Here is a 55,094-nt window from a genome sequence, read left to right as displayed (position 1 = left end):
GCATGACGCCGCCCGACAAAACGAGGACGACATCGCGCCACAGGCCGCCTCGATGGCGAAGTATTTCGCCAGTGAAACAGCCGTCGACGTTGCTGATGACGCTGTGCAGATTCACGGCGGCTACGGCTTTACCAAGGACTTCGATGTCGAGCGGTACTACCGCGATGCCAAGATTACAACCATCTACGAGGGGACCTCCGAAATCCAGAAAGATATAATCGCCCGGCACTTGACTGAGTGAGGGGCGTCGTGACTACGTGCTTGGTACTGCCTCGGGCTGTGGATAGTTCGGGTCGCGTTTCTGCAGATAATAGAGCAGTACGATGACCCCGCCGATTATTGGCAAGACAAAGAACGCGACAAAGAAGCCGACAGCCCACATATCTGCGGTCTGCATGCTACGTTCGGTCGCATCCCGGTAGATAAGGACGCTCCCGGTTGCGGCCAAAAGGAGTGCAACTGGGAGAGACAGCGAAATCGAGAATCCAGCCATACCGACAGTTCAACGACCGATGAAAAAATCCTGTGGAATTTGTTTTTGTCGACCTACCTCGACGGACTACCTCGGTACTGAATCAGAAGGACGGTTGCGAGGCCAGCCCCAATCAGCGCGACCGCTGACAGCGTTCCGAAAAAGACGACAATGTCAAACGAGCCAAGTAAAAAGCCGCCGATAGCGATAGAAGCAGAGCCAAATCCAAACTCGCCGAGATACGTGTACCCATAGGAGAGGCCACGGCCTTCAGGTGGCGTGTAGACGGCGACGGCCTCCTGATAGAAAGGCTGGATAGCGAACAAAAAGAAGCCGATGACGCCACAGAGCACGACCAGCGGCGCGACTCCACGCTTCGATACCGGGACAAACAACGCAGCGAGGGTAGCCAACACGACAAAAATGCCAATAATTCCGCGTGCAGGAGTCACGCGGTCAGTCGCCTTCCCGCCGACATATTGGCCCGCCATCCCAATGACGAGAAGGCCAACGTAGATATAGTCACCAGGGTTGATGCCTTCAAGCCCGAGGCCGGGGTCGAAGTTGGCCAGTGCATCGATATCCTGTAGAATCTCTGGTAGGTAGGTCAACACGCCACGGTAAAATAGCCCCTCGAACGAGACGATAACGAAGACCACCGCGAACGCACTGGCAAATAATGCACGCGAGCTGGACAACAAGTCGGACAGCGAGGCGGGTTGCTCGTCGGTTTCGTCGTCAATTTCATCGGCACCAGCAACAGGGTCAAAATCGGCGGACAGTCCGTACAAAGCAGCAAAAATGCCCGGAACAGAGAGTGCCACAGCGACGTATTCCCACTGATAGAATATCAACAGCGTCGCGGCGACGAAAGGACCAAGCGCGATGCCAATATTACCGGCGATGCCGTGGTAGGCAAACACCGTTCCTCGTTCCTCGACGCCAGTAGAGATTAGCGAAAGGCCAGCGGGGTGATAGACACTGGCGGCGATACCCCAGAGGATGAGTCCGAGAGCGATTGCATAGATAGAAGAAGCCAACGCGAGCACAAGAAACGAACCGGCCATCCCGGCGAGACAGAAGACGATGAGCCGTTTCGTCCCGTACCGGTCGGCAAGCACGCCACCGGGGAGTGCACCGATGCCAAACGGTGCGTAGCCAAGCGCAACAATCAGGCCAAACAGACCGACCGAAACATCGAATTCGGCGAGCCATACCACAAGGAAAATCGGAATCGAGGTTTCGAACCAGTGGACAAGCGCGTGGCCGGTCATGGTGAACCCGGCAATAGCCCTGTCGTTCGCGTTCAGACTCATCTGGGGATTGTGAAGTGGTTCTACCGGATACACTTAGACTCTCCTGTTTGCGGAGCAGTCATCGAGGACACTCACTGGAAAGCAGCGAAACTCGACTGGAGCGCACGCCTAGTTGTTCCCTCGGTGAGTTCGTAACCAACTAGGTTCCGGAGGTTAACGGCGTATGTAGTGCCCTCATGGGACAAGACGAGAACGCGCCCCTGTGTTCCGCGAACGGTTCCGGTGGCAATTGTTTCGGCGACAGGCCGTTCTGAAAGCCCAAGACGATACGCAAACGAGAACGTCTCAATTGGGTCGAACCGAGAAAGAAGGGCCGTCCACGCGCTGTCATCGACCGTGTGGTGTATCCCCTCAATTTTTGTCTGGACCCGCACGCGGTCGGAGATATCAGTAGCGATATCGGCCTCGATTTGCCGGGCAACGTTCCCATCCTCGACAGTACGAATGTGGGCTGCCCGGTCTGCCCCCTGTTCGCGCAGGCGGGTTTCTACCCGCCACGACCGGGTGACGCCAACCTTGAACGTCGCCGGCGCGAACGCAGCGAGGTAGACGGCGTGTTCCTCGTGACAGGTGGGCAGTGGCATGTTGCAGTCGCCGGTACATCTCGCACACGCCCAGCGGGAGGTATGGCGGTCACAGTAGGGTGCACGCTCGGCTGTGCAGGGTTCGTGAACGCCATCTTCGACCACTCCGGCACAGTGTCGCTCTCCGAGTTGATAGGCAATGTCAGTCCCGGGCTCTAACGAAACCGACTCGATAGCACCGTCACGAGCGATCAGGAGTGTAGCGACAGTAGAGTCGCCGACAGGAGCTGACTCGTATCCGACAATCTGCACACGACACCGTATCGCCTCGGCAACCAAAGCTTAATCGTTGCCAGCAGTGAAACAATCCCATCACTTTTGTAATAGTCTGTAGCGTATAGCTGCGTATGGAAGTTGTAAACACAGACACTGTGCCAGGCGAAGAGATTGAAGAGTCACTCGGTATCGCGCGTGGCAACACGGTTGAAGCGCGTAACGTGGGCCGAGACATTACGCAAAGCATCCGAAACCTCACCGGAGGGGAGCTCAAGGCCTACTCGGAGCTGCTGACGAAAGCCCGTGAAGAGGCACTCAGTCGAATGGTCGAGGATGCCAAGTCGATGAACGCCGACGCGATTGTCAACGTCCGGCTCGAAAGCTCGGAAATATCGAACGGCGGCTCAGAGGTACTTGCCTACGGAACTGCGGTCCGCCTGGCGTAAGTCGACACCCTCGATGGTCGAACAGCACGACCCAGCACACGCTGGCGTGAAAGCTGGACGCGTCGTTGGACTGCTGACGGCATTACTCGTCGTCGTTAGTCTGTTCAGCGTGCAAGATTCGTTTGTTGGGCGACTAGAGTCGGTCGTCCAGCTAACTGGTATCGACCCCGGCCCCTCAATATCGGCCTATTTTTATCTATACGTCGGCAGCGCAGCGCTTTGGCGGTATGCGGTCGGCTACATCGCCGGCTCACTCGTCGGTGTTGTCTACGACTGGCTCGATACTCCATCAGTCGCTGTTCTTGTCGGTATCGTCTTGCTTATCGGCCTCGTCGACGGGTGTATCGCCACAGTAGACACGCGTAGTATGCTCATAGGCATCGGATACGTGCTTGCCTGGCTCTGTTATGTCCCTGTGTTCGTCTGGCTATTCGAGAAAGACGAGACTGACCAAGTGACTCATACCAGTCTCAGCGAACTCTAAGTTGCGTTAGCTCTCTAAGTCGTCTTCGAGTTCCGCAAAGTCCTCGATAAGCGATAGCGTCAAGAACTCGTTACCGACTTTGTTACCGAAAAAGACAACCACCTTCTCTTCTCCGGGGTCGGTAACACGCAGGATGTCAGAGACCGAGATGTTCGCACGGTCGCTTGGGCCATCGGTTTCGAGGTTGATTCGATGGGGGCCAGTGCTGTTTAACACGTCCTCATATATGACCGTCGGCTTGCGTTTCTCCACATCAGCGTCGGGGTCGAGGTCAAGCGACTCGGCAAGGAGTTCCTCGCCGTTGGGACCAATAAATTCGAGCGACCCGGTCAGTCGGTCCTCCGAGAGATTAAACAGATTGACATCGCCGACAACGTAGTCAGCGACAAATTCGCTGATGCGGGTACAGCCTGTAATCGAAGTGAGAAGCGTCGTGGCCCCAACCGCGAGCAGTGTCCGTCGCTCAAGTGAACGCTGGCTGCTCCCCACAGGAGTACCATCACGTTGCTGGCGGAGCATATAGTTGTAGGATCTTGTCGAGGCCACAAATATGTCGTGGCAAGTTGCCCGAGCAGAAATCGTCTAGCCCTCCGGGAACAGGCCGACACCGCCGCAACCGAAACCCCCATGCAACAGGAAACCACACCGATTGCATGGAACGAATCGAAGCAGTCGATTTCCATGACATCGTGCAGGTCGAAGAGCCGCGGGTATCTCCCGACGGCGAATCTGTCGCGTTCGTCCGGAAGGTCCCCGACGACGAATCCTACGCCGCGACAATCTACGTCGTCTCGACAGGCGGTGACGCCCTCCGTCGGTTCACTGTTGAGGAAGGTGTCGACAGCCAGCCCCGGTGGAGTCCAAGCGGCGATAGACTCGCCTTTGTTTCGACGCGGGGCGCAGACGATGACCGTCCACAGCTGTGGGTCCTCCCGACAGCCGGCGGTGAAGCCCGGCAGGTAACAAACGTCGCAGGCGGTGTCCGCAGCATCGAATGGGCACCCGACGGGTCGACAATCGCGTTCGTCCAGAGTGTTCGTAAAGAAGACCGCAAGGAGGACCACGATATCGATGTTCCCGAGGGTTTCCAGCCTGATAGCCCCGACCCACGAGTTATCGATCGAACGGTCTACCGGTCGATGGAGCAGTACGTCGATGGGAAACGCAGTCATGTCTACACCGTCGACCTCGGCGGTGACCGTCCCGACGAAGACGACGAGATAAAGCGCCTCACCGACGGCAACTGGGATTATGACGGGCCGACATGGCAAGACGAGACAACGCTCTACTACACCAGAAGCGTCGGAGAGCCTGACCCTGACGATTCTCTTGAATACGAGATTATCAGCCATGACCTCAGCACCGATGAGACAGCGGTTCTCCACACCACAACCGGGTGGGGCACAGTCCTTTCGGCGACAAGCGACGGACTGATCGCATACCTGTTCTCGGACCCTGAACAGACCAGCCTAAAACAGACCGAAGCAAAGGTACTCGACGCAGATAGCGGTGATATCCACCATCCGACAGCAGACCTCGACCGCACACTCGGCTATGCGGCCACTCCACAGTGGGGCCCCAACGAGGAGCAGTTGTTCTTTACGACGCCAGACGAGGGTTCGGGGGCGTTGTGGACTGTTGCGTACGACGAAACCGATGCGAGGCGGGTCCTACGCGAAGATTGGAGTAGCCTCGATAGTGCTCACGTCGGCGACGACCTGATTGCCTTTGTTCGCAGTGAGTGGGACCACCCCGGTGACCTTTTTGTCTCAACGCGTGGCGGTGCAGAGGAGCATCGCCTCACGCGGCTCAACGCCAAGCTACTTGACGACCGGGCAGTCTCTCGACCCGAAGAACTCTGCTATGAAAATGAGGGAACAGAAGTACAGGGCTGGCTGCTCACGCCACCAGATTTTGACCCTGAAAAGCAGTATCCCCTCGCCGTCGAAGTCCACGGCGGTCCTCATGCGATGTGGACAACGAGCGGGACGATGTGGCACGAGTTCCAGACGCTTGCCGCGCGTGGCTACGTTGTCTTCTGGTCAAATCCCCGGGGTTCGGCGGGCTACGGCGAGGATTTCATGTCGGCCATCGAGCGCGACTGGGGCGACGTGACGATGAGCGACGTAATGACTGGCGTCGAAGAAGTCATCGAACGGGAGTATGTCGACGAGAATCAGGCATTCCTGACTGGCGGCAGTTTCGGCGGGTACATGACCGCCTGGATGGTCGGACAGACTGACTTCTTCGAGAGCGCAGTCTCCCAGCGGGGCGTCTATGACCTGACGAGTTTCTACGGCTCGACCGACGGCGCATACACACTCGTCGAGGGTGACTTCGACACCACGCCATCCGAAGAACCCGAGTTCCTCTGGGAGCACTCGCCGACCGGCCACGCCCACAAAGTCGAGACGCCGACGCTCGTCCTCCACAGCGACGACGACTACCGGACTCCAGCCTGTTCGGCGGAGTTGTTCTACCGTATCCTCCGAAAGCACGGCGTCGACACACGCTTTGTTCGGTATCCCGAGGAAGGTCACGAGCTGTCTCGGAGCGGCCAACCAAAGCACATTGTCGACCGCATCGAGCGCATCGTCCGGTGGTTCGACGGCTATTCCGAGTATCACGACGTCCCGCGGGCGCTCGACCGTGACGACGAAGAAGGACTCTCCGCTGGGGAAACGGAAGACGAGGAAGAACCCGACGAGAACGCAGCCTAGCTGGTTCCTTCTTTGCGTCGAATCTCTCCTTTACACGCTGGACAGTGGCTGTTAATCCGCGCGTTGAACGTTCGCCCACAGTTCGAGCAGTCGTGGAGTGGGGGGCCTACGTTACCCATTTAGAGATTGTATCAAATCCATGCGTGTTAAGTATTATCATTTGTCAAGGGAGTCGTCCCGCAATCAGGAAAGAGGCTGAGTAGTGGCCCGGCTTTTGGAGCAGTTTTGATAACGCCCCCGGTATCCGCCATAGAACTCCCTCACCCGCCGCCTTGGCACCAATCGTTGTTGCCACCACCCACGCACGGCTGAACGGTTAAGTTTGTTACAGTGCATTGTTTCGTATGGACGTCGTCGACCTCGACCATGTGGCGATTCGGGTAACGGACCTTGACCACGCGCTTTCGTTCTATCACGACTTGCTTGGGCTACCAGTACGGGACCGCGACCGCTACGAGACGGGTGAGGTCCCCTTCGTTGCCGTCGTCGCCGGCGGCCGCCACATCCACCTCGTCCCGACCGACGAGGAAATCGACGTCGGCGGGGAACACATCTGTCTCCTCGTTCGCTCCGATGATGTGGACTCGCTGGGCGAACTGGAGGGCCTGCTTGACGACCTTCGCGCGGAGGGTATCGAAGTCGAGGACGGAGAACCGTACAAACGATATGGAGCCTACGGCCGAGCCTGGGCGGCCTACGTCCGTGACCCCGACGGTCGCCGTGTCGAGCTCAAACTGCACTGAGTCTGCGAACTCACAAGCAAGCCAAGCGCTGTGGTCTCTCCCAACCAACACACGCGCAGGTCACACTTTTATACTCCACAGGCGAACCCGACGCGATGAACGTCAAGAACGTCCTCGGTAAAGACGCGATTCCGAGCATCGACGACCTCGAAGTCGGCGAGGCGTTCGGACCCACAACCGTTTTCCTAGGAGCTGACCCCGGTGAAGACATTATGGGTACCCAGACTCCCGGGTCCCTGAGTTGGGTGGCGTCGTGACTGACTGCGTCGGCGGCAAACTATCCGTATTACGGCAGGCAAAGAAAGCCGACATGCCTTCGAGAACCCGGGGTACGAGTTCGAAGTAGCTGAGAGAAGACTGCTCGCTGATGGTACAATGTGGGACCCAAAGACAGGACAGAGCAATGGTGGACGAGCACTCAGATGAGTGCCATCACAGCGACTATTCGCGTTCACCTGGCAGGACGATCATGGCTCTGACGCGTTTTATTAACTGGTCAGAAGCTTCGACAGTTCTATAAACCAGTGAGACAGAGGTTAAATTGATGATCGACGATAGTAAAAAACCAATTCTCTTTACCGTCATCGTCGCAGGCATCGCGGCGGCCGTGTCCGTGCCACTCTCATTCATCGCGGGCACTGTCACGACGATCGCGGTGGGAACGGTCCACGAGACGGTCGGCTCCGGAACAGTCACCCCCGGCTGGATGGTTGGCATTGGCGTGACAACTGTGTTCACGCTGTACATTAGCTACGCTACGTACAGCTTCAACAAAGCAAAATACGTCAACGGAACAATCGAATAACGCAGACTCGAACCAATCAGTCAGCTTTCTTCTTCATCGGGATCCCAACGTTGTACGAGCTTATCGCTTAGGTAGAACCCAAGCATCCCGAATACTGCTGCAAACAGCAACGACACCGGCGTGAGGTCGTACCCAACCAGCGATACGAGTGTTGCCCAGATGAGCAACAGTCCAGTTGTCCAGGCCATTAGTCGCCACGGCTCCATGTTATATAGTACGGTTCCTACGCTTAAGTCGTCGTGCCTTTAGAACACGGACACGCGGAGAAACCGACGGCTTACGAACAGAACAGTTGGGTAACGTAGACGTTGTCGTCGGTCGTGTAGACACCAATGCCAGTTCGTGTCCAGTTCTCTGCGACAATGTTCATGAGATGACCCGGCGAGTTCAGCCACGCCTCGACGGCGTTCTCAGCGAGTGGCTCCTCGTGGTTGTTGCGTTGGAGTTCGACGATGTTCTCGCTGACTGCCGTGCACTCTGCTCCAGCGCGGCGGACTCGCGTTTCAGGACCGATTCCGTTGGGCGTCGTATGGTTGAAAAAGCCACGGCTGGCCATGTCCTCGCTGTGATTTCGGGCAACTGCAGTGAGTTCCTCATCGAGTGATAACGCCCTCAAGTTACGGTCCTGACGAGCGTCGTTGATCCCTTCGTGGATGAACTGCTCAGTCACCGGTTCGTCGATTTCCAGAGATGGGGATACCTCAGACCATGTCGGTAACCGGTCACTCCCTGGAACGTCGTCCACAGCGACAACAACACCAACTCCCCCAACGACAAAAAACAGGCAGACAACAACAGCAACGAGGGTCCGCCGGGAGCCGCTTGAAACAAAAGATGACGACTCGGCCATAGAATTAGTAAGGGCTATAGGAATATAAATCTGGGATTGATCGAAGCCCTAGTACGTATCGATATCAGTCCCAACAGAACAGACATACTCGCCAGAAGCAACGGGTGGGCGACGACGCTTGCGCCAGACGATACCGCTCGAATCCGACGTAATCTCGGTTTTGACAGTTCCAAACACGTCGGTCACGCGGAACAGGGTCGTGTTGGGAGAAACTTGCTCTCCGAGTTCGACATCGAAGTCGATGATACCTCCCACGGGAGAGCCGTACTGCTCAAACCCGGCGGCGCGAGTCTGAAGCTGTTGGTCGACAGTTCCCTCCAAGAAATTGTAGTACTGGAGAACGTTGAAAACGCCTTGGACCCCGCGCCGGATACTCTCATCGTCGAAGCCGACAGCGCCACCAAGCTCGGGGTCAACCGTGGGGATTCCCTCGTCTGGGCCCACACGTGCAAGCTGGCCGTCCGGTCCCTTCTGGTCAAGAATGTGACCGCAGCCAAAGACCTTTGCAAGCTGGAGACACTCGTCGTGAAGTCGGTGACGGCGACCACATCTGACGCGAACCTCGTTTATCATCTGGGATGTCGAGCCCTGGTGTAAGTCCAAAATAAGGTCGGCGCGGCTCGCCGCGTCGAAAGTGTTTGCAGCAATTCGCTCGGTCGACGTTCCGTTCTTGTCGCCGGGATATGTGCGGTTGAGTTTCGTATCGTCGATGGGGTTTCGGTGTTCGCCTCGCTGGAAAGCATAGTAGTTGGCGACACCGACAATGAGAATCGTTCCAGAAATCTCTGTCGGGTCAAGTTGCGGGACAACGCGTTGGAGAACACCCACTCCGTTGAGTTCGTCACCATCGCTCGCTGCCTGTATATACAGCGTTTTGCCGGTGCCGGCACCGTTGAGAACGGCGACAGGGAGCGTGACGCGAGAGCCATCACGGTCGTCACCAATATCGAGTTCGCCGATATCCATCTCACCGGGGGCGGCGCGTGCCGTACCCAGACGTGTCATTATCTGTAATCTCTGGTGCATGCTCTTTAGCAGTTCGGTCTTGTACAGTCGTTCTCGACTCTAATGATAATGATTTATGACGCGTGATTGGTTACAACCACTGGTATGACTGACGCACTCAAGAAAGGGCTTGAAGGCGTGCTTGTGGCCGAGTCAGCACTTAGCGAGATTGATGGTGACGCTGGCCGGCTGATTTATCGAGGGTACGATATCGAGGACCTTGCGCACAAGGCGAGTTACGAGGAAGTACTCTATCTCCTCTGGAACGGCGATTTACCGACTTCTGAAGAGCTCGAATCGTTCGCCGACACCATGCAAAGCGAGCGACATATCGGCGATAACGTACTCGATACGCTCGCTGCTCTCGCCGACTCCGATGAGCATCCGATGGCTGCGCTCCGGACAGGTGTCTCACTGCTCTCGGCTGCAGAACCTGAATCCGATGCGGACCCAACAGATCGTGATGCCACACGACGGATGGGACGACGCATCGTCGCCAAGATTCCGACGATACTCGCGGCCTATGACCGACTGCGTCGCGACGAGGAGCCTCTTGAGCCGCGTAAAGACCTCTCTCATGCCGGTAACTTCCTTTATATGCTGACCGGCGAGGAGCCAAGCGAAACTGCCGAGGAGACGTTCGATATGGCGCTCATCTTGCATGCAGACCACGGATTGAACGCCTCGACGTTTACATCGATGGTCGTCTCCTCAACGCAGGCTGACCTCTACAGCGCCGTCACGGGAGGGATTGGCGCGCTCTCGGGCCCGCTACACGGTGGCGCGAACCAAGACGTGATGAACACACTTCTAGAAATCGACGACAGCGAGAAAGACTCACTCCAGTGGGTCAAAGACACTATCGATGCCGGCGGGCGCATCCCCGGCTGGGGCCACCGCGTCTACAATGTGACAGACCCTCGCGCAAAGATTCTCCGCACAAAGCTCGAAGACCTCACCGAAGTCACCGACGACGAGCGCTGGCTCAACTACACCTCGACAATCGAAGGCTACCTCGTTGATGAGATGGGCCTCCCCGACAAGGACATCGCCCCAAATGTCGACTACTACTCCGGTTCAGTCTACTACAAGCTCGGTATCCCTGTGGACATGTACACCTCTATTTTTGCCATGTCCCGTGCAGGGGGCTGGGTGGCTCATGTGCTCGAATACAGCGAGGATAACCGCCTCATTCGCCCACGGGGCCGATATATCGGTACCGAAGACCGCCAGTACGTGCCCATCGACGAGCGCTAATCAACCACTGGCTACCTCAGTATGGAGTGTTTTGTCTACGGCACACTCACCGATCGCGAAACCGCCGCGACCGTCCTCGACAGCTTCGAGTACCGTGAGTCAGCGACCCTGTCGGGCCTCGAACGAGTCGACGGCGAGTACCCGACACTGGCCCCGGGCGAGTCGGTGACCGGACGGATTCTCGAAACCGACGAGGTAGCCGCGCTGGACCGCTACGAAGGGGTTGACCGTGACCTCTACGTCCGGCTGTCGGTTCCACTGGAAACCGGGGGGTTCGTCGAGACGTACGTCGGCGACCCCGAGGCGCTGGACGCTCCAGCCGAGTGGCCCGGCGACGGCTCGTTCGAAGAGCGGGTTCGGGCCCATCTCGACGAGAATGAGGTGCTCGTTCGGGCCGAGTAGCGCGTCACTCGAATCGGAGAACACGAAGAGGTTGAGGTGGGGGAGGGAGATGATGCGCGTGAGTCCGTGAGAGGAGCCCTGGCTGTGGGGGATACGTAGCGCTCCAGTCCGATTACGTCCAGCCCCCGATTGGCAAGGTGGTAGGTTGCCGCGTTGTCCATGCCGCCGACGCCGGTGACGATGACGTCTGCATACGTGTCGGCCGTTTCGGTGTCAGTCGTTCCAGTGTCAGTGATAGTTACAGGAGCGGTTCGCTCTCGCCGTAGACGGCGAGGACGACAGCAGTCGAATACTGTTCGGCCGCGGGTTCGGCAGTGACCACCTTCGTCTCGATGTCCGGGTTCATGTCCCGAAGTTCGCAGCCGTGTTCGACACCGTGGACGAGTCGTTCGCGGACAGATTCGGTGTCAGTCCCCGCGGCCTCATAAAAGATACCCGGACCATCGTCGCTGCGCGCCCACGCGAGGCCAGCGGCCGCACGGGTGTCGGGTGGACTTGTTTTTCTTGCCAACACCGCATCGAGGGCGTTGCCAGTCGGCCCAAGGTCCGGAGCAGTTCCGCTGGTGTCAATAGAAACTGACGCGGGGATAACTGAAGAGAGTTCGCGGAGGTTGTACTGGTGTACATTCGCTGCTGCCAGCGCCTCGTCGAACGACGCTTTTTCAGTGCCGGCAGTGCCCAGTCCCCAGACAATTCGAATCATAGTCGAACTGCTAGCGTCGATAGCTATGAGCGTGGCGGTCCACGAACTATTAGGGAGACGGTTTTTAACACGAGGAGGGTCCGAATTAATCGTTAATTGAAAAAATAACAACTAAACACAGTAGCTTGCTGTTACAGTCGTCGGATACGGCTGAGTAGAAAAGGGGGCTAAAATGAGACGAGAACGCAGTTTGCCAGACGTAGTACCGAAAAGTGACAGACAAAAGGTCGCGCTGTCAGCGCTTATCAGACGACTCGTTGTCGCGGGAATTTGGTATTATACCCAGACAGAGGTTACTCGATTGCTTCCGGTGCATCGAGTTTCTCGGCGTGCTCACGAATGAGTTCGTCGTCGATATGATCCAGAAGTCGTTTTTGTGCTTGTTCTTTCCGTCGTTCGATGGCCTCTGTCTCGACGTACGTTCCCAGACGGCGGTCAATCTCTGCCTCCCGTATCTCTGTCAATGTATCGGGGTCGAAGTCATGGTCTTCGGGGACGCGTTCGTCAAAGAACTCGCGCCATCGGTCACGGTCTTCCCATTCCTCATCAAGTTCTGCCTGTCGGCGGACCCAGTCGTGGTGCTCCGTGAACTCCTCGGGAAACCCGGTTGCCAAGCGTACGTCATGAATGAGTCGGCGGGCGACCTGTCCGCCATGGCCGGCAGCAACAATTGCCTGTACGTCGTCGTCCGAAGGAGTAGCAACGTAGAGATTTTCGATCGGTGTCCGGCCATCGTCGTCGGGATAATCGTGGTCAAAGTGCTCGTGTTCTTCGCCACCGTGTTCGTGTGTCTCGAACATTTCGGCACCGCCAAGCGGGCGGAGATACTCGCCGCTGTATCGGGTCGCAGCGATAACACGCTTGGCAATGACGTTGTCACCTTCCTGTGGCTCAACAATAAATCCATCATCGTTTTCAGCCCGCTTGATCGAGGTGACCATATCTGAGCGTATCTCACAGCCAGATTCATTGGCGTGGTCGTGAATCAAGTCATAGAACGTCTCGATATCGATGCCAGCAGGGAAACCGAGGTAGTTCTCGAGATGTGCACACCGTTGTATTGACGACCGGCCGCGGTCATAGATGAGCGTTTGTAGTCCGTACCGAGCGGTAAACACACCGGCTGAACAGCCTGCCGGTCCGCCACCAACAACCACAACATCGTGCGTTTTGGGGCTCATCTAGTTCTCTCCGTTGATGATATCCGCGACTCGCTGGCGGTTGAATAGCTGTTCGTCTGCGGGAATATCGGGATAGCGCTCGCCGTCAGAGTACATGGGCCACTCGCCAAAACGGTCAGGGTACAGCTGTTTGGCTGTCATCTCCATCTGGAAGAGATTCATGATTGGTCCCTGATAGCGCATTCCCTGTGCATACACTCGGTCGTTTTTGACGGCGCTGAGCGTGCGTCCGACAGGATGGTCTTGAAGCGTCGACCGCATCTCGTCCATACTACGAGCAGGCGTGATTCCCCACAGGTGAAGTATAACGTCTGGGTCGGTCTCGGCCATGAGTTCGAAGTCGACTTCTCCCCAGAGTCCGTCCCAGTTTTGCGCTTCAAACGCATCAACGGCACCCAGTGGCCGCGTGTCAGCCAGCCAGTAACCGGGCTTGTTGAGGTGGTAGGTGTAGAACGACTCGCCGTCAGCAGCGATAGAGACACGGACAGCGGTCGGCCGGTCCTCAACAGGTGGCAGGTCATTTTGGATGGTCTCGACGAGGTCAGTATGTACCTGCGCAAGCGCATTGTAGCGGTCCCGCTTATCAAATACCTGTGAGACGCGGTCGAACAGCTCCCAGAGGTTGTAAAACTCGTAGTCGTCATACCCCTCCGGTGGAGAGTCGTGAGTTCCGCTGTAGAAATTGCCGAACCACGGGGCAACCTGCTCTGCAATCTCGGCAGCATCGTCTTCACTCCAGTTGTTCTGTGTCGATACCCAGGCTGGGTCCACAAGATGAATGTCGCTGTCGAGTGAGTACAGTTTTTCTTTGGGGATGCCTGCGTTGAGCGGGTCATATAGCCCTTCCCACTCGAAGTCGACGCCGGTGAGGTGATGATAGTAGTGGTTCATTGTTGTCCCGGCCATCTTGGGGACATACATCGCGTTGACTGCATCGCCGTGTCCGAGCGCGACGGCCATATCGGTGTACTGTGAGAACACCGTAAACACCGATTCAGGAACGCTCTCGAAGTCGACGGTGCCGACCGGTGATATAGTCGCCGAGTAGCCCTTGTCTTCCGGCGTCGCAGTTTTTGTCTCGGTTTCTTCCGTGCCAGCAGGCGTCGCAGTCGGTGTTGCTGTCGGCGTGTCCGTGGGTGTCGAGTCGGTACCGTCGCTCGTCCCCGTCGACGAATCCGAATCACTGGTACAACCCGCGAGCAACGTCGAACTGACAACCCCGCCGCCGTATATCAAATAATCCCGCCGCGTCGGTCTCTCGTGCTCTGTTTTGTTGTCTGGCATATTTTTTAGGCCGGCCTAATTATACAAAAGCATTCCGGAAGTTAGACCGACCCAATTCACTGAAGTGGCGTCCCACAGCGCGGACATATCGGCGGTCCATCTTCGGGCAAGTCGAGACCGCAATGGAGACATTCGGACCCGTCGGGCGACGTTATCTTCTCAGCGATGTCGTCAGTTTCCTCCCGGATAGATTCGAGAGCACCAATACGTTCTATGGGTGGGACCGACTCTTCAGTGGGTCCTGTGCAGTCTCGGAGAGTTGCCAGACGGGTGGTCAGAAACGACGGAGGGTCCTCTCCAGTTGTTTCGACCACATCAGAGTCCGGTATCGAGTCGGTACCCTCATTACGGACGAGCAAGGCGAGACCCTCCGCTGCGCGACCTCTAACGTAGGGATTATCATCGTCTATCCGCTCTCGAAGGACACTCGTTGCGTCGGACAGTTTCTCAGGATGCTTATATCCGACGACGACAACTGCCGTACAGAGGTGATACCTGACGAGTTCTTGCTCGTCGTCGAGATGGTCAGCCAGCGACGCGACCTGATGTCGGAGTCGACTCGGATTACCCAGCGCTACGTATGAAAGAGCCTTTGCTAACTTCTCTTTGACCTCTGGCTTGTCGAACGATAGCCCGATTCGAAGATCTGCTAGTATCTCTGGGTCACCAACTTCGGCAGGTGCTTCCAGCGCGAGATATCCCAGAGCTTCAGCACACCGTGCCCGAACATAGTAGAACTCCTCGTCGTCGGCCAGCCGTCCAGCAAGCGAGTCGACAGCAGGTATGACAGCCCCGGGTTCTGATTGTGCTAGCGTGACGAACAACTTCGCAGTCGTCAGCTTGACTGCCCGGTCATCATCAACGAGAAACATCGCAAATGCGTCACCGAGTCCGTCGAACACAGCCGGCTTCTCCCCAGCTACACACTGAGCCGTTTGTAGCACAGACTTGCAATCCACAGACTCAGTTACAGCAAACTTTTCGAGACATGCCACTGTCGCATCGTGGTTGCGTTCCTGCAGGAGGTCTCTCAGTTGGTCTGATGCTGAGGGCTGATCTGAGTCTCCCATTCGAATCGGGATATGTTGCTGAGTTTCATGGGCAGGCGCTTCAATCCGATGGTTCCAGCCCGACAGATGGGCTAGACGCTCAGCCAACAGACAGTAGCCACCCACACGAAGTATTCTGTATAGCAGTATGCCATTTAATGGAGTTGGTACCGGTCCTACAGACAACAGTAGTAATTCAGGGACACTGGCTGGGCAGCGACGCCGAGCCTACCGATATCTGGCGTATTGAACACGGTGTTCGTAGCGATACCGAGAATAACCGCCGCGACTATTGGAGGTGTACAAGCAACGGTCAGCTGTTCTCTGTAGATGGGAGTCAAAAATCTATGCATCCACTACCCATCCTACGTCACTCATCTTGATGCGTTCGCTCGTTGAGGATCGGGCTTGTCGATGAGTTCAACGTCGAACCCCTCTAGGTTGGTAGTCAACTGCCTCGGGGTTAAGCCCCGAGGTATCCGCCTTGATTCTTGATAAATCACCACCCGGCGTCACTGTTTGAGACTCCAGGGCAAGTTGACTGTTGCCCGTCCGCCAAAACGACTGTTGGCACCGATGGGCGTACCGCATACAGATATTCTTCGCCGCATGATACCCGCGTTCGTCTCTGACTCACAGTTCTAGCACACAATCTCATTACAACTCGGGCAATTCTCGTCTGCTGTGAATGCATACTCAGTGCACGCGACGACGAATTGAATGGTGGCGCTAAGCCCTCTTCCTCAGCGAGAGAGACAATCACAGAGAGAAGACACGCTGTCTGGGAGAAAACCGACAGTACACCGTTCGCGCCGATATCTGGCCTCCGCCGACTGAATGTACCAATAAAATAAACCACATACAGCTATAGAGAACAGGGGGAGCCAGACTCAGCCACACAGGGCAGTCTCAGTAAATAGTGCCCAGCGTGCGCGGGCGAGATCCAAAATCCAGACCATCCAATTTTTAAACCAGACGGCTGTCATCGGTTCGTCTGACAAGCGGCATATTAGACTCTTGTGTTGCGGTTTTGTTCCGTATTTCGCCAGATAGTTTTAAGTATACCCAGAGACACCCTACAGTTGCAGTCGCGACTGCATGTCACACGTTCCGTCTTCTTTCCGGTCCCGATACCACTAACATGGCCCCGATACAAGCGCGGGTATGCTCGCATTAGATGACGTACTTGCAGCACAGGAGCACGTCGCAGAAACATCTCGGCAGACGCCACTCGTGTACTCAAATACATTTTCGGATATGACCGGGGCAGACATTCACCTGAAACAAGAGATGCTACAGCGGACCGGGTCGTTCAAGATACGGGGAGCCACCAACCGAATCGCGACGCTCCCCGAAGAAGACCGAAATTCGGGTGTCGTCACGGCGAGTGCTGGCAACCACGCACAGGGTGTCGCACTCGCCGCGACGCGGATGGGAGTTGATTCGACAGTTGTGATGCCTGAAGCTGCACCGATTTCGAAGATACAGGCAACAGAAGAGTACGGGGCTGAGGTTATTTTGCACGGAGTCGACTACGATGCTGCTGCCGAGCATGCACGGAAAATCGAACAAGATGAGGGCCGATACTACCTGCCGGCGTTCAACGACTGGGAGGTGATGGCAGGTCAGGGGACCATCGGGGTCGAAATTGCCGATGAGTTACCAGAAGTCGAGACTGTTGTCGTACCGATTGGTGGTGGCGGCCTCATCTCTGGAGTGGCAACAGCTATTAAGGGGAAAGTGCCAGATGCTCGGGTTATCGGCGTGCAGGCAGAAGGGGCGTCGAGCGTTGCACCGTCGCTCGATAAAGGCGAACGCATTGAATTGGACAGCGTCGAAACCGTCGCCGACGGCATCGCCACCCGGACAACCGGTGACAAAACGTTCGACGTCATTGAGGAACGGGTCGATGAGGTTGTGACCGTCTCAGACGCAGAAATTGCCGTCGCTGTCACGACACTACTCGAACGGAGTAAAACGCTTACCGAAGGTGCTGGCGCAGTGTCGCTGGCCGCGCTGTTGGCTGATAAGTTCGACTACGACACCGACGAAACAATCGTTCCGGTGCTGTGTGGTGGCAATATCGACATGAACATGCTCACCACAGTCATCATGCGTGGGCTCGTCGAGACTGGGCGGTACCTCCGTATCCGGACTGTCTTGCCAGACCGACCGGGCGCACTCGACGGGCTGTTGGACATCGTTTCCGGGAACGAAGCTAACATCTACGCAATCCAGCACGACCGCACCTCCCGAGATATCTCGATGTCAGCGACTGAAATTGAGATGGACCTCGAGATGCGAGGCCCCGAACACGTGAGTGAAGTTGTCGACGCACTGGAAGCCGCCGGCTACGAGATTGAAGTACTGGAAGGTGGGTCCAATACTGGAACGAGTTTGCTCCCTGAGAATTAGACCGACAGCTTTTGGCCGAGTTCGCCGCGCTCGTCCAGTTCGGCCAGGATGTCGCTACCGCCAATAAACTCGCCGTCAACGAACGTCTGAGGGGTTGTCTCCCAGCCGCTGTGGCGTTCCAGCGCTGTCCGGAACTCCTCCAAGGAGTCCAGTACATCGACCGCTTCGAACTCCTCGCGGTGCTGGCCGACAAGTCCCAGCGCACGGTCGGAGTAGCCACACTGTGGCATATGTTTTGTCCCTTTGATGAACAGCACGACGTCGTTGTCTTCGATAGCTGTGTCGACAATCTCGTCAACCTCCTCTTGTGGAAGGCTCTGGTTTGGATTGAAAGTCATCATCCCGTATTAGGGATGGAACATCAAATGACTTCTGGACACGAGTTGGCTTGTTGCTACCTCACTCCAGGTTATGGCTCACCGTAGTACCGCCAGAGTACTACACCAGCTGCTACCGCATAAAAGAGACCAATCACGACGACAGTAGGCGCTCGCTCAACGAGAACGTACCCAAGCCCAATCCCGTAACCGATACCAAGGAGTCCACCAGTGATGGTCCGTACCGTGTTCGATCCCTCGGGTGCCAGAAGGTGGGTCACACTCCAATCAATCAGTGCTGGGAGTGGAAGTAAAGCGACGAGAAAAAAGTGTATTGGAGAGAATAAGTTGGTGAGAAAGCAACCAACTCCGACAGCAATGCCAGGGTAGAGGCCTAAACAGCGCGCACAGAGGTGAACCGAGTGTCCCCGTATCTGTAGCGTATAGCACCGGTGGTAGTCACTCGGTTCGTGATGTGAGAGCAAATACTGACAAGTTTCGTCAAGCGCCGATTGTATCTCTGATAGCGTTGACGGTTGCCCACCGTGTGGGTCAGTCATTCTTCGGTACGTTCGATAGAGCGAGAGTTAGACTGATTCTCAAAAGTTGGGTCAGCCTCTCCAGACTCTGTTGTGTCGGTCGTTTCCGGCGTGTTTGCTTTCTCAAAAGGGTTTCTGAGGGCCTCGTCTGAATCGATACGAGCGCTCTCCGCGTTATCCTCTAGTAGCGCACAACTCTGACAGTAGACGTTTGAACCACTGTCCGCTGTCGAGAGCACGAGGCCAAATACAGCGAATTCCTCGGCATACTCACGTCTAGTTCCCTCCTCAACAGACCCATCACAGATCGCACACGCTCCGTCGTACCGCGATACGGGATATTTTTTGACTGATTTTACATTGCCAAACGTGGTAAGTGAGTGTCGATCGTCAGCTCTCTCAATCCGTTGGTGTACCGGTGGAAGCGCAAGAATCCCAATCGCAAGGAACACAAGACCGGTCAGAATACTTGAAGCGATATCAGCGCCTGGGCTAGCGATCTGACTGAGCGCCGCTAATATCGCGAAGCCACCGAACACCCAGAGTAGAACGCTTTCTCCGTCAGACCAATTCTTACCAGAGTGCTGTCGGACACCACAGTCTGGGCATAGTTCGGGATCAGACTGAATATGTAGACCACAGGATTCACAGTAGTGAAAATCACTTGGGCCACTAGGGCCCCCATCGTTGTCCGCACCACAGTCCGGACAGAGTGTCGCCTGTTCTTTAATTACAGCGCCACAGGAGGTACAGAATTGCTCCTTTGGCCCAGGAGTAGGTTTGGAAGGCATTGTTCCAGCGGCTGTTAGGTTAGCAGTCAAGAGGGAATTATCTGACTGTTTCGACTTATTACATACGGTTAATTAACGTACTTCGCTTCGAACTCTTGGTCAGTTTTCATGAGATAGAGTATTCCTTCGATAAGTCCGATAATTGCAGGAATAAATGTCCAAGAGAAACAGAGGTAAAGCACGCCGAGTCCTGTTTCATTAAGATAGAACTTGTGGACACCGAGTCCACCGAGCAAGATGGCAAGAATTCCTGCTGTCGTCCGGTCTTTAGAGCTCCCACCATCCATTCCGCCCGACTGAGCGACGCCACACTCTGGGCAGATCTCTGCCTTCGTTTTAATTATTTCACCGCAACTAGAACAGAACTGTTCGTTTGCACCTGGTTTTCTCCCGCCATCTGTTGCTAATTCCATAGTGTAGCTATCTATTGTTTATCACTTATAAGTTATCGTATCAAAAGAGGAAATGGGCAGTGAACTACTCCGGTCACAGTGGGTCCGAGCGTCCGTGCTTAGTCTTGTACTACTGGAACAACAGAAGTTGGTTCCGTTGCACTCGCCAGCGCGCTTGCGACTCTTTATAAGCCGACAGAGACATCTGAGGCTGAGATCCGCAACGCTAGTGGCAGAAAAGAGAGAACGTATCAGCCGTCGTACTGCTCTGGCGTGTACGTCTTCAGTTCGAGTGCGTGAATCTCGGTCGTCATATACTCATCGAGCGCATCGTAGACCAGCTCGTGTTGGTCGACCAGAGACTCGCCCTCAAAAGCTGGTGAGACAACCGTCGCGGCGAGGTGGTCGTCGTCTTGGGGACCACGTGGCTGTGTCACCGTCGCCTCCGCCTCGGAAATCTCGCGCTCGATTTCGGTCTCGATATCGGATAGTTCGATGTTCATACAGGGACACTGGGCGTGCACTCTCAAAAACCACGCGTTGGAGGACGCTGACCGAACTATCTTCAGACCGTCGGTCGAACGTGTCGGCTATGTTGTTCGCAGGAACGCCCGACGGTGTTTATCGCGTGCCCAGACAGCCCTTTGACCGGGCCGAGCAAGTGTTCAACGCCCCGGTCAGACAGCTCCAGAGCGACGGCGATGGGGTGCTCGCAGCGACGGATGCAGGAGTGGTCCGGATGACTGACGGCGGCGACAGCTGGACGAACCTCGGTCTGGCGGACGTTCACGCCGTCGACTGCACCGGCAGTGCTATCTACGCTGGCGGCCGGCCAGCCGAGTTGTACCGCTCCGATGATGGGGGCGAGACGTGGGAGCGCCAGGAGTCGTTTGGGTCGTTCGCCGCCGACGCGGACTGGCCGACGAACCCCCACCGAGACGAAGCGTGGGTTCGCACCATCGCCTCGCTCGAAGGCCGCGAGATACTGCTCGTCGGCGTCGAGGTCGGGGGATTCCTCGCCAGCACCGACGGCGGCGAGTCGTGGAAGCAGTTCGACGCCGTGCCCGACGACGTACACGACGTGCTCCCAATTTCCCCCGAGCGGTGGGTCGTCAGCTGTGGGGTCGGCGGTCCAGACGAACGCGGTGGGGTCTTCGAGACGACCGACGGCGGCGTGACGTGGACCGAACGCGACCTCGGCCCCTACGAGTACGTCCGAGAGTCCTGCTACCGGGACCGGCTCTATACCGCAGGCAACCAGACTAGACCGCTGTGGACGCCGCCCGAGGCGGCGCTGTTCGTCGAGCGCGACGGGGAACTCGACCGTGCCGCCTACCCCGGCGAACCCGAGTCGTTCGTCATCTCGTTTGCGACCAGCGGCGCGGACGTGCTGGCAGGGACCAACGACGGGGCAATTCTCCACGGTCGTGGCGGGGAGTGGGAGCAACTCGGCACTGTTCCCGTCGCTGAGGACGACCAGGGAGCCTGGGGTGTACGGTCGCTGGCCGTCACCGAGCACTGATTGCGTGTAGAGACACCATCGTTGCTCACCGGCGAGATATCGATGCACTAACCACGGATGCCTGTGGACGTGTACATATGAGCGACAGTACTGTCCTCGTTACTGGTGGCACTGGCTTCATCGGCTCGTACGTCGTCGCGGACCTGATAGACCAGGGTCACGACGTAGTTGCGTACGATATTTCGACCGATACCGGAATTCTCGAACAGCTCGGCGTCGCCGAAGAGACGGAGGTCCGCCGCGGTGATATCGCTGACCCGACAGACGTGATTCGGGCAGTCAAAGAAACGGGGACGACTCACATCGTCCACCTCGCTGCACTGTTGACGACGACTGCCCGCGACAACCCGCGGATGGCCGCTGATGTCAACATCATGGGGACGAATAACATCTTCGAGGCTGCACGCACGCTTGATGACCAAGTCGAGCGTGTCGCCTGGGCTTCCTCGGCAGCTGCTTACGCGCCTCCGCACAACTATGATGCCGAATGGATAGACGAAGAAGAGCTCGTCTACCCCGATACACTCTACGGCGCAACCAAGGAGTACAACGAGCACCAGGCTCGAATCTATGCGGAAGACTACGATCTCGACCATGTCGCTCTTCGTCCGACAGTCGCATACGGCCCATACCGTGAGACTGGCGGCTCAGCATTCCTCGCAAACGTTATCGAAAAGCCTGCGCTGGGCGAATCCTACAGCGTCGAGTACGGTGACCAGGCCATCGACTGGCAACACGTCGAAGACATCGCCCAGTCGTTCCGCAAGGGCGCGTTCACGCCAGAATCAGACCTCACTCAGCGGGTGTACAACGTCCGTGGTGTCCTGGCAACCGTCCGGGAAGCCGCCGAAACCGTCGAAGAGATTATGCCCGACGCCGATATCGAGGTCTCTGACGAGGGTGAACTGCCCTGGACCCAGAACCTCGACATGACCAAGGCCAAGGAAGACCTCGGCTACGACCCCGAGTACGACCTCGAAGCCGGCTTCCGGAAATACATCAACATCCTGCGCGACGACGCCGGACTGGACCAGATCTAAGACGCCAGAACGTCGCGTCGTGTCCCACAGCGGTGTGCAAAAGCCAGACAAGTCTGCTTGCTCCCGATGGTCCAGCGGTCCCCCAGCAGTTTCGAGCGACGCCTCCGGCCTCAGGAACTCGGTGCAAGCGAGAAAAGAGACAGATAGATTACAGATAGACTGCGTACCCAACTAACGTACTCATGAGCAGGGTAACACTTCCGACCCCGTAGATGGCCTTTCTGTACCCCCACTGATACCGACGAGCGAGTTTCTCGGGAGAAAGCCCCGTGACCAACAGATGCCCGTCTTCAGGTGGAACAAGTGACGGCGGGCCTCCTGGAGTGTCGGCCGCAGTGACCCGACCGAAAACCGTGACTGTCTCGCCGGCGTCGATAGCGGTCTCACGGTAGTTTCGTGCCCCGTCGTGGCGGCGGATGTCGATAACTGAGTGTTTTTCTGCAGGGTCGAGGCCGATGTGGTTCTCAAATTCAACGAGGTGCTCTGGCAGTGAATCACGTGGGTTGTATTCGATATCAGTGTCGAATCCACCGGTTTCGATAAGCACGTCCTCAGTCGAGATGCCCTGACCAGTCGTGTCATCAAGTCCTAACGAGTGTGCGACCGAATCTGCGTTCTCATTCGTGTGAACGGTTGGGAGCGTGACCGCGATTGTGTCGCCCTGCAGTCGGGCATCCTCAAGCCTGACACCTCGCATCTTGTGTATCCATCCGCTAGAGTTGTTGCTCCACTCACGGATATCCCAGGCTGCAAGTGCCGTGTCGTCACCCGAGATGGGAGCGTTCGTGTCACGACCAGTAGCGATGGGAGCACGAACCAACGCCGTCTCACCGGGACGGACGGTGTCGGGTGTTTCACGCGTCGACGTATCGATGCGCTGGTACCACTGTCGAAGACGGTACCCTTTGTAAAAATAGATCGACGCCGGTAGTCCAATCCCAAAGCAGGTAATAACTGCGGCGGCAATACCATTAACAAGACTACTCATTATCTGATGAAAGGCACTGTCTGGGATAACCATTATAGTACAATTGTCTGGGTAGAAACGAGGCGATAACGCTTAGCCAAGCGATGCCGTTATGTCGTTTTCTCCGCGACATCTTACTTCGCGCTGTTGTCCTGTGGCTCATAGCCAAGCACCTCTTTGGCGCGTTCGAGTGAGTAGTACTTGCGGTCGTTGGCCGACAAGAGCCGATTAGAGAGCAAGCAGATTGGTGGACGAAACACTGTGTGCTGGCTGGCTGAATTCGAGAAGCCGGGGCCACGCTCGTTTTTCGAGAAGAACGCATTAGAAGGTCTTGAAGCTGTCCAAAGCCTCGAAACAGCCGTTAGAGCGCTCTATGAAAAACTCGGTTATACCAACGTTCCCGAAAATTGAGAGGAGGCTTAAGACTACCGTTCATGGCGAAGTAAGGAACGAATCACTAACCAGTATTACGCTTCGTCGTTGGGTTCGGGTTCATTGAGATTTAATTCACCAGAGAGGAACGTGTTTCCTTCGTCAGTGAGAACGAACACTGCATTTCCGTAGTCTCCAATCAGCCCTTGACATCATCCCCGCACTAAAGCACGGGGCTTTCTCCTCGATTCCCCGTAATTCAACAGCACCTTGCACCGCTTGGACAGATACGACCGCAAGAAATGGGAATTCTCGTGGTTCTTCATTTTCGTCGGTGTGTTGCTCTTGTTTTCTTGTAAATATTCTAGGATACGCTCGTCCGCAAGGATCGTCCATTCCGTTGAAAGTCGCATTTCCGTAATATAGCCTTGTTAGGGTATGACAATCATAGATCGTGATATGGATCACGTAGTGTGACAATGAGAACGATATAAGTAGGTACCACTTTGTTGTCAAAACGTAATGGAACTAAACCGACGACGACTCCTTGCGGTCCTCGGAACGACTGCCAGTAGTCTTGCCCTTGCAGGGTGTAGCGGAGACGACGGCAGCGACGTCGAGGAAAAAACCAGTCCTTCCGACAGTGGGGATGACAGTAGTGGAACCAGTACTTCCGACAGTGGGGATGGCAGTAGTGGAACCAGTACTTCCGACAGTGGGGATGGCAGTAGTGAAACCAGTACTTCCGACAGTGGAGGTGACAGTGATGTTTCCTCAGACAAGATTGAAGTTTTGTCGCATGAGCTAGTACGCAAGTATGAAGGCGAAATGAGCGAGTCTGTGGTGATTGAAGGCAAAGCCAAGAACGTCAGCGATGACGAACTCTCATATGCCCAAGTTGTGGTAGAGTTCTACAAGGGTGACACGCTGGCAGAGACGTTTTTGGATAACATCAACAATTGGTCAGCAGGTAAAACGTGGGCGTTCGAGGTTGCGTATCCGGGGGGTTTCGGTGAAGAAGCCGCCGAAATTACCGACTACGAAATCGTCGAGGCCGACACGTCACTGTAAATTGCGTTTATTTTTCGATTTCGACAGAGAAAGATAAACAGTTGGCTATTAACCAACGTTGGTTCTTATACTGGCAGATGTGTTGGTTAACCGATTCGGTAGAGACACACCTGAATTGGTCACTCCTACTGTCCAACAGCAGACGTGTGGAACTACCGTCCTGATTGGAACTCTGTCAGTTCGGAAATTCCGTCTTCGGGTAGGACGTGCCTCGTCGTGCCGAAGGTCATGCGAGCGGGTACGGAGAGGTGAGGTGAAGGTTTCAGGTGGTCAACGGCCACGAGGACTTGAATGAGGAAGGTGCCGAAAGCCATCTCTCGTATGATTTGGTAGTGGTCGAAAGCCACGCATAAAACGCTCTATCAACAGAAACAGTCCCAAACAGGGGATGGATGAAGAGGCCACAGAGACGATACTAAAACGAATTAGCCGACAGCAGGGACCCAGTTACATCCCGTATAAGACAACAATAATGCGGGGTCGAAGGCGGGGATTGCATCACAAAACTCTCATGCCCTCAATCGGGCTTAACGACTCGTTCATCCCCGTCGAAGTGTGCAGAGTTGTCACGTGGCTCGTAGCCAAGCACCTCTTTGGCGCGTTCAAGCGAGTAGTACTTGCGGTCGTTGTCGGAGATACCGTAAACCGTTTCATACCCGTAGTCGGCCTGGAGGGCGCAGTCATGGATATGGGCACAGTCTTCGGTCGAGAGCCACATTGCCTGCCCACGCTCGTAGTCGATAGGTGGGTGGTCTTCGTTCAGGTTGCCGATGCGGATATTACAGACAGCGATGCCGTACTCGTCGTGGTAGTACCGGCCGATAGTCTCGCCTGTCGCCTTGCTGATTCCGTACTTGTTGCCCGGACGGGGGCGTTCCGTGCCGTCAAGGCGGAAATCGTCGTCGGCGCGGTACATCTCGGGGGTACGCTCATCGGTTTCAAACGCGCCGACAGCGTGATTCGAGGAAGCGAAGACAACTTTCTCGACGCCCGCCTCGACGGCGAGTTCGTAGATGGTGTGAGTGCCGTCGATGTTGTTCGAGATAACGCTTCGCCACGGGGCGTCACGCCGAGGGTCGCCGGCGAGGTGGATGACCGCTCCCACATCTTCGATTGCTGGTCGAACCGTGTCCGTGTCCTGTACTTCGCCAGTGAAGTAGGGGTGGTCCGGTTCAGGTGACGGCTGTGTATGATACAGGAGCCGCCAGTCGTAGTCATCTTTGAGTCGCTCGTAGACCGTTTGCCCGACGTGACCGCCCGCGCCCGTGAGTAACACCGGGTCGTCCATTCAGTTTGAACAAACACGACGGGCGATAAGTAGCATACGGTTTCCCCCGGGAGCAGTCGTTCAAACCAGTTTCACTGGCATCCCTCAAGAGAGCGAGCGGCCGACAAAAACTCGCTTGAGAACAAGAACGGACACGCAACCGCGAGCAGTCCGTTCGGCCAGCGACAAGCACAAACGCTTTTGCCCGCCCGGCCATGCTGACAGGTATGGACGAAGACCTGATGGACATCCTGTGTTGTCCGCTGGACAAACACGAACTCGAACTGGACGTAGACGAGCGCGACGACGAGGAAATCCTCACTGGGACGCTGACGTGTACAGAGTGTGGCGAAGTGTATCCTATCGAAGACGGCATCCCGAACATGCTACCCCCAGACATGCGCGAAGAGGCTCCGGCCTGAACGCAGTCAAAAACACCTTAGCGGCCTGAAGGTTTTTCTATCAGCCCATCACACATTCAACTGTGATAGACGAGTTGGCCGTGCACATCAGCCGGGAAGGACTCCACACGCTGGAGGTGCCAGCATCGTTCGAGACCACCGACTCGTTCGATATCCGGCTGGTCAACCACAGCGAGGCGCTGCACGTCCATCTCCATCTCGACGATCCACTCTCGAAGATGGCAACTCTCGACGCGGGCAACCACTACGTCGAAGCCGAGTCAGAGCGGCAGGTGCGCGTCACCGTCGACGAGCGAACGCTCGAACAGGAAGCAAAACTCGGGAAGCTCAAGGTTGCCTCGGCGTACGGAGCCGAAACACGCTGGATAGACATCAAGCTCAGCAAGCCCGACCCCAAGGAAGAAACCGTCCAAGTTGACGAATCGCTTGCAAAACCACAACCACGCCACGAGGAAAACGAACCGGGCATCGAGAATCCCGCACGGCTTGTGCTTGGTCTTGGCTTTGGCGCAGTGCTTATCGCCGCCCTTGCCGCAGCCGCTATCGGCGCACCACTCGTTGCCGGCGGTGCAGTCGTCGTTTTTGGTGGCGTCCTTGTCGCGCTATTTTTTCTTGTCCAAGATATCGGGTAAGAATCAAGCAATCAGGCGACTCCATCTTGAGAAACGAGGTCCCGATATCGAGCGTTGGCTGCTCGATGACGACTGCAGACAATCGCTACTCAGGCAAGACGGTGTAGACAATCCTAGTCCGAGCGGCTGTACTCGGGGTCAGCCATCTGTGCGGACATCGGTGCGGGGTCGCCTTCGGTCAAGTTGTACTGCGAAAAGTCATCGAGACCTGCCTCGCGAAGGAGTTCCTCGTCGTAGAGGGCGTTGCCGGTGAACTCTGCGGGGTCACGGCGGAGGATTTCCAGCACAGTATCGGAGACGATGTCAGGCGAACGCCAGTCGTCTTCAGTTCCGAGACCGAAGTAACGAGTTGCCCGGGTGTCGATTGCCGTGACTGGCCAAAAAGAGTTACAGCCGATATCGTACCCGGAAAGCTCGTCGGCCAACGAGAGTGTGACAAAAGACATTCCCAGCTTAGACCATGTGTACGGCGCGCTACCGGGCTTGCGGTCGATGCTTACTGGCGGTGCGTTCGTCAGAATCCACGCGTCTTCGACATCTTTCAGGTGGTCGATGAATGCACGGGAGGTGAGGTACGTTCCCCGAACGTTGACATCAGTCATCAGGTCGAACCGGTTGGGTGGGAGTTCCTCGACAGTCTGAAGCTGAATTGCGCTCGCGTTGTTGATGACGATATCTATCTCGCCAAAGTGGTCAATAGCTTTCTGGGCGGCGGCCTCGACGGCGTCCTCATCTCGGACATCGACCTGAATCGGCAAGGCGTCGACCCCGCGTTCTTCGGCCTCGCGTGCAGTCTGCTCGATAGTCCCCTTGACGTCTTTGTCTTCGCTGTAGCCATCATCTTCTTCGCTCGTCTTGCCTGTCGAAACGATATTGCAGCCCTGCCCAGCCAAGTCAAGCGCAATCTGCTTGCCGATACCTCGTGTCGTTCCAGTGATAAACGCCGTGCTTCCTGTCAAATCGGGTCTATCGAGACTCATAGGCAGACTTTGACGGCCACGGATATAATACTGGGCAGTCTCATTGTCGGTGGCTATTTGCCGCCGCCAGTCTACAGCCGAGATATGGACGCCGACGACCTCATCGACGAGGCGCGGGCGGCAATCGAGACCGCCTATGCACCCTACTCCGAGTACCAGGTCGGAGCAGCCCTGCTAACCGCCGATGGAACGGTGTACACGGGCTGTAATATCGAAAACGCGAACTACTCAAACAGCCTGCATGCCGAAGAAGTGGCTGTTGGCACTGCAGTACGCGAAGGACACCAAACGTTCGAGGCACTCGCTGTCTCCTCGGCTGCCCGCGACGGCGTGGCCCCCTGTGGGATGTGCCGACAGACACTGTCGGAGTTCTGTGGCGAAGCGTTTAGGATTCACTGTGACACTGAAGACGGCGTCCAGACCGAAACGCTCGGGACGATGCTTCCCGATACGATTTCGACGCAGACACTCGATGATGCGGAGGATTCACTATGACAGACAGTACTGACGAACGCACGGACGAAGAGACAGGCACGGGTCACGGTAGCGAGGACCCCAAAACAGACGAACAGTACCACCTCGAAGTCTCGGCAGGCGATGTTGCTGATGCGGTCCTCCTGCCGGGCAATCCTGAGCGAGTGGCGAAGATTACGGACTGCTGGGACGGCCACGACGTGGTTGCCAACCATCGGGAGTACCGGACGGCAACCGGTACCCATGACGAGACACCCATCTCAGTTACGTCGACGGGTATCGGTGCGCCTTCCAGTGCAATTGCTGTCGAGGAACTTGCGCGTGTCGGCGCAGAGACTCTCATTCGGGTTGGTTCCTGTGGTGCGATTCAAGAGGAGACCGACGTAGGTGACTTGATTATTACGAGTGGGGCTGTCAGACAGGAAGGGACAAGTACGGAGTACGTCCGTGAGGAGTACCCCGCTGTCGCTGACTACGCTGTCGTGGCGGCACTGGCGGCAGCTGCCGAGGAGTTGGGGTATACCTACCACGTTGGTCTGACCGCGAGTACCGATAGTTTCTATGCCGGGCAGAGCCGAGAGGGCTTCGAGGGTTTTCTCGCCCGCGACGCCGACGACAAAATCAACGAACTCCGGGAGGCTGGCGTGCTCAATTTCGAGATGGAGGCAAGCGCGATTCTCACACTTGCCAATATCTACGGCCTCCGGGCCGGTGCGGTTTGTACGGTCTACGCTGACCGAACGACCGGCGAGTTCCAGGTTACGGGAGAAAGCAAAGCCGCTAAAACGGCGAGCAAGGCCGTCTCGATACTTGCCGGGATGGACGAAGAGGTCAAAGACCAGGGCGCAAGCAGTTGGCACGCGCTGCTTGGCTCGTAGCGCCCACCCAAGCGAGAGGGTCAGTGTCGTTGCGAATGTTTCCACAACGATGCCATTCGACACGAGATGTTTCGTCTCACTGGCAGTATAATCGACACAAGAAACTTCCGACGGTGTACAACGGGTAGATAGATGTACAGGGCGTGACGACAGATCTTACATATCGGGCCAGGCTTTTGCCGCCGTCCCGACGCTCGTAACCGAGGCAATCCAGCGAGCGGCAATGCCTTTCTTGAGCGTGCGGGCCGGGAATCCACCGAAGGTGTCGACAAATGGCAGTATCGAAACGTCATGGGCAACAGCGTCTTCGCCAACCGAGATGACTGTTCCCTTGTCGTCGTAGGTCCACTGTTTGAGTGACTGGCCACGAATCTCACGGGCAATGTTTTCGCCTGCGACCTCAGCAGCCTGCCAGGCAGCCTGTGCGGTCGGCGGTGCCGGGTCGTCGTTTTGCTCGATAAGGGCGGCGTCACCGATTGCGAAGACGCGGTCGTTTGAGGTTTGGAACGTCTGTCCGGCGTTGACACGCTTGTTCCGGTCGTCTTTCTCTAACTCAACATCGGTAACTGCATCACGTCCGGTGATACCGCCAGTCCAGAGAAGCACGTCGTAGTCGAGTTCCTCATCCTCACCGAGGTACGCGCGTTCCTCGTCAACTTCACTGATGAAGTCACCCGTCAAGATGTTCACATTGCGGTCTTCTAGCCGACTCCGGAGCGCTTGTTGGACGCTGTCGTCGTTTCCGGGGAAGATCTCGTCGAGACCCTCCACAAGCGATATTTCGATTGGAACGCTGTGTTCGTCACGGAACTTGGCAACCTCACCGGCACTTTGAATGCCAGAGAGTCCGGCACCACCGATGACGATGTGGGCGGGGTCGGACCGTGTGGCTTCGTAGGCAGCCTCCTTGATATCCTCGTGAATGCCGAGGGCGTCATCGAGACTTTTGAGCGTATGTGAGTTTTCTTGCAGGCCGTCGATGCCGAAAAAGGCTGTTCGAGACCCAATACCGACGAGGAGATAATCGTACTCTTGGTCTGGACCGTCTTCGAGGTGAACAGTCCGGTCGTCGACGTCGATGCCATCGACAGTCCCCTGGAGATACTCTGTTCGGGGCGACTTGATATCGTCGATCGGAATTGTGATTTTCTCGGCAACGTCGGGATCGCTGATACAGCGATGTGATTCATGGAGAACAAGGTGATGATCAGTATCAGAAACCCAGACGATATCCGCCTCGCCGTCCAGTTGGTCTTCAAGACTCCGTACTGCGCCAGCGCCCGCGTACCCGGACCCGAGTACGACGACCTGCTCCGTCATACAGGAGCTTCAGTAGTGGGGAGATACAAAGGCTTTGGATTGGGCACGCATAGAGATGCGTTACCAGACATCTTACAGAGAGTGGCAAAACGGCGGGCTTGTACGGCGCTACAGCCGTCCGCACTAATCAGGAGTGGCGTGGGCTCACCGAACGCGGTAGCTGTAGTCTTCGATCCACGCGCCAAAGTCACTCTCTAACAGCGTCTCGGACTGGCGGCGGATATACTGCCGTTGCATAGCAGAGACGGCTTCCTCGAAGGAAGCACCGTCGTCGAGAGCCTGCTGGACCTGTTGAAGCTTCCAGCCAGCAGGCGATAGGTCGTGGCGGACGCGTCGACGAAGCGGACCAATGTATCGCCCGATAGTTTCTTCCGAGAGGCCACAGCTTCGGAGCCCCTCAGCGGCGTACTCGAAGATGTCCGCAAAGATTTCGTTCGTCTCGGTCGTCTCAGTTCCAGAACCGGTAATCCATCGAAGAGTGGCATCGAGACCGTCGGCAGCGGCGTCGTAGAAATTGTCGTGGGCGACCTGCCAATCAAGCTCGGAGACAGGATGATTTGCCTGTGGCAACCCCTCCATTAGCCCAGCAAATGCCGCCTGGAAGGCAATCGTATCCCGTACCGTCGGCTGTGCCGCGATGGGTCTGAACTCGATGCGAGCGTTTGCTCGTGAACCGGACGCGCCACCAAACACGGGACGCACCCAGCGCCAGTAGGTCCCGTGTTTTGCCTGGAACGCGCCGTACTCTTGGTCCGGATCGACCGGCATCGGAATCAATAGGTCGTCATCGACGATGCGGTCGACAGCTTCCTGAACAGATGCAATGTCACGCGGAAATCGGACTTTTCCGGAGCCAGAACGAGAGTTCAACACCGACTCGAAGGTACCGATTCGGTTGCTCATCCGCGCGTCAGCGAGAATGTCGGCTGGCGGAACGTCGTCGTAGAGGTCAGGTGGGAACAGCGGCGAGTTGACACCCAAGGCGAGCAAGGGGCCAGCAACCCGCAACGCGTACCTGAACCGCTCGGGCAACGTCTGTGCCCGCGGAACCTGATAGTGGGGCTGAATCGACGTGATGAGACTCTCTGGCATAGTCGTCTGGGCTGACAGCGAAACATGTGGTGCATCGAGTTCGAGGGCCGGAGTTACTTCGCAGTCCGCATTCGCCATCGCGTGATATCGTGCCGATTTCGACAGGTTCGACGCAATGTGAACCCCATCAATTTCGGCGCTATCTGTGAGATAGTCACAGGCCGTCTCCCCCTGTGTCGGTATCGTCCAGATGCCGTCACTGACCAACACCAGTCCCTCACGACGGACACACTGGTTTGCGGTCCTGAGCTGGGCGGCGACAGTCGCCTCTTGTGCTCGCAACCCATCGCTGTTCAGCGGCAGTGGACTTGTCGAGAGCTCGGCGTTGTGGAGGCCAAGTTCTTTCTCGAACCGGATAAAGTTGAGCAGTCGACGTGGGACCCGCTGGAGTGAGCCAAGTGGCTCATCAGACCCACCCGCAACGTTCGGATCTGGCCCGCGCGAGACAGCATAAAACTCGTATTCGAGTCCGATAATCGCCTGCGGATTGTCGAATACCCCCTCTTCGATTGCCGACATAATTGCCTCAGCATCAGCACGTACCTGTTCACGAAACGGTTCCGGATCAACTAACAGCACGTCCCGCACCTGCGACACGAGGTCGGTGCGTGTCATGGACTGTATCTCGGCAGCCGCTGACTTGAATGTGACGACGGTATGACTGCTTGGTCTGTTGCCCGGGCGCTCAGATACCTTGTTTCATCAAGTGACTCCGGAGGATGTCGGCCTCACGATTTGCCGTGGTCGGGTTGACAAGGACGACAACATCATCGGTGTCAAAGACTCCATCGTCAGCCAACTGCTCTGTCCCGGCCACCGCAGTGCCACCGGTCGCACTCAGTGGTACTCCCGTGGCTGCGAGCGAAGCGGAACCGTCCAGAATCGCATCATCCTCAACCGCAACTGCGCCGCCCGCAGTCGTCTCGATACCCTCCAGTGCGAGTTGCCCCCCGGCAGGGTCTGGCACCTCAAGCGCACCACAGATTGTGTCGGGATACTCGACAGGCCCAGGGGTATCGTCACCCTCCTCAACGGCAGTAACCAGCGGTGCACAGCCCTCGGGTTGTGCCGCGTAAAGTTCGGGTTCGCCGTCGATAGTACCCGTCGAGGTGAGTTCACCGAACCCTTTGGCGAGGCCGAATAGTCCCAGCCCGTGAGCGGTCGGGTGGACGACAGCATCGGGGACACCGGCAAGTGCTGTATAGAGGTCATAGGCAAGTGTCTTTGCTCCTTCGTGGCGGTAGGGTGTCCCGAATGGAGCCAGCGAGTACCAGTCTTCGTCCTCGTTTGCGTCCGTGAAGGCCTCGACTGCGTCGGGATACCGTCCACCGATAACCGACATCTCGCCGCCGTGGACGTTTATCATGGCCTTGTTCGCAAAGACACACCGGGAGGGAACGAAACACTCAACGTCAAGGCCCGCGCGAGCGGCATAGGCGGCAGCGGCCTGCCCCCCGTTCCCTGTTGTCGGAAGCGCGACCGTCTCGGCCTCCGACATACGCGCCGCCGTCACCGCGACAGCAAACTCACGGTCGACCACACCGCCCGTCGGATTGTGCCCCTCGTCGGCAACCACAACACGGCCGACATCTAACTTGTTGGCAAGCGACGGGCACTCGACAAGAGTGACACCACCCTCACCGAGCGTGATGAGGTCTTCACTCGCAAACGGGAGGATAGCGTCGGGAAGCCCCGAGCCCGAGTCGCTGTCAAGGTTATCGTGAGCATGTTCGAGTGCATCCGTCTCGTAGCTGGGGTCGAGTATGCCGCCACACTCTGGACAATGATTCTCGGTGCCGTCGGCGAGATTGTCACAGGATAGGCAACGAAGTCCGGTAAATCCCTCTGTCGTCTCCATATCGCCGCTTCAGGACCCGGGCGACTAAGACCTGTCCCTCGTTCTCCGTTGTCGGGGCGCAGGCTCTGTTTTGGCAGGGGGCTGACAGCAAAGAAAGCGGTTGTAATACTCTCAGAAGGGAAACGTTCTGGAGAGTCCAGCCGCAACGCCCTAACGTGGACGAGACTATCTCGTGGCTGACAGAGCAGTCCGGTGAGAGCGGACAGGTTGAAACGCACCGTGTCGTCTCCGGCCGCGAGGCCAATACTCGGGCAGTCGATATCGCCTCCAGAGTCGAGCGCGCACTCGACGACCACGGCATCACCGACCTGTACCAGCACCAAGCCGATGCCATCGACGCCATCCGGACAGGCAAAAACGTCGTTCTCGCAACGCCGACAGCTAGCGGGAAGAGCCTCGCGTACACCGTCCCGGCTTTTGAGCGTGCACTGTCAGCAGGGGCGACAACGCTGTATATCGCGCCGCAGGTGGCGCTTATCAACGATCAAGAGGAGACACTGTCGGCGTTGGCCCGTTCACTGGGCTTTGGGACGGCGGTCACTGTCGACCAGTACACCGGCCGTCTCTCCCGTCAAGAAAAACAGGCAGTCAGAGACCGTCGGCCAACGCTCGTGCTTATGACGCCAGACATGCTTCATTACGGCCTCCTCCCGCATGCTCGGCGGCTCTGGGACTGGTTGTTCGAGAACCTCTCGACGGTCGTGCTGGATGAGGTCCACGAGTATCGCGGCGTTTTCGGTAGCCACGTCGGACTGGTGTTTCGCCGCCTTGCGCGCCTTTGCCGAGAGTTCGATACTGACCCACAGTACGTCTGTTGCTCGGCAACTATCGAAAATCCCATCGAACACGCCGCGACTGTCACCGGTCAGCCACCCGCGTCATTCAGGCTAATCGATGACGACACGAGCGCGACCGGGCCAACACATTGGCTGTTCTGGAATCCACCAGAGTACAGTGAGTCGGGTGGGACGACCGGCCACGGTAACCGTCGGTCCAGTCACACAGAGACCAAGCGGCTGTTTGTCGACCTGGTGAGTCGGGGGTCCCAGACAGCGGTGTTTACCCGTGCGCGTCAGGCTGCCGAGCGGTACGCGACGGACAGTAAAAAAGCCCTCCGCGAACGCGGAGAACACACACTCGCCGACAGCATCGCCGCCTATCAGGCCGCACTCCCACAGGACCGACGAGAGGAAATCGAAGAAGGGCTCCACAGCGGCGAGATACGTGGGGTCTGGAGTACGAACGCACTGGAGCTCGGCGTCGATATCGGCGGGCTGGACGCAGTCATCCTCGATGGGTACCCCGGAACGCGGATGGCGACCTATCAGCAAGCGGGGCGAGCGGGACGGGGCGAGGAGCCAAGTCTGGTTGTGTTGGTCGCCGGCGAGGACCAGCTCGACCAGTACGTTATGCGTCATCCTGGAGAGTTTTTCGAGGGAACTCCCGAACGTGCAGTCGCTAACCCTGACAACGACCAGTTGCTTCCCAAACACGTCAGGGCAGCCGCCACCGAGTCATGGCTCTGCCCTGCCGATGAAGACCACTTCGGCGAGTCGTTCCCCGAGCACGTCGCCACGCTCACTGACGAGGGGTTGCTTGACCGCCAGCAGACTGACGACGGGATACGCTGGACGAAAGCAGGCGACGGGAGTCCCCAACACGAGATGAGTCTCCGGACAATTGACGAGCGTGAGATAACGCTTATCGACGCTAGCCGCGACGAGCGCATCGGCTCGCTCTCGTTTGGTGACACACTCCGAGACGCCCATACCGGCGCAGTTTACCACCACCAGGGGACAACCTACGAGGTAGAGCGACTCGACCTGAAACGGGACCGAGCGGAGCTGCGGCCGACCCGTGTAGATTACTACACGCAGGTACTACACGAGAAGTCAATAACCGTCGAAGACGACCGCGAGGAAACGACGCTCTCGACGCGGGACGACGTGTCCATCAGGTTCGCAGATGTGACGATGCGCAAGCAGATTACAGGGTTCGAACGTCGTGACCGGCGCAGCGGCGAAACGCTTGGGCAGGATTCCCTGTCGCTTCCAGAAACGACGCTTTCGACGCGAGCGCTATACTTTACGGTCCCGACAGACGTAGAGCAGACGATACGAGCAACCGATGGGAGTTTTGCCGGCGCGATTCATGCTGCCGAGCATGCCATGATTTCGCTTTTTCCACTCCAGTTGGTCTGTGACCGGCGCGATATCGGTGGGCTCTCGACTCCATATCATCCCCATACCGACCAGAGCACCATCTTCATCTACGACGGTTACCCCGGCGGTGTCGGTCTCACGCGAACAGGCTATGACCGCATCGAGGCGCTGATGGGCGAAACGGAGGAGTTGCTCACAGAGTGTCCCTGCGAAACTGGCTGTCCAGCTTGCGTCCAGTCACCCCACTGTGGGAACGGGAACGACCCACTGGACAAGACACAAGCACGGAAACTGCTGAGAGAGTTACTCTCCCGAATATAATCGACTGAGATAGCGTGCACATCGATTCTGTAACCGTGGCGCTCAAGTCCGTACAGTCAAAGGCCCCGGCGAGATGAAAATCCGCCAGAATCCGCGCCACTGGGCGGCACGCAAAGCACTGACCATGCCGGGAATTAGCGCAGTTGCAAACTACGGTCTGGTCCGTCTGCACACGAAGATTTTCCTCGAAAAAGCCGCCAAGTCGCGCCAAGACGAGCGTAAAGACCATCTCGATGCGTTCTTCGACGCGACAATGGATACCTACCTCGCGGCGCTGCAGGCGGACTACTCCGAGGCCCAAGCCCGAGAAATTACACACATTCAGGCGAATTTTGACTTTTTTACACACGGCTGGACAGAGATGATGGAGATACCCGGCGACGAACTAGAGGAACACTACCGACGCTACGACGACTTTTTCAGCGCACACGATATCACGATTGACGACGCACTCGGCGAGTTTCGGCCGGCCACGGGAGTCCCGTCAGCTCCTGCAACACCCGAGAAACGCGACGCCGCCACGTACGAGAACGCCATTGCCGGCTTCTCTGACGATGTGTACGTCGAACTCGCCGACGGAGAGATGACCGTCGGGAGCGGCCAAAGACCCGACGAAATCGACCCGACTGCAGCCCCCGGTGTCGAGGACAACACGGAGTGACTATCTGCCCACAGTACTGCGATTCGGTGGCTACCGATAGCGACACATCTTGTGTCAGCGATGGCCGTTTTTCGATGAATATCGTCTCGGGATGGTTCGAGGGCGCACCACTCAAGCCAAAACCCGTTCAAGAGCCGTATCCACAGGTTTTCCAAGGCGGAAACTCGCAGGCAGCCCGACAGATGGCCGCCCGACAGGCCGACGTGCTGTTCATTAACGGCGGCAGCCTCGAAAAGATTCAAACGGTTCTTGATGATGTCAAGGAGTACGCCGACGAGTTCGGGACAGAGCCACCACGCTTTGCCGCGAACGCCTTCGTCATCCAGCGCGAAACCGAGCAGGAAGCAAAGGGGAAATTGGAAGGCATCATCGAGAACGCGACCGAGGAGGCTGTCGAGGCGTTCAAAGAACAGGTTACAGAGGTCGGATAGTCGACCACTGAAGACGATGGGATGTGGGCCGACTCCGACTTCGAAGACCTTGTTCAGTATAATGACGGCTTCAAAACGGGCCTCATCGGCACTGGCGAGCAGATTATCGAGCGAATTCGGCAACTCGATGCTATCGGTATCGATATCGTGTTAACCGGGTTTTTGCACTACGACGAGGAGCTTGCACACTTCGGCAAGACAATCATTCCAGCAGTCCGTGAGGCCGAAGAACTCGAATCCAACCCAATCGAGGATGAGACAGTCGAGCAGATTGGCGGGCCAGAGGTGGCAAGATGACACGCCTGCTCGGTCTCGTCGGCAGCCCCACGGCCCCTTCGAAAACACAGCAGTCGGCTTCATCGCGACTAGTGCAACGCCCCATCACTACCTCACCATCGACCAGGAGCTTCGGCCGCTGTTTGCTTTTTTCGGCGCACAGACAGTCGGTGGGAGCGTCTACGCAACTGACAGCCATTTCGATGAGAGCCGAGAGGTGAGTAACGCCAAGATTCGGGACCGGCTGACAACACTCGCGCGGGCGACCGTTGAACTTTATCTTCGCCGGTTTGCTACAGGTCGCTATCGCTAGCGGGTTCGAACCGGTCCAGACGGCGTTGCTATGACTATATGACCGCCACCGGCATCACGTCTCAGATAGAAACTGTTGTTTTTGTTATAATATGTTACTGTCAGAAAGCTACTTACTGAAGCCGCCGCCAGTTGTACAGGCATGGTACATTGCCCTGAATGTGAAAGCGACATTCACGAAGAATCGGATGTCGAGTTCCTCGACATGGACGCAAAGATGGCAGGACTGTTTCGTTCCTCTAAACGGTTCTATGTCGTCGCCTGTGACAACTGCGGTGCTGCAATCGGCAGTGGTGTCGCCGGCGGTGGTGGGTGACGACAGGTCGAGAAAAAACACCGACTAGAGTACAGCGTCGAAGTCAGCGACGAAGTCCCGGAGTGCAGGCAGTTCTTCGATGATCTCAGAATACATGCCGAGGATACTCCGTACCCGCCCTACGAGTCCGTTCACCCTCAGAATCATCCCGAAGGAGTTCGGCACGCCGAGACGTTCTCTGGCAATCCGTAGCGTCTGTCAGCTGTGGAGCGAATAGATGGCGACAGGGAACGACTGCTCCGCGATTTCGTGTTCGCTCCTGTCAGTCTGCTCGAATCCATGGGATTCGTAAAACTGGCGGGCCCTTTCGTTCTTGGCGAAGACGTCCAGGCGGACTGCCTCGGTCAAATCCGGAAGCAAAGCGAGTCCGCGTTCCAGCAGTTTGGTTCCGATACCCTCTCCCCAGTACTCCGGTTCGACGTAGATGGCTTTCAGGTCGGCTTCGCTCTCGTTGACGAAGGCTTTGGTCTCGGCGTCACCCCACCGGATGTCGACAAAACCCCGGACTGCCCCATCGACGACGGCGACCAACACGCCCTCACGGTTCGCCTCGATACCCGCCATCCACCGGTCGACCTCGGCCTCATCCGGGTCGACCGGCTGTGCCTCCAGTACGTCAGCAGGGAGGAGTCCATCGTAGGCCTCGCGCCACGCCAGCCCGTTGGGCTCTAATGAGTTCCCTCACTTCTTGCCGGTCCTCGATGTGGCGAATCTCCATACGTATATTCTGCCAGTCACGACAGTCCGATAAAAATTGGCCCGGTATGACAAGATGTGACATCGGTTCGACTGCTGTTCGTACAGACGGGAAACAAGCCCGCTATGCCACAGTACGTTCGATGTAGTCGAACTGTTTTGGTGAGTTCGTTTCGACGCTGTCTGGAGATGACGGTCGCATCGAGTAACGGGCCGACGAGAGCCGTATCGAGTGCAAACTCGGTCGTTGCCGCTCCTCTCTTTCGTCGATGACGTACCGCGTCTCCATCGTCTCGAAGATACCGTCTACCTGTTCGTACGCAGCGTAGCGTCCGTCTCGACCAGTCGAAAGGCAAGGTCAATCGTCAGCAAGCCAGTCGAGTTCTCTATCGTGAACCGGTCGCCCTCAACAGACATTCGTCGAACAGGCAATCCAGATGAGATACTACGACACACCACGACAATGTTCGGTAACAGAACTCGCCGACGAAGTTGGTCGTGCGAAGTCGACAATCAGCGAAACGCTTCACCGCACGGAGAGAAAACTCATCAAAGAACACGTCGATACCAGTAGAGTCGCCGACGAACGGCCTGCCCGCACCAGCCTCTGATACTGATTATTGCGAGTCGTTACCGCCGTGGCAACATTAGACAAATTTCACACGAGATGACACGGCTAGTCCTGTGACAGGGTCACGAAAATTACCGCGATAATCACTATGAGATTGTCCCGCCCCACGACTTATAGGCGAATGGATAGTTATACAATGTAGACTTGCTGGTGATTCGTTTGGCGAGGCTGAATCTCTCACCAGCAACCCGACGAGCGTGACCGCTCATGCTGGATGTATCGCCTGTACAGGACGTGTTTGCCGTCCCTGACCTGTTGGTCTCTGTCACCATCGCTATCGCTATCGGGGGTCTCATCGGCCTCGAACGCGAGCGGATGGATAAGTTCGCGGGTGTTCGAACAATGGCACTGCTAGCGGGGACCGCGCCAGCAGTCGTCGCAGTTGCAGACCGCGCAGAGTTGCCGATGTTGGTCGTTGTCTATCTAACTCTCGTCGGCACGCTCGCGTTGGCTATTGCCTACGTCCGGTTCCGGCTTCGGGGTGACGAACTCGGATTTACCACAACTGTCACCGTCTTTTTGGTCGGCGTGCTTGGTCTGCTTGTCGGCTACGGGCTGTTGTTCGAGGCGACTTCCATCGGTATCATCACTGCGGTTTTGCTGGCCGAAAAAGAGGTTATCCATAGCTATATCAACCGGCTCACTGACGAGGAACTATCCGATTCGATGAAACTCGTCGCACTCGTTTTTATCCTCTATCCCATCCTCCCGACGGAGCCGATTGACCCTTACGGTGTTGTGAACCTGCGTGAGGTGCTTGTCTTTGCCATCTTTGTTCTCCTCATCCAGTTTGGGGCCTACATCTCGATGCGTCAGTTCGGTGGCTCGACCGGGCTACAGGTGACGGGCGTACTCGCTGGGAGCGCAAACTCGCTTGCAACTGCGGGTGTCCTTGCTCGGATGGTAAACCAGTCGCGTAAAACTGTTGACGCCGCCTCCTCGGCGCTGTTGCTTGCTTCGGGCTCGATGATTGTCCGGAACGCCGTTATCGCGTCAGTGCTTGCGGTCCCGCTGCTCTGGGTTCTTTGGCTCCCCGTGGCCGTCATGCTCGTGCTCACAGTTGGGCTTGCCTACCTGAGTCTGGTGCGTGGCCAAACAGAGGAGGAGTACGATTTCGACTTCGATTCCCCGTTTTCGTTTGTCGCGGCCGGGAAATTCGCTCTTGCGTATGTTGGCATCGTTCTAGCCAGCGTCGCTGGCGAGGAGCTGTTCGGACAGTTAGGGCTGTATGCCACCTCGTTTGCGGGGGGATTGGTTTCTTCGGCTGCCGTTGCCGTCTCGGCTGCAACGCTTTTTTCGGACGGGTCAATTGAAGCCGAACCGGCCGCCGGGATGATACTACTCGCCATCGTCGCCAGCTTAGTTGCGAAGATTGTGCTGGTTGAGTTGCTCAACGACCAGATGCGGAGACAAGCTATTTTACCGATGGTCGTCATTGGACTGTCAGGATTACTGGTGTTCGTTGTGCTGTGAGCAACCAGTGGGACAACTCCGGACAAAAGCCCTTTTGACTGTCGACAGTCCTACATGCGAATAATGGGGCTCGAAGAGGAGATAGCCGACATCGAGCAGGAGATTCAGGAAACCCCGTACAACAAGTCGACAGAGGCACATATCGGGCGTCTGAAGTCCAAGCTTGCGGAGAAAAAAGAGGAATTCGCAAGGCGCCAGTCTTCCTCGGGTGGTGGTCCTGGATACGCCGTCGAAAAACACGGCGACGCAACAGTCGCTCTTGTCGGCTTCCCGAGCGTCGGCAAATCGACGCTCATCAACGCCATGACAAACGCGGACAGCAAAACGGGCTCCTACGAGTTCACAACACTCGATGTGAACCCGGGGATGCTCCAGTATCGCGGCGCAAACATCCAGATGCTTGATGTGCCCGGTCTCATCGAGGGTGCAGCTGGCGGGCGGGGTGATGGACAGGAGGTTCTGTCGGTTGTCCGAACGGCCGACCTCGTTGTGTTCGTACTCTCGGTGTTTGAAATCGACCAGTACCAGCGACTCTACGATGAGCTTTATAAAAACGGGATCCGCCTCGACCAACAGCCCCCACGTATCTCTATCCGCCCCAAAGGAAAGGACGGTATTGCTATCAACTCGACTGTAGACCTCAATCTCGACGAGGGGACCGTCTCGGAGATTATCCGTGAACACGGCCACGCAAACGCCGACGTAACTATCGGCGAACAAGTCGACATCGACGAACTCATCGACGGTATCCGCGATAACCGCGTCTACTTGCCTTCATTGGTAGCAGTTAACAAAGCTGACCTCATCGAACCGGATTACAAGGAAACTGTCGACAGCCAGCTTTGTGACCACGATATCGACCCTGAGGAGGCAATCTTCATTAGCGCAGTAAAGGAGAAAGGGATAGACGCGCTCAAAGAGCGTATCTGGGATGAGCTCGGTCTCATTCGCATCTACATGGACAAGCCGGGTCGAGGAGTCGACTACGATGAGCCACTGATGCTCTTCGAGGGCGCAACTGTCGAGGATGCCTGTGAGAAACTCGGCGGCAGTTTCGACGAGCGGTTCCGATTCGCTCGCGTGAGCGGTTCGAGCGCCAAACACGACGAACAGCAGGTTGGCACCGGCCACGAACTCGCCGACGAAGACGTACTTCGCATCATCACGAGTAAATAAGCGATTCTCCCGGCTGTCTCTGTAGCTACGAGCGGTTGCTACTCGTTTCTGCCGAGTCGACGACGCAGTGCATACCCCAGCCCACCGACTGCGCCAAGAGCACTTATCACCCCGAACCCCGGGCCGTTGCCGTCATCTGAGTCAACGGTATCTGTTATCGGAGTAGTGTTTGTTGTCTCCGGCGACGCATCCGATTCGGTCGCCGTCTGGGTGTTCGATACGGGTGTCGGTGTTGTTGTGGGCGTCGCAGTCGGCGTCTGACCGTCTTGCGTTTCCATCTCGAAGGTTGCGACGACCCCTGCGTGGTCTGACGGCCAAAGCTCGACCGGCCCAGCCTCGGAGTCGAACGTGATGCGGTCTTTTCGTCGATGGCCAACCCGACGGACGGCCGTCGGTTGCATGTCTCCATCAGAAAGGATGGTGTCAACTCGCTTCTCCAGTTGTGACTGTTCGTTTTCCAGATTTCCCGCCTGACAGCATGTGAACGCGTCCTCGTTCGGATGGAGTGTGGCAAATGGATCCTCAAAGCGGTCGGTGAGTTGGGTGTACGCGTCAGTCGTCGTCCCCGGTCCACTGTTGAAATCCCCCGCGAGAACGACTGGCCGGTCTGTGGGAACAAGTTCGAGTAACTCTGTTGCCTGTGTCTCGCGGGTCGACCGCGAAGAGGCTTCGAAGTGTGTCGAAATCGCGGTGAACGTGGCATCCTCGACTGTCACGTCGGCGGCCGCATATCCTCGTTCGATTGAGAATGTGCGGTCGCTATCAGGAATGGCAACCGAGGCCGTGGCGTCGTACGTTCCGGTCATCACGTTGGCCGTCGAATGGTCCTCCTGGACAAGCAAGACATCCCGGTTCGCAACACGCAGGCCGGCCTGGTCGCCAAGAGTTGGCAGTGTAAGGTCGGCCGTCGCCGTCTGGGCGGCAATTTCGTATGAGAGATCCTGAACAGCAAGTGCCGACTGAATTTGGGAGCGCATATCGACAATAGTCTCGCGTTCTTCCTCTCCCAACTGCTCTATCTGTGTGACCTCTTGGAGGGCGACAACATCGGGTTGGGCAGTCGTGATTGAGGCCGCGATGCCACGCGCACGCGCCGCGTACCGGTCCGGGTCCAACTGGTCAAGAAACCGGCCAAGAGTCAAGAGTAACGCTGCAGTCGAGTCGGCATCAACGAGGTCAAACAGGTCGACGCCGACATAGACGTTCTGTGTCATCACCGTCGGTGTAGCGGTTGGAGGCGTCTGCCCTGCTGTCCGGCGAGAGACGGCCGCGACGCCCGCTACGGCCCCGGCGGCTCCTCGAAGCACCCCACGGCGTGTCGCTGTCGGCTGACGGTCCACTGGAGACGGCATCAAGCGAGCGTACGATGCGAAGACACAAAACGGTCAGCCAAACAGCAAACCGACAGACCGAACAACTTCAAGCCAGATTGGGCACCCATTAAAGCGGGGGCTGACCAGTCGGTCACCAGTACAAGCCAGTCGGTGATGGGACTGTTCAGGTATTCTGACCGCAGAGACATTGAACTGTTTGCCCGTCCAGTAGTTTATCGAGGGGCAAACACGCGTGTCTGCTATGCAGTGTGACAATACCCCTACGGTTACTCCTCGGAGTGACCGAGATAATGCCACTGGAGGTGTGTCTCACCGTCAGGACGAGCTTCCTCCCGGACGTGATAGAGATACGGCCCGTGTGGGCAGTCTTGGCATTTTTCACCACAGGGTTCACGCTTGAGTACTTTCGTGTGCCCGGGTCGTTCCTCGATACGAATAATCTCTTCACCCGGCGCGGCTTCTATCTGGTCGGCGACAGCAGTGTGAAGGAACTCCTGTCGGTCGTGCACGTAATCGATAATCGCTCGTAGCTCCGCCTCGTTTAGGTCGTCGACGGCTTCGACGACAGTCGAGGGAAGCATGCTCGGCGGCTCCGGCTTGTCGTCTGGCATGTTTCGACGTTGCCATCGGACCGATATAAGTTGTGCCTTCACAGAACCACCCCACCGACACTGGCATCGATAGCTTTTCACCGAGTTGTGAAAAAAACCAACTAAGATGTATTTGATTATCGTTGGCGCGGGCGATATCGGCGGTCCACTCATCGAGACCGCTACCCGTTCGGGAAACGATGTCGTTGTCGTCGAGAACGATTCACAGCGCGCAGACGAGATTGCAAGCGAGTACGACTGTCTGGTCCTCAACGACGATGCGACGACAAAGGACGTTCTTGAGGATGCTGGAGCAGACCAGGCCGATGCGATTATTTCGACGACAGCCAAGGATGCGACGAATGTTATGATATCGCTCCTTGCAAAGGAGCTTGAAATTCCCTCTGTCGTGGCAGTTGTCCATAACCCCGAGCATATGGCACTCTACGAGCAGATTGGTGTGCACACGATGGAAAATCCTCAGCAGCTTATCGCGGACTACCTCTACCGGTCGGTCGCACGCCCGGCTATCGTCGATTATATGAAAATTGGCGAGGAGGCGGAGGTTTTCGAAATAACTGTCACGGAGAGTGCACCCGTGGTTGGGAAGACACTTCAAGAGGCCGCAAACGAGCATCTCATCCCAGAAGATGTGCTCATTGTCGCAATCGAGCGCGGCGGACAAGACCCGCCGATTACGCCGCGAGGAAACATCGAAATTGCGGCCGGCGACCTGCTGACAGTGTACTCCGGGTTCGGCGCAGACCCTGAGTTGACGGACCTCTTTGGCCACGTCGAAGACGACCCGCAATGACGAGCGTGGCTTTTGGAGATAATACGCAATGATGCTTTCAGCTCAGACTACCGCACGCGACGTCGGTCGAATCCTCCGAGTAATTGCGCTCATGCCCGTGGTGTCAATAGGGATTGCCGCCGTTCATGGCGAGTTCTACGCAGTCCCTGCGTTTGCACTGACCGCAGTTGTAATGGCCGGCATCGGGACCGCCCTCAGCACGCGCTACCAAGATGCAGAGCCACCGGGAAAACTCGAAGCAATGGTAACAGCCGCGATGTCCTGGGCGCTTACAGGCCTGCTCGGTTCGCTCCCGTTCTTGTTTATCGCAGCGACAATTAAGTATGACCCGTACCCAGCGGTGGCGAATACGCCCGTGATGAATGACACAGTTTCGGTGTTCTTGCGACCGGTCGATGCCGTCTTCGAGAGTATGAGTGGGTTTACTGGAACTGGACTGACAATGGCTACAAAAGAAGAGTTGCTGCCAAAATCCTTGCACTGGTGGCGCTCGTTTACCGAGTGGGTCGGCGGCGTCGGGGTCATCGTCCTGACTGTTGCAATTCTGGCTCGGCCGGGAAGTGGCTCGTTGACGCTGTATGAAAGCGAAGCACGCTCGGAAAAGATTCATCCAAGCGTCGTCTCGACTGTCCAAGAAATCTGGAAGATTTATGTCGGACTGACGCTTTCATCGGTGCTCTTGTTTCTGGTCGTTGGAATGCCACTCTGGGACGCACTCAACCACGGAATGACGGGTATCGCAACCGGCGGGTTTTCGGTTCATGCCGCATCGATCGGCCACTACGGCGATCCCCTCATCGAGTACGCCGTCGTTCCGGTGATGGTGGCGGGGAGTATCGCGTTTCCTGTCCACTACCTGATCGTCAAAGGAGAGTTGCGGAATTTCTATACCGACCTCCAGACGCGGTGGGTGTTCATCTGGTTCAGTGCCGGGTCGGTACTGTTGACTGGTCTCTTACACCACGCGAACCAGTACGAGACACTCGAAGAGACGTTCAGGGTCGCACTGTTTCAATTTGTCTCCGCGACGTCGAACGCTGGCTTCGGGACGGTAACAATCGGTGAAGGCACCAAGCAGGTATGGGGAACTAGCCCAGTGTTGCTCTCTTGTTTGGGGATGCTCACCGGCGCGGCAGCCGGGTCAACGGTCAGTGGTATCAAGCTCATTCGCGCCATCACGCTGGTCAAGGGCACAGCCTGGGAGATTAAACGCGTATTCGTCCCTAGTTCTGCTGTCCGCTACTTCGAAATCGGTGAACGGCGGCTAAAGGACTCACAGTTTCGCCGTGAGTACACAGAGGCCGCTGTCGTGTTGATTCTTTGGCTTAGCACTCTTCTGGTTGGGGTCGTCGTGCTCTTACAGGTGCTCTCACCGGAACACCCACTGGAGTACGTACTCTTTGAGGTGATGAGTGCACAGAGCAACGTCGGGCTTGACTCGGGGATTACCGGGCCGACGATGCCCAACCTGTCGAAAATAATGTTGGTAGTCAATATGTGGGTTGGGCGGCTGGAAATTATTCCCATAGCGGTCCTACTCAGTTCGCTCTTCCAGCGTTTCGACCTGTATCGGTGAGGAGTTTCGTGCTCGTCCATGCACCGAGACGACCACAGAGGAGACCAAACAGAGGTGCAACAGAGAGGACAACCGCGCCGGCAAACGGCAAAAACAGGAGCGTAGACGGCGACCCACTAAGAGAACCGGCAACCGACGTACCGACTGCCACGACACCGCCAAGGAAGCCAGCGCGTGCGCCGGCGTCGGCCGGGTCCGCCAAGCGGGCCGTCGCGGCAGCGCCCGCGATGAATGCACCGAGTATCATGATACACCCACCATAAGTTGCGTATGGCAGGTACCCAAGAACAACGGCCACAGGCAACGAAGCGACAGCGCCGACAGATGCAAACCACCACGCTGTGGGGAGCAAACGAAATGGGAGGGCAGGTAGCATGTCTGTCTTTGGCACTTTTTTCCAAAGTTCAATAGATGTTTCGTGGGCAAACGCTGACCGTGTCGTTCAGCGGCCAGTTGTTCGACAGAAAAGACCCCTCGCGGTCGAACAGTCTTCTTAAAGCCAGTGAAGCCAAGTTCAAGTATGGATAATAGCTCTGGCGTTACGCACGTCGAGTGGCGCGAGTGGGGACAGGAAGCCTTCGAAGAGGCCAGCGAGGCAGGCAAGCCGGTGTTGCTCGCGCTTATGACAGAGTGGTCCGAAGAGAGTCACAAGATGGAGGCGGCGACATACGCCGAGCCACGTATCGCGGCGAACATCAACGACGGCTTCATCCCGGTTCGGGTCGACGCTGACCGCCGCCCTGCCATCCGGGAACGGTATAACATGGGAGGGTTTCCGTCGACTGTGTTCTGTACACCTGAGGGGCAGATTCTGACCGGCGCGACCACCCTCGGTATCGATGGCTTCCGGGAGATTCTCGACCGTGTCAGGCGTACATGGGACAGCAACGGCGAGGAAGCCGGCTCGCTTCCACGGTCGCTCCGTGAGGAGCCACCTGGTGGCGAGGTAACTGCCCGTGTCGAAGAGCACATGGTCGAGCAGTTACTCGCAACTCACGACGACGAGTTTGGCGGCTGGGGAACCGACGTGAAGTTCCCGCTTCCCCGCACTATCGAGTTCGCGCTTGTCCGGGCGCGAGACCAAGCCACCCGCGCACTCGATGCAGTTCAGACTCATCTGCTCGACACCTATGACGGTGGGTTCTACCGATTCAGCCGGAACCGAAACTGGCGGGCGGCGCGCTGTGAGAAGTTGGCCGATGAGAATGCCGCAGTCGTCCGGGCGCTGGCACATGGCTACCGCTACACAGGCGAAGAAAGTTACCGCGAGTCCGCCGAGCGCGGCGTCGAATTCCTGACGACGACGCTATGGACCGACGAGGGTAGCCAAGACGGCGGAGCCTTCGCCGCAAGCCAGGGCGGTGATGAGGAATACTTCCGGTTAGAACCAACAGAGCGCGAGAATACCGACGCGCCGGCTGTCGATGAGACGATTTTTGCTGGACACAACGGACTCGTTATCGACGCGTTGTTACGGTACTACGCGTACACCGACGACGAAATGGCACGCCAGTACGCCCGACAGGCCCGCGAAACGATTCTTAACACGCTCGTCGATGAGAGCGGACGTGTCACCCGCTTCCATGACGGCCAAACGGCTGGGCCAAGTGGCTTGCTCGTCGACCAGGCACGACTTCTGCGTGCGCTGACCACCTCGTGGTCCGTCCTCGGCGAACCCGGGCCGGCTGTCGCCGTCGCTGACTGGACGCTTGACACCCTCCAGACGGCAGATGGCTCGTTTCAGGACAGCCCCGACGACGGTACGGCGCTGCTCGCCGACCCCCAGTATCCACTGGATACGGCCGTCGAACTCGCAGACAGCCTGCTTGACCTTTGGGGACTCACTGGTGAAAAGCGCTACCGAGAGGCGGCTAACGACGCGATTGGAACCTTCGCCGGGGCAGCCGAACGGATGGGTGTCGAGGTCGCACACTACGCGACGGTCGCGGCTAGGCTTGACGGGCTGGAGGTGCTCACAGTTGGAACTGAGGCGGAAAGCGAGCTCCACCGCGCTGCTCTCCGGCTAGCTGATCACGAAGCTGTTGTCGTTCCTGAGCCAGCGAGCACAATCACAACCCGAGAGCGCCCCGAAGCGGCCGCATGCCTGCTCACCGATGGCGAGAGACAGGGAGAGGCACGCACGCCTGCTGAACTCGAAGCACTGCTCACGGCGTAGTTTTCGACGGAACAAACGCAGACAGCAGACAGCCGGCGACAGTATCAGGGTTACAACTCGTATGAAATTAGAGAAGTTAGCGTGCAGGCGGCGTTTTCGACGGGATTTCGTCAGTTAGTTCTCGGGCCGTAGCCTGCGGGTTCTCGTAGAGGGTGGTGAGGCGAGACATGGTATCATCGACATCGTACCGTTTGACTGCGGCTCTGGTCTCGTACGTGCTGTCGAGACACGAGTCGATGGCCTCAACCATGGCACCAATGTTACCGTACTCGAATCGCTCACCGTTTTCGGAACCAATCGTCTCGTCGAATGGCGGCGTATCCGCGGCGGCAATCGGTGTCCCACAGGCGTTTGCTTCGAGCGTCGACAGCCCCAGCGTGTCGGCCGTCGATGCGGTAACGAACGTATCGATAGACGAGTAGAAGATGGGTAATTCCTCGCGAGGCAGAAAGTCACGGAACGTCACGTTGGCTGGCGGGTTGCGCTTGAGTGTCTCCGCATAGGGTCCTTCGCCGACGATAACGAAGTCGTACTCGGGGAGTTGTCTGGCGACCTCCAAAATCTCGTCGACGTTTTTCTCCTTGCTCAGGCGGCCGCTGTATCCAATAACTGTACGGTCCTCGTACCAGCGTGTTTGGGTCGGCTCGAAAAAATCCATATCGATGCCGACTGGGAGCGGGATGTGGTTGATGTCTCGGTCGATGCGCTCAGTCGAGGCAGTCACCGCGTCGAAGCTTTCGAGATAGCTCTCTTCGATCGGGAGGTATACTTTCGCCAGTGCATCGGCGACCGACTCGAATTTAACCCCTTGGTCGAAGTACTCCTCGACTGGCGTGTGGTGGGTGTACACTGTTGGGAGGTCGTGTCTCCAAGCATAGTAGCGACCGAGGAGACTCACCGAAGCCGGTCCATGGCAATGCACCACGTCGAGGTCTGGCAGCGTGGAGGGCCGCCTGAACAGCGGAATCCGGTAGCCGCGGTAGAAGGGGTTTGGCAGCGATGTGACCGGAATTTCGCGTTCGTCAGGGTCGTAATCACCATCCGGGTATACGATGTACACCTCATGTCCCTGGGCTTCGAGTTCCGCACGCCAGAGTTTAATCGTGTACGTTACACCGTCGATTTTGGGGAAATAGCTGTCTGTAAAAAAGCCAATTTTCATCGTGTTACCTCCTGATACAGGTCGTGATAGCGGTCTGCGACCGCCGACAACGAGAACGCCTCGCTACGCTGTTTCGCGTTCGCGCCGAGGCGAGCACGAAGGTCATCGTCGGTAAGGCGCTCTAGTGCCGTCTCGAATCCGTCAATATCACCGGAAACTTTCAGGCACTCTTCGCCGTCGTCCAACCACGAGAACGTCTGGATATCACGGATGAGTAGTGGCTTGCCCGCGCTCATCGCTTCTAGCAGTGCGATTCCTTCGTTTTCTTCGTGTGTCGGGAAACAGAAGATGTCGCCTGCGGCGAAGGCTCCACGGATGTCCTCGACAAAGCCAGTAAACGTACAGTTGTCGGGTGCATTCTCGATGAGTCGTGTTGTTTCCCGCCCCTTCAGTTTCATGTCGAGCGGGCCAAACCACGCAAAGTCGATATCCGGCTTGCGCCTGGCTAGCTCGACGAACGTTTCGAGCCCTTTGCGCTTGATGACGTGCCCCACGAGAAAGACAACTGGTGGGTCGAGGTCGTAGCGGTTCCGGTACTCGGCTTCGAGAGATTCAAAGCCAGCCAATTTCTCTTGGTCGACGCCGTTGGAGATGACCGTTGTCGAGACGTCAGTGTACTTTTCGATGAGGGCTTGGTTGTACGTAGAGGGACAGACAAGTGCGTCGGCGTGACTGTATGCCCACTTGAGGTAGGGCTTTAACGGTCGGGCAAGCGTGTTCGTAAACCGGAAGCTATCCCCGAAGTCCTCGGCAGTGACGTGTGTATGTGCAACTACAGGGACACCGTTCGAGCGGGCACGTCTCGCGTACCAGACCGAGCGCGGACCCATCACGTTAGTATGAAACACGTCAGCGTCGAGTACCGGTTCGGTCGTGTACTCGATACCAACGTGGTCAAGCATTTTTCGCTGGTGGGCGACCGACTCGTGAATACCGCCGGTGACATGTTCCTCGAATTCAAAGTAATGGCTGATTTTTATCGTGTCACCGGTATGCTCGGCAGTTCTCGGCTTTTGATCGGGTTGGGCGTTCGCACTGGAGACGCCAGCTCCGTCGTCAGTCGAGCTCAAGCCACGGTACCTCCATGAGCGGCGGAATGTACGTCTCAATGTGGTGTTCCCAGACACCCTCTTCGCCGAAGGCTTCTCCGTGGTCAGCGGTCACGACAACCGTTCCATCGAGTTCCGAAACAAGTTCGGCAATCTCTTCGAGCGCGATGCGGAGGTTCTCCTCGTACAGCGCGAGTGCGGCCCCTCGTGTCCCGTTTTTCATGACATCGGTTGGGTCGAGTTCAAGCCAGAGGCCTGCTTTCTGGGCGAGTTCACTCCCTTCAAGTTTGTTCTCGACTTTTGGCCGAATCGAGTCACTCAGGGAGCTGAGTGCACCACCGCCGTCGTCGTCGGCGACTTCCTTGGCGTCTTCCTGACTTCGGATACCTTTTTGAATCTGCTTGAGCTTGCGACCCTTCCCACGAGAAAGATACGGGGCATGAGGTTGCATATAATGAAGGACTGTGCGGTCAGTCCGTGCGACAGCGTCTTGATGGTCACGGAGTGACGCTGCAAGGGCTTCGGGTGGGACCGTCCCGAGGTCGTCATCCCACCCATGTTTCCAGACATCAATGACAGATTCGAGGTGTTCGGTCGCAGTCCATTCGTAGTCACAACTTGCGCCCCACTTTAGTTCGTTCAGAGGGATGCCAAGGCTGTTGATGAACGGGTTTCCAGAAAAGTACGCAATATCGTGGTTCTCTGTGAGCGTTCGGTAGGCCCACTCCGGCGTCGACGAGCCGAGGCTTCGTCGCTTTTCGAGCGACCCGTCGAGATACTCGTCGTAAATCTCGCTGAAGACATCGTAGCGACACGCGTCGAGAACCAAGCAGTAATCCCACTCAGATTCCAGAAACTGCTGGTCTTTCATCGTGTTGGGAGGGTTTTGGTGGAAGTTGTATAATTTTGTTGGTTGCCATATATCCACGAAAACAGCCCGCAAAGAGGTCGTGTCCCCGTATTCTGCAGTATTCCTCACCCTCAGTTGACAGGATTGTGGCGGTAGCTGTGTCAGTCGAAAGCTTGATTGCCCGCCCGAGGTTGCCTCTGGTAGATGGTCGCTCAGTTCGTTGAGCGAGTTCGCTCGCTCGTGTCGACTCGGCGGGCAGAACGGATGACGCTACTATATGGCCTGTTTACTGGCCTCCTTGGTGTCGTGCTCGCGGCAAACGAGTTTAGAGAAGGGACCGAAATCGACTACCAGGCCTACTACTTTGCCGGCAAGGCTGTTGTTCAGGGTGAGCCATTCGTTGGCTGGGCCATTACTGATGGTGCGTTCATCACCGAGAAGGCCTACGTCTATACACCGATTACCGCCCCAATATTCTCTGTCTATGGAATGTTTCCGGATTGGCGAATTGGGTATGTCCTCAACGTAATTTTGCTTATCAGTGTCTTTTATATGATCGGTCGGCTCCTTATTTCGTTCGTCGAGCGCCACGGTGGGTCACTCTCTCGGGTCGACCGGATTCTCATAATGGGATTTTGCCTGTTCTCGGGCCACAGCGTCCTAGGAGTGTACAGAGGCAATGTCGACCCAATTATGCTGCTCATGCTTTCGGTCGGCTTGCTCGCTATCGAACGTGGCGAAGGGTGGAAAGGCGGCACACTGTGGGCAACTGCTGCGCATTTCAAGCTGTTTCCTGCGTTTCTTGGCGTCTGGCTACTGTACCGCCGTGCGTATCGCGCAATCGCGGCGGCAATGGTGACCGGAATTGGTCTCATCGTCCTCGGTACCGCCGTGTTCGGTATCGATGCCCACATTGAGTTTGTCGACTTTATCGTCAACGAGCGGAGTCGGAAAGGTGCCTTCCAAGGTGGATTAGACCCGACACTGCAATGGATAACTCTGCGACGGCCGTTCTCACAGTTCCTTGCGTTGTCGGGGAATCAGCTGTTCGTTGTGACGACTGCACTCATTTCGCCGTTTGTCTATCTCGTCTACCGGGATGCCAACTCCGAACTCGACCGGATTGTTGCGTTTTTCGCAACGATGGTTGCGATGCTGATTACGATTATTCCCTCGACACTGAACTACGTCGTCTACCTCTATTTCCCGTTGCTTGGCCTGTTGTACCTGACCGAAGACTCGACCACGAAACAGCTATTCGTGGCCGGTCTTGTACTGGTGAATCTCCCACTTTACCCACAACACATCGAGTTGATTGTCGACGCGTTGCCCCTTGGGGCAGGAATCGGAGACATACTCGTCGAGGGTGCACGGGCGTTTATGACCTATAGCTCAATTCCGTTGATTGGGTTCCTGTGTATTCTCGCTGGCTGTATTCGGTTTGTCCGTGTCCCGCGACCGACGACATCGACAACGGCGACCGAACAGCCATCACCGGAGTGACAGTGTCCTATCTGGGTAAATAGTGTGCTTCGATAACAGCCACGAAGGACAACCCATTTCGATACGCTAAAACCGGCCCTCCTCAAACGAGAGTACAGTACCGATGAGTGTCCGAAACATGATAGACCGGAAGCAGGCTCTGATGGGGATTCTCATCTGGGCGCTGGTTGTCGGGGCGTTCGTCACACTCACTGGTGTCGACGATTTCATCAACCGGCTTGATGCCATCAGCGCGCCCGACTTCGGGCTCATGCTCGTTGCAGTCAGTATCGGCGTGATTTCGATGGGGGCGTGTCTCTACGTCATCGCACGCAGTCTCGGCATTGGCGCCTCGTTAATCGAGACGATTTTTCTCAACACGAGCGTCAGTCTCGCCCACAATCTGACACCCTTTGGCCAAGCCGGCGGCGCACCGGTTGGCGCAGTGATACTCTCTCAGCGCTTTACAGGGAGTTACGAGGAGTCACTTGCGGCAATATCGATGAAAGATATCGTCAGTTTCGCCCCCGCTATCTTTGTGTTTACAGTGGGTGGTGGCTATCTCGCAGTCTACGAGCAGTCGATTTCCAGCCAGATCCGGCCACTGGTGGCCGCATTTGCGCTGTTTGTCGTGTTCATCTGTGTTGTGGCCCTTGCTGTCTATCGTTATCCAGACTTCATGCGCGGCATTATCCGGCGGCTCGTCATCGGTGGAAACCGGCTCGCAGCATACGTTCCGATTCTCCCGAGTCTTGAACCTGCGGACATCGATGCGCGTATCACGAACTTTCTCGACTCGATTGCTGAAGTTGCCGGAAGCAAGAAAACGATGGTGCTTGCCAGTGTGCTTGCAACGTCATCGTTCGTTGCGCAGGGTTGTCTGCTGTGGATTACACTTGCGGCAATCGGCGTCGATATCTCAATTCCACTGGCTATTTTCACCGTGCAAATCTCGCTGCTTGCCTCGGGACTCCCGCTCCCCGGCGGGAGTGGCGGCGTCGAAGCAGTTCAGGCGCTCATGTTGGTTGCCACCGCAGGCGTGACCAAGGACGCAGTACTCCCCGCAGTCATTCTCAGCCGTGGACTAGTCTTCTGGACGCCGATTGTCGTCGGCTCCATGACGCTGGTTGTCTTACAGCTTCAGGGAAGATTTACTGGGTCGCTAACAGAGTAGACTCAGTCCTGGTGGGCCAAACATACCCGCCAGATTCCTTCCTCGAAGCTTACGCTTGGCTCCCAGCCGGTCGCTTCGTGGGGTTTCGAGGAGTCTGTGCAGAATACTCGGCGTAACGCTCGCGAGCCATCTTCGAGGCCTCGTAGCCAGTCTCGGCTGTAATGTCTATATCTTCGGGTGAAGGGTCCTGCTGGCTGCCCTAAACCGAGGCGTCGGAGCATAGACAACGGTCTGACAGTCGTCTTGGCGCGCCTGCTCGACGACGTTGACAAAGCCTTCGATATTTTCTCGTGTGCTCCGAGTCGGGTCTTCCTCGTCCATCCCATAAGAAAATCACAGCAAGGTGAAAGACCACGTCCACGTCCGTTGGGAGGTCGTCATCAAGGACCGAACTGTGCTCGAACGTGACACAATTATCGAGGTTTTCGGGCGTTCCGAGCGAGCAGTCGTCAACGACAGTCACGTCGTTTGAGGCGGCAAGGCTGTTCGCAAGATTGGCACCAATAAAACCGGCACCATCCGTTACCAGTACGTCCATCTCTTCGATACGGCGGTGATGCCAACCT

The 55,094-nt window shown here is 56.9% G+C and carries 60 protein-coding genes and 3 pseudogenes (1 of these 63 only partly in view); 31 read left to right on the top strand and 32 right to left on the bottom strand.

What is annotated here, in order from left to right; translation table 11 throughout:
* On the top strand, positions 1 to 241 hold the 3' end of the coding sequence (locus tag N5098_RS01110; RefSeq protein WP_267635831.1) for an acyl-CoA dehydrogenase family protein. It extends 884 nt beyond the left edge of the window; 241 of the gene's 1,125 nt are visible here — the last part of the coding sequence; its start codon lies off the left edge, out of view; its stop codon occupies positions 239 to 241.
* Between the two features lie 12 nt (positions 242 to 253).
* Here the strand turns inward: N5098_RS01110 and N5098_RS01105 are convergent, their stop codons facing one another.
* The 3 genes from N5098_RS01105 to N5098_RS01095 all read right to left on the bottom strand — a co-directional run bounded on the left by N5098_RS01105 (position 254) and on the right by N5098_RS01095 (position 2,624).
* A complete protein-coding gene (locus N5098_RS01105; RefSeq protein WP_267635830.1) occupies positions 254 to 493 on the bottom strand; it encodes a hypothetical protein in 240 nt (79 codons plus the stop codon).
* A gap of 53 nt (positions 494 to 546) precedes the next feature.
* On the bottom strand, positions 547 to 1,788 hold the full coding sequence (locus N5098_RS01100) for an MFS transporter (RefSeq protein ID WP_267635829.1): 1,242 nt from the start codon (positions 1,786 to 1,788) through the stop codon (positions 547 to 549).
* A gap of 71 nt (positions 1,789 to 1,859) precedes the next feature.
* Positions 1,860 to 2,624 (bottom strand): DUF2797 domain-containing protein, encoded by a 765-nt coding sequence (locus N5098_RS01095; protein ID WP_267635828.1) that lies wholly within the window; start codon positions 2,622 to 2,624, stop codon positions 1,860 to 1,862.
* A 95-nt stretch (positions 2,625 to 2,719) separates the two neighbouring features.
* Between N5098_RS01095 and N5098_RS01090 the strand changes: the two genes are divergently transcribed.
* Positions 2,720 to 3,034, top strand: coding sequence for a YbjQ family protein (locus N5098_RS01090; RefSeq protein WP_267635827.1), 315 nt, complete (start codon positions 2,720 to 2,722; stop codon positions 3,032 to 3,034).
* Between the two features lie 13 nt (positions 3,035 to 3,047).
* Entirely contained in the window at positions 3,048 to 3,518 is a 471-nt protein-coding gene (locus tag N5098_RS01085) for a hypothetical protein (RefSeq protein ID WP_267635826.1), read from the top strand.
* A gap of 6 nt (positions 3,519 to 3,524) precedes the next feature.
* On the opposite strand, the gene N5098_RS01080 is transcribed toward N5098_RS01085, so the two are convergent.
* Positions 3,525 to 4,037, bottom strand: coding sequence for a hypothetical protein (locus N5098_RS01080; RefSeq protein ID WP_267635825.1), 513 nt, complete (start codon positions 4,035 to 4,037; stop codon positions 3,525 to 3,527).
* Positions 4,038 to 4,171: 134 nt separating this feature from the next.
* On the opposite strand from N5098_RS01080, the gene N5098_RS01075 reads away from it, so the two are divergent.
* From N5098_RS01075 to N5098_RS01060, 4 genes are all read left to right on the top strand, one after another.
* Positions 4,172 to 6,238 carry a S9 family peptidase gene (locus tag N5098_RS01075; protein ID WP_267635824.1) on the top strand — a complete coding sequence of 689 codons (2,067 nt, stop codon included), beginning with the start codon at positions 4,172 to 4,174 and terminating at the stop codon, positions 6,236 to 6,238.
* 344 nt (positions 6,239 to 6,582) lie between these two features.
* On the top strand, positions 6,583 to 6,981 hold the full coding sequence (locus N5098_RS01070; protein WP_267635823.1) for a VOC family protein: 399 nt from the start codon (positions 6,583 to 6,585) through the stop codon (positions 6,979 to 6,981).
* 95 nt (positions 6,982 to 7,076) lie between these two features.
* Positions 7,077 to 7,238, top strand: a complete 162-nt coding sequence (locus N5098_RS01065) for a hypothetical protein (RefSeq protein ID WP_267635822.1) — start codon at positions 7,077 to 7,079, stop codon at positions 7,236 to 7,238.
* A 287-nt stretch (positions 7,239 to 7,525) separates the two neighbouring features.
* Positions 7,526 to 7,786: a hypothetical protein gene (locus N5098_RS01060; RefSeq protein ID WP_267635821.1), complete on the top strand. Its 261-nt coding sequence runs from the start codon at positions 7,526 to 7,528 to the stop codon at positions 7,784 to 7,786.
* Positions 7,787 to 7,806: 20 nt separating this feature from the next.
* Here N5098_RS01060 and N5098_RS01055 read toward each other — a convergent pair whose 3' ends face one another.
* The 3 genes from N5098_RS01055 to N5098_RS01045 form a co-directional block, all read right to left on the bottom strand.
* Positions 7,807 to 7,974 (bottom strand): hypothetical protein, encoded by a 168-nt coding sequence (locus tag N5098_RS01055; RefSeq protein WP_267635820.1) that lies wholly within the window; start codon positions 7,972 to 7,974, stop codon positions 7,807 to 7,809.
* Positions 7,975 to 8,063: 89 nt separating this feature from the next.
* On the bottom strand, positions 8,064 to 8,636 hold the full coding sequence (locus N5098_RS01050; RefSeq protein ID WP_267635819.1) for a CAP domain-containing protein: 573 nt from the start codon (positions 8,634 to 8,636) through the stop codon (positions 8,064 to 8,066).
* Between the two features lie 48 nt (positions 8,637 to 8,684).
* Positions 8,685 to 9,641: a succinylglutamate desuccinylase/aspartoacylase family protein gene (locus N5098_RS01045; RefSeq protein WP_267635818.1), complete on the bottom strand. Its 957-nt coding sequence runs from the start codon at positions 9,639 to 9,641 to the stop codon at positions 8,685 to 8,687.
* Between the two features lie 105 nt (positions 9,642 to 9,746).
* Here N5098_RS01045 and citZ point away from each other — a divergent pair, with 105 nt between their 5' ends.
* A complete protein-coding gene (citZ, locus tag N5098_RS01040; RefSeq protein WP_267635817.1) occupies positions 9,747 to 10,898 on the top strand; it encodes a citrate synthase in 1,152 nt (383 codons plus the stop codon).
* A gap of 21 nt (positions 10,899 to 10,919) precedes the next feature.
* A complete protein-coding gene (locus tag N5098_RS01035; RefSeq protein WP_267635816.1) occupies positions 10,920 to 11,300 on the top strand; it encodes a gamma-glutamylcyclotransferase family protein in 381 nt (126 codons plus the stop codon).
* 238 nt (positions 11,301 to 11,538) lie between these two features.
* Here the strand turns inward: N5098_RS01035 and N5098_RS01030 are convergent, their stop codons facing one another.
* From N5098_RS01030 to N5098_RS01015, 4 genes are all read right to left on the bottom strand, one after another.
* Entirely contained in the window at positions 11,539 to 12,003 is a 465-nt protein-coding gene (locus tag N5098_RS01030) for a pyruvoyl-dependent arginine decarboxylase (RefSeq protein WP_267635815.1), read from the bottom strand.
* Between the two features lie 293 nt (positions 12,004 to 12,296).
* A complete protein-coding gene (locus N5098_RS01025) occupies positions 12,297 to 13,184 on the bottom strand; it encodes an FAD-dependent oxidoreductase (RefSeq protein WP_267635814.1) in 888 nt (295 codons plus the stop codon).
* Positions 13,185 to 14,468, bottom strand: a complete 1,284-nt coding sequence (locus N5098_RS01020) for an ABC transporter substrate-binding protein (RefSeq protein WP_267635813.1) — start codon at positions 14,466 to 14,468, stop codon at positions 13,185 to 13,187.
* A gap of 56 nt (positions 14,469 to 14,524) precedes the next feature.
* Positions 14,525 to 15,370 (bottom strand): hypothetical protein, encoded by an 846-nt coding sequence (locus N5098_RS01015; protein ID WP_267635812.1) that lies wholly within the window; start codon positions 15,368 to 15,370, stop codon positions 14,525 to 14,527.
* Between the two features lie 1,311 nt (positions 15,371 to 16,681).
* On the opposite strand from N5098_RS01015, the gene ilvA reads away from it, so the two are divergent.
* Positions 16,682 to 17,932, top strand: a complete 1,251-nt coding sequence (gene ilvA, locus N5098_RS01010) for a threonine ammonia-lyase (RefSeq protein ID WP_267635811.1) — start codon at positions 16,682 to 16,684, stop codon at positions 17,930 to 17,932.
* On the opposite strand, the gene N5098_RS01005 is transcribed toward ilvA, so the two are convergent.
* The 5 genes from N5098_RS01005 to N5098_RS00985 form a co-directional block, all read right to left on the bottom strand.
* The gene (locus tag N5098_RS01005) at positions 17,929 to 18,270 is read right to left on the bottom strand and encodes a glutaredoxin family protein (protein WP_267635810.1); all 342 of its coding nucleotides are present in this window, start codon (positions 18,268 to 18,270) and stop codon (positions 17,929 to 17,931) included. The genes ilvA and N5098_RS01005 overlap by 4 nt on opposite strands.
* Before the next feature lie 71 nt (positions 18,271 to 18,341).
* On the bottom strand, positions 18,342 to 18,809 hold the full coding sequence (locus N5098_RS01000) for a DUF2085 domain-containing protein (protein WP_267635809.1): 468 nt from the start codon (positions 18,807 to 18,809) through the stop codon (positions 18,342 to 18,344).
* Entirely contained in the window at positions 18,806 to 19,579 is a 774-nt protein-coding gene (locus tag N5098_RS00995) for a DUF8108 domain-containing protein (RefSeq protein WP_267635808.1), read from the bottom strand. The genes N5098_RS01000 and N5098_RS00995 overlap by 4 nt, the downstream gene beginning before the upstream one ends.
* A gap of 68 nt (positions 19,580 to 19,647) precedes the next feature.
* Entirely contained in the window at positions 19,648 to 19,992 is a 345-nt protein-coding gene (locus N5098_RS00990) for a TM2 domain-containing protein (protein ID WP_267635807.1), read from the bottom strand.
* 230 nt (positions 19,993 to 20,222) lie between these two features.
* The gene (locus tag N5098_RS00985) at positions 20,223 to 20,474 is read right to left on the bottom strand and encodes a BolA/IbaG family iron-sulfur metabolism protein (protein ID WP_303651790.1); all 252 of its coding nucleotides are present in this window, start codon (positions 20,472 to 20,474) and stop codon (positions 20,223 to 20,225) included.
* Between the two features lie 89 nt (positions 20,475 to 20,563).
* On the opposite strand from N5098_RS00985, the gene N5098_RS00980 reads away from it, so the two are divergent.
* Both N5098_RS00980 and N5098_RS00975 read left to right on the top strand, forming a co-directional pair.
* On the top strand, positions 20,564 to 21,493 hold the full coding sequence (locus N5098_RS00980) for a WD40/YVTN/BNR-like repeat-containing protein (RefSeq protein WP_267635806.1): 930 nt from the start codon (positions 20,564 to 20,566) through the stop codon (positions 21,491 to 21,493).
* Between the two features lie 77 nt (positions 21,494 to 21,570).
* Complete coding sequence (locus N5098_RS00975; RefSeq protein WP_267635805.1) at positions 21,571 to 22,533, top strand: NAD-dependent epimerase/dehydratase family protein; 963 nt, start codon at positions 21,571 to 21,573, stop codon at positions 22,531 to 22,533.
* 148 nt (positions 22,534 to 22,681) lie between these two features.
* Here the strand turns inward: N5098_RS00975 and N5098_RS00970 are convergent, their stop codons facing one another.
* Positions 22,682 to 23,521, bottom strand: coding sequence for a hypothetical protein (locus N5098_RS00970; protein ID WP_267635804.1), 840 nt, complete (start codon positions 23,519 to 23,521; stop codon positions 22,682 to 22,684).
* A gap of 113 nt (positions 23,522 to 23,634) precedes the next feature.
* A pseudogene (locus tag N5098_RS00965) lies at positions 23,635 to 23,721 on the bottom strand (NAD(P)-dependent oxidoreductase); the annotation flags it as partial.
* Between the two features lie 673 nt (positions 23,722 to 24,394).
* Here N5098_RS00965 and N5098_RS00960 point away from each other — a divergent pair.
* Positions 24,395 to 24,943 (top strand): FxLYD domain-containing protein, encoded by a 549-nt coding sequence (locus N5098_RS00960; protein ID WP_267635803.1) that lies wholly within the window; start codon positions 24,395 to 24,397, stop codon positions 24,941 to 24,943.
* A 517-nt stretch (positions 24,944 to 25,460) separates the two neighbouring features.
* Here N5098_RS00960 and azf read toward each other — a convergent pair.
* Positions 25,461 to 26,231 carry an NAD-dependent glucose-6-phosphate dehydrogenase Azf gene (azf, locus tag N5098_RS00955; protein ID WP_267635802.1) on the bottom strand — a complete coding sequence of 257 codons (771 nt, stop codon included), beginning with the start codon at positions 26,229 to 26,231 and terminating at the stop codon, positions 25,461 to 25,463.
* A gap of 206 nt (positions 26,232 to 26,437) precedes the next feature.
* Here azf and N5098_RS00950 point away from each other — a divergent pair, with 206 nt between their 5' ends.
* The gene (locus N5098_RS00950) at positions 26,438 to 26,632 is read left to right on the top strand and encodes a methytransferase partner Trm112 (RefSeq protein WP_267635801.1); all 195 of its coding nucleotides are present in this window, start codon (positions 26,438 to 26,440) and stop codon (positions 26,630 to 26,632) included.
* 62 nt (positions 26,633 to 26,694) lie between these two features.
* Positions 26,695 to 27,264 carry a DUF7524 family protein gene (locus N5098_RS00945; RefSeq protein ID WP_267635800.1) on the top strand — a complete coding sequence of 190 codons (570 nt, stop codon included), beginning with the start codon at positions 26,695 to 26,697 and terminating at the stop codon, positions 27,262 to 27,264.
* 113 nt (positions 27,265 to 27,377) lie between these two features.
* Here the strand turns inward: N5098_RS00945 and N5098_RS00940 are convergent, their stop codons facing one another.
* Positions 27,378 to 28,244 carry an SDR family oxidoreductase gene (locus N5098_RS00940; protein WP_267635799.1) on the bottom strand — a complete coding sequence of 289 codons (867 nt, stop codon included), beginning with the start codon at positions 28,242 to 28,244 and terminating at the stop codon, positions 27,378 to 27,380.
* Between the two features lie 84 nt (positions 28,245 to 28,328).
* On the opposite strand from N5098_RS00940, the gene cdd reads away from it, so the two are divergent.
* Together cdd and N5098_RS00930 are read left to right on the top strand one after the other, a co-directional pair.
* Positions 28,329 to 28,739, top strand: coding sequence for a cytidine deaminase (cdd, locus tag N5098_RS00935; RefSeq protein WP_267635798.1), 411 nt, complete (start codon positions 28,329 to 28,331; stop codon positions 28,737 to 28,739).
* Positions 28,736 to 29,596, top strand: a complete 861-nt coding sequence (locus N5098_RS00930) for a nucleoside phosphorylase (protein ID WP_267635797.1) — start codon at positions 28,736 to 28,738, stop codon at positions 29,594 to 29,596. Before cdd ends, N5098_RS00930 begins: the two co-directional genes overlap by 4 nt.
* A gap of 156 nt (positions 29,597 to 29,752) precedes the next feature.
* Here the strand turns inward: N5098_RS00930 and N5098_RS00925 are convergent, their stop codons facing one another.
* From N5098_RS00925 to N5098_RS00915, 3 genes are all read right to left on the bottom strand, one after another.
* Positions 29,753 to 30,916 (bottom strand): NAD(P)/FAD-dependent oxidoreductase, encoded by a 1,164-nt coding sequence (locus N5098_RS00925; protein WP_267635796.1) that lies wholly within the window; start codon positions 30,914 to 30,916, stop codon positions 29,753 to 29,755.
* Between the two features lie 144 nt (positions 30,917 to 31,060).
* Positions 31,061 to 32,623, bottom strand: a complete 1,563-nt coding sequence (locus N5098_RS00920) for a glutamate-cysteine ligase family protein (RefSeq protein ID WP_267635795.1) — start codon at positions 32,621 to 32,623, stop codon at positions 31,061 to 31,063.
* A gap of 70 nt (positions 32,624 to 32,693) precedes the next feature.
* Positions 32,694 to 33,866 carry a threonine synthase gene (locus tag N5098_RS00915; protein ID WP_267635794.1) on the bottom strand — a complete coding sequence of 391 codons (1,173 nt, stop codon included), beginning with the start codon at positions 33,864 to 33,866 and terminating at the stop codon, positions 32,694 to 32,696.
* Between the two features lie 155 nt (positions 33,867 to 34,021).
* On the opposite strand from N5098_RS00915, the gene N5098_RS00910 reads away from it, so the two are divergent.
* The 6 genes from N5098_RS00910 to N5098_RS00885 all read left to right on the top strand — a co-directional run bounded on the left by N5098_RS00910 (position 34,022) and on the right by N5098_RS00885 (position 38,345).
* The gene (locus N5098_RS00910; RefSeq protein WP_267635793.1) at positions 34,022 to 36,349 is read left to right on the top strand and encodes a DEAD/DEAH box helicase; all 2,328 of its coding nucleotides are present in this window, start codon (positions 34,022 to 34,024) and stop codon (positions 36,347 to 36,349) included.
* A gap of 73 nt (positions 36,350 to 36,422) precedes the next feature.
* Positions 36,423 to 37,010, top strand: coding sequence for a DUF6149 family protein (locus tag N5098_RS00905; RefSeq protein ID WP_267635792.1), 588 nt, complete (start codon positions 36,423 to 36,425; stop codon positions 37,008 to 37,010).
* 26 nt (positions 37,011 to 37,036) lie between these two features.
* Entirely contained in the window at positions 37,037 to 37,441 is a 405-nt protein-coding gene (locus N5098_RS00900; protein WP_267635791.1) for an LLM class flavin-dependent oxidoreductase, read from the top strand.
* A 21-nt stretch (positions 37,442 to 37,462) separates the two neighbouring features.
* Entirely contained in the window at positions 37,463 to 37,738 is a 276-nt protein-coding gene (locus N5098_RS00895) for a hypothetical protein (RefSeq protein ID WP_267635790.1), read from the top strand.
* Positions 37,713 to 38,030, top strand: coding sequence for an NADPH-dependent FMN reductase (locus N5098_RS00890; protein WP_267635789.1), 318 nt, complete (start codon positions 37,713 to 37,715; stop codon positions 38,028 to 38,030). Before N5098_RS00895 ends, N5098_RS00890 begins: the two co-directional genes overlap by 26 nt.
* Positions 38,031 to 38,171: 141 nt before the next feature.
* Positions 38,172 to 38,345 (top strand): hypothetical protein, encoded by a 174-nt coding sequence (locus N5098_RS00885; protein ID WP_267635788.1) that lies wholly within the window; start codon positions 38,172 to 38,174, stop codon positions 38,343 to 38,345.
* A 198-nt stretch (positions 38,346 to 38,543) separates the two neighbouring features.
* Here N5098_RS00885 and N5098_RS00880 read toward each other — a convergent pair whose 3' ends face one another.
* Positions 38,544 to 38,909 (bottom strand): GNAT family N-acetyltransferase, encoded by a 366-nt coding sequence (locus N5098_RS00880; protein ID WP_368407977.1) that lies wholly within the window; start codon positions 38,907 to 38,909, stop codon positions 38,544 to 38,546.
* Positions 38,910 to 39,165: 256 nt separating this feature from the next.
* A complete protein-coding gene (locus N5098_RS00875) occupies positions 39,166 to 39,330 on the bottom strand; it encodes a hypothetical protein (protein WP_267635787.1) in 165 nt (54 codons plus the stop codon).
* Positions 39,331 to 39,460: 130 nt separating this feature from the next.
* Here N5098_RS00875 and N5098_RS00870 point away from each other — a divergent pair.
* From N5098_RS00870 to N5098_RS00860, 3 genes and pseudogenes are all read left to right on the top strand, one after another.
* Positions 39,461 to 39,652, top strand: a pseudogene (locus N5098_RS00870) (helix-turn-helix domain-containing protein); the annotation flags it as partial.
* A 227-nt stretch (positions 39,653 to 39,879) separates the two neighbouring features.
* Entirely contained in the window at positions 39,880 to 41,145 is a 1,266-nt protein-coding gene (locus tag N5098_RS00865; protein WP_267635786.1) for an MgtC/SapB family protein, read from the top strand.
* A gap of 63 nt (positions 41,146 to 41,208) precedes the next feature.
* Positions 41,209 to 42,321, top strand: coding sequence for an OBG GTPase family GTP-binding protein (locus tag N5098_RS00860; protein WP_267635785.1), 1,113 nt, complete (start codon positions 41,209 to 41,211; stop codon positions 42,319 to 42,321).
* A 38-nt stretch (positions 42,322 to 42,359) separates the two neighbouring features.
* Here N5098_RS00860 and N5098_RS00855 read toward each other — a convergent pair whose 3' ends face one another.
* Positions 42,360 to 43,673: an exonuclease/endonuclease/phosphatase family protein gene (locus tag N5098_RS00855; RefSeq protein ID WP_267635784.1), complete on the bottom strand. Its 1,314-nt coding sequence runs from the start codon at positions 43,671 to 43,673 to the stop codon at positions 42,360 to 42,362.
* Positions 43,674 to 43,921: 248 nt separating this feature from the next.
* Positions 43,922 to 44,266 (bottom strand): hypothetical protein, encoded by a 345-nt coding sequence (locus N5098_RS00850; RefSeq protein WP_267635783.1) that lies wholly within the window; start codon positions 44,264 to 44,266, stop codon positions 43,922 to 43,924.
* Between the two features lie 106 nt (positions 44,267 to 44,372).
* Between N5098_RS00850 and N5098_RS00845 the strand changes: the two genes are divergently transcribed.
* Positions 44,373 to 45,059 (top strand): potassium channel family protein, encoded by a 687-nt coding sequence (locus tag N5098_RS00845; RefSeq protein WP_267635782.1) that lies wholly within the window; start codon positions 44,373 to 44,375, stop codon positions 45,057 to 45,059.
* A 28-nt stretch (positions 45,060 to 45,087) separates the two neighbouring features.
* Positions 45,088 to 46,635 carry a TrkH family potassium uptake protein gene (locus tag N5098_RS00840; RefSeq protein ID WP_267635781.1) on the top strand — a complete coding sequence of 516 codons (1,548 nt, stop codon included), beginning with the start codon at positions 45,088 to 45,090 and terminating at the stop codon, positions 46,633 to 46,635.
* On the opposite strand, the gene N5098_RS00835 is transcribed toward N5098_RS00840, so the two are convergent.
* Positions 46,598 to 46,882 (bottom strand): hypothetical protein, encoded by a 285-nt coding sequence (locus N5098_RS00835; protein WP_382230352.1) that lies wholly within the window; start codon positions 46,880 to 46,882, stop codon positions 46,598 to 46,600. The genes N5098_RS00840 and N5098_RS00835 overlap by 38 nt on opposite strands.
* 273 nt (positions 46,883 to 47,155) lie before the next feature.
* Between N5098_RS00835 and N5098_RS00830 the strand changes: the two genes are divergently transcribed.
* The gene (locus N5098_RS00830; RefSeq protein ID WP_267635780.1) at positions 47,156 to 48,811 is read left to right on the top strand and encodes a DUF255 domain-containing protein; all 1,656 of its coding nucleotides are present in this window, start codon (positions 47,156 to 47,158) and stop codon (positions 48,809 to 48,811) included.
* Positions 48,812 to 48,887: 76 nt separating this feature from the next.
* Here N5098_RS00830 and N5098_RS00825 read toward each other — a convergent pair whose 3' ends face one another.
* The 3 genes from N5098_RS00825 to N5098_RS00815 all read right to left on the bottom strand — a co-directional run bounded on the left by N5098_RS00825 (position 48,888) and on the right by N5098_RS00815 (position 51,893).
* A complete protein-coding gene (locus N5098_RS00825; RefSeq protein ID WP_267635779.1) occupies positions 48,888 to 49,973 on the bottom strand; it encodes a glycosyltransferase in 1,086 nt (361 codons plus the stop codon).
* Positions 49,970 to 50,953, bottom strand: a complete 984-nt coding sequence (locus N5098_RS00820; RefSeq protein WP_368407983.1) for a glycosyltransferase family 4 protein — start codon at positions 50,951 to 50,953, stop codon at positions 49,970 to 49,972. Before N5098_RS00820 ends, N5098_RS00825 begins: the two co-directional genes overlap by 4 nt.
* Positions 50,954 to 51,029: 76 nt before the next feature.
* A complete protein-coding gene (locus N5098_RS00815) occupies positions 51,030 to 51,893 on the bottom strand; it encodes a hypothetical protein (RefSeq protein WP_267635777.1) in 864 nt (287 codons plus the stop codon).
* A gap of 183 nt (positions 51,894 to 52,076) precedes the next feature.
* Between N5098_RS00815 and N5098_RS00810 the strand changes: the two genes are divergently transcribed.
* Both N5098_RS00810 and N5098_RS00805 read left to right on the top strand, forming a co-directional pair.
* On the top strand, positions 52,077 to 53,375 hold the full coding sequence (locus N5098_RS00810) for a glycosyltransferase family 87 protein (RefSeq protein WP_267635776.1): 1,299 nt from the start codon (positions 52,077 to 52,079) through the stop codon (positions 53,373 to 53,375).
* A gap of 103 nt (positions 53,376 to 53,478) precedes the next feature.
* Positions 53,479 to 54,528, top strand: a complete 1,050-nt coding sequence (locus tag N5098_RS00805) for a lysylphosphatidylglycerol synthase transmembrane domain-containing protein (RefSeq protein ID WP_267635775.1) — start codon at positions 53,479 to 53,481, stop codon at positions 54,526 to 54,528.
* Positions 54,529 to 54,631: 103 nt separating this feature from the next.
* On the opposite strand, the pseudogene N5098_RS00800 reads toward N5098_RS00805, so the two are convergent.
* A pseudogene (locus N5098_RS00800) lies at positions 54,632 to 55,075 on the bottom strand (NAD-dependent epimerase/dehydratase family protein); the annotation flags it as partial.
* Between the last annotated feature and the right edge of the window lie 19 nt (positions 55,076 to 55,094).

The organism is Halovenus rubra, from assembly GCF_026586665.1.
Lineage (GTDB): Archaea > Halobacteriota > Halobacteria > Halobacteriales > Haloarculaceae > Halovenus > Halovenus rubra.
Note: the sequence above shows the minus strand (reverse complement) of the source record. Positions and strands in the feature narration are given on the sequence as shown.

Coding starts and splice junctions, on each gene's coding strand:
- N5098_RS01105 (WP_267635830.1), bottom strand. CDS start 493: ATGGCTGGATTCTCGATTTCGCTGTCTCTCCCAGTTGCACTCCTTTTG.
- N5098_RS01100 (WP_267635829.1), bottom strand. CDS start 1,788: ATGAGTCTGAACGCGAACGACAGGGCTATTGCCGGGTTCACCATGACC.
- N5098_RS01090 (WP_267635827.1), top strand. CDS start 2,720: ATGGAAGTTGTAAACACAGACACTGTGCCAGGCGAAGAGATTGAAGAG.
- N5098_RS01085 (WP_267635826.1), top strand. CDS start 3,048: ATGGTCGAACAGCACGACCCAGCACACGCTGGCGTGAAAGCTGGACGC.
- N5098_RS01080 (WP_267635825.1), bottom strand. CDS start 4,037: ATGCTCCGCCAGCAACGTGATGGTACTCCTGTGGGGAGCAGCCAGCGT.
- N5098_RS01075 (WP_267635824.1), top strand. CDS start 4,172: ATGGAACGAATCGAAGCAGTCGATTTCCATGACATCGTGCAGGTCGAA.
- N5098_RS01070 (WP_267635823.1), top strand. CDS start 6,583: ATGGACGTCGTCGACCTCGACCATGTGGCGATTCGGGTAACGGACCTT.
- N5098_RS01065 (WP_267635822.1), top strand. CDS start 7,077: ATGAACGTCAAGAACGTCCTCGGTAAAGACGCGATTCCGAGCATCGAC.
- N5098_RS01060 (WP_267635821.1), top strand. CDS start 7,526: ATGATCGACGATAGTAAAAAACCAATTCTCTTTACCGTCATCGTCGCA.
- N5098_RS01055 (WP_267635820.1), bottom strand. CDS start 7,974: ATGGCCTGGACAACTGGACTGTTGCTCATCTGGGCAACACTCGTATCG.
- N5098_RS01050 (WP_267635819.1), bottom strand. CDS start 8,636: ATGGCCGAGTCGTCATCTTTTGTTTCAAGCGGCTCCCGGCGGACCCTC.
- N5098_RS01045 (WP_267635818.1), bottom strand. CDS start 9,641: ATGACACGTCTGGGTACGGCACGCGCCGCCCCCGGTGAGATGGATATC.
- citZ (WP_267635817.1), top strand. CDS start 9,747: ATGACTGACGCACTCAAGAAAGGGCTTGAAGGCGTGCTTGTGGCCGAG.
- N5098_RS01035 (WP_267635816.1), top strand. CDS start 10,920: ATGGAGTGTTTTGTCTACGGCACACTCACCGATCGCGAAACCGCCGCG.
- N5098_RS01030 (WP_267635815.1), bottom strand. CDS start 12,003: ATGATTCGAATTGTCTGGGGACTGGGCACTGCCGGCACTGAAAAAGCG.
- N5098_RS01025 (WP_267635814.1), bottom strand. CDS start 13,184: ATGAGCCCCAAAACGCACGATGTTGTGGTTGTTGGTGGCGGACCGGCA.
- N5098_RS01020 (WP_267635813.1), bottom strand. CDS start 14,468: ATGCCAGACAACAAAACAGAGCACGAGAGACCGACGCGGCGGGATTAT.
- ilvA (WP_267635811.1), top strand. CDS start 16,682: ATGCTCGCATTAGATGACGTACTTGCAGCACAGGAGCACGTCGCAGAA.
- N5098_RS01005 (WP_267635810.1), bottom strand. CDS start 18,270: ATGACTTTCAATCCAAACCAGAGCCTTCCACAAGAGGAGGTTGACGAG.
- N5098_RS01000 (WP_267635809.1), bottom strand. CDS start 18,809: ATGACTGACCCACACGGTGGGCAACCGTCAACGCTATCAGAGATACAA.
- N5098_RS00995 (WP_267635808.1), bottom strand. CDS start 19,579: ATGCCTTCCAAACCTACTCCTGGGCCAAAGGAGCAATTCTGTACCTCC.
- N5098_RS00990 (WP_267635807.1), bottom strand. CDS start 19,992: ATGGAATTAGCAACAGATGGCGGGAGAAAACCAGGTGCAAACGAACAG.
- N5098_RS00985 (WP_303651790.1), bottom strand. CDS start 20,474: ATGAACATCGAACTATCCGATATCGAGACCGAAATCGAGCGCGAGATT.
- N5098_RS00980 (WP_267635806.1), top strand. CDS start 20,564: ATGTTGTTCGCAGGAACGCCCGACGGTGTTTATCGCGTGCCCAGACAG.
- N5098_RS00975 (WP_267635805.1), top strand. CDS start 21,571: ATGAGCGACAGTACTGTCCTCGTTACTGGTGGCACTGGCTTCATCGGC.
- N5098_RS00970 (WP_267635804.1), bottom strand. CDS start 23,521: ATGAGTAGTCTTGTTAATGGTATTGCCGCCGCAGTTATTACCTGCTTT.
- N5098_RS00960 (WP_267635803.1), top strand. CDS start 24,395: ATGGAACTAAACCGACGACGACTCCTTGCGGTCCTCGGAACGACTGCC.
- azf (WP_267635802.1), bottom strand. CDS start 26,231: ATGGACGACCCGGTGTTACTCACGGGCGCGGGCGGTCACGTCGGGCAA.
- N5098_RS00950 (WP_267635801.1), top strand. CDS start 26,438: ATGGACGAAGACCTGATGGACATCCTGTGTTGTCCGCTGGACAAACAC.
- N5098_RS00940 (WP_267635799.1), bottom strand. CDS start 28,244: ATGAGTCTCGATAGACCCGATTTGACAGGAAGCACGGCGTTTATCACT.
- cdd (WP_267635798.1), top strand. CDS start 28,329: ATGGACGCCGACGACCTCATCGACGAGGCGCGGGCGGCAATCGAGACC.
- N5098_RS00930 (WP_267635797.1), top strand. CDS start 28,736: ATGACAGACAGTACTGACGAACGCACGGACGAAGAGACAGGCACGGGT.
- N5098_RS00925 (WP_267635796.1), bottom strand. CDS start 30,916: ATGACGGAGCAGGTCGTCGTACTCGGGTCCGGGTACGCGGGCGCTGGC.
- N5098_RS00920 (WP_267635795.1), bottom strand. CDS start 32,623: ATGACACGCACCGACCTCGTGTCGCAGGTGCGGGACGTGCTGTTAGTT.
- N5098_RS00915 (WP_267635794.1), bottom strand. CDS start 33,866: ATGGAGACGACAGAGGGATTTACCGGACTTCGTTGCCTATCCTGTGAC.
- N5098_RS00905 (WP_267635792.1), top strand. CDS start 36,423: ATGAAAATCCGCCAGAATCCGCGCCACTGGGCGGCACGCAAAGCACTG.
- N5098_RS00895 (WP_267635790.1), top strand. CDS start 37,463: ATGTGGGCCGACTCCGACTTCGAAGACCTTGTTCAGTATAATGACGGC.
- N5098_RS00885 (WP_267635788.1), top strand. CDS start 38,172: ATGGTACATTGCCCTGAATGTGAAAGCGACATTCACGAAGAATCGGAT.
- N5098_RS00880 (WP_368407977.1), bottom strand. CDS start 38,909: ATGGCGGGTATCGAGGCGAACCGTGAGGGCGTGTTGGTCGCCGTCGTC.
- N5098_RS00875 (WP_267635787.1), bottom strand. CDS start 39,330: ATGGAGACGCGGTACGTCATCGACGAAAGAGAGGAGCGGCAACGACCG.
- N5098_RS00865 (WP_267635786.1), top strand. CDS start 39,880: ATGCTGGATGTATCGCCTGTACAGGACGTGTTTGCCGTCCCTGACCTG.
- N5098_RS00860 (WP_267635785.1), top strand. CDS start 41,209: ATGGGGCTCGAAGAGGAGATAGCCGACATCGAGCAGGAGATTCAGGAA.
- N5098_RS00855 (WP_267635784.1), bottom strand. CDS start 43,673: ATGCCGTCTCCAGTGGACCGTCAGCCGACAGCGACACGCCGTGGGGTG.
- N5098_RS00850 (WP_267635783.1), bottom strand. CDS start 44,266: ATGCCAGACGACAAGCCGGAGCCGCCGAGCATGCTTCCCTCGACTGTC.
- N5098_RS00845 (WP_267635782.1), top strand. CDS start 44,373: ATGTATTTGATTATCGTTGGCGCGGGCGATATCGGCGGTCCACTCATC.
- N5098_RS00840 (WP_267635781.1), top strand. CDS start 45,088: ATGATGCTTTCAGCTCAGACTACCGCACGCGACGTCGGTCGAATCCTC.
- N5098_RS00835 (WP_382230352.1), bottom strand. CDS start 46,882: ATGATACTCGGTGCATTCATCGCGGGCGCTGCCGCGACGGCCCGCTTG.
- N5098_RS00830 (WP_267635780.1), top strand. CDS start 47,156: ATGGATAATAGCTCTGGCGTTACGCACGTCGAGTGGCGCGAGTGGGGA.
- N5098_RS00825 (WP_267635779.1), bottom strand. CDS start 49,973: ATGAAAATTGGCTTTTTTACAGACAGCTATTTCCCCAAAATCGACGGT.
- N5098_RS00815 (WP_267635777.1), bottom strand. CDS start 51,893: ATGAAAGACCAGCAGTTTCTGGAATCTGAGTGGGATTACTGCTTGGTT.
- N5098_RS00810 (WP_267635776.1), top strand. CDS start 52,077: ATGGTCGCTCAGTTCGTTGAGCGAGTTCGCTCGCTCGTGTCGACTCGG.
- N5098_RS00805 (WP_267635775.1), top strand. CDS start 53,479: ATGAGTGTCCGAAACATGATAGACCGGAAGCAGGCTCTGATGGGGATT.